Origin of the sequence: Paenibacillus dauci (assembly GCF_000971985.1) — a bacterium.
Lineage (GTDB): Bacteria > Bacillota > Bacilli > Paenibacillales > Paenibacillaceae > Saccharibacillus > Saccharibacillus dauci.
Genome location: NZ_LAQQ01000005.1, coordinates 57,672 through 115,342, shown reverse-complemented (window position 1 = coordinate 115,342; position 57,671 = coordinate 57,672). Strand labels below are relative to the sequence as shown.

Below are 57,671 nucleotides of genomic sequence, written 5' to 3'. Positions count from 1 at the left end.
TGGAATGATAACAAAGATCCAAAAGCAGCGCTGGATAATATGGTTAAGCAAATGAAGAGTAATATCCAGACAGGGCAATAAGAATGAATAAAGCTATCGCCGATCATAATCGAGCTGCAGGTATGGGAAATGCCGGCATAGCGGCTCTGTTGTCCGCTATATTCATGGGTCTGGGTCAGATGTACAATCGCCAATGGGCGAAAGGCATTATCTTTTTACTTGCCGAGCTGGTTAGTCTGTATCTGATTGTTACCAGTCTGGCGTATAACCTATGGGGGCTGATCACACTGGGTGAACAGCCTGCCCATATGGAGAAAATAGGACGCTTATACCGCAATGTTCCTGGGGATCATTCGATTTTTATGATGATTTATGGTCTGGTGGCACTGCTGTATATTGGACTATTGGTATGTTTTTATATTGCGAATATCAAGGATGCTTACCGGATTGGTAAACGCCGTGAACGCGGAGAAAAGGTCAATACGTTCCGTGAAACCTGGCGTCTGCTTGGTAATCAGGGATTCCCGTATGTGCTACTGACACTGCCTGCAATTGGTGTACTCGTATTTACGATTCTGCCAATTATCTTTATGGTGTTGATGGCATTTACCAACTATTCGGCGCCGGATCATATCCCGCCGAAAAGTCTGGTCGATTGGGTGGGACTGCGTACCTTTACGAATCTGGTCACGCTGGACGCCTGGAGCCATACGTTCGTAGGGGTATTTACCTGGACGATTATCTGGGCAGTTGTAGCGACCGTAACCACTTACTTTGGCGGGATTCTGGTGGCGCTGCTTATTGAACAGCGCGGTATCAAATTCAAGGGATTCTGGCGTACGTTGTTTATTCTGCCTTATGCAATCCCGCAGTTTATTTCACTGCTGGTTATGCGCAATTTGCTCAATTACCAATTTGGACCGGTGAATCAATATTTGCGCCTGATGGGATTTGGCGGCGTACCGTGGCTAAATGATCCGTTCTGGGCCAAAGTAACCGTTATTATGGTCAATATGTGGATCGGTATTCCGGTATCGATGATTCTGGTACTGGGTGTACTGACTGCTATTCCGCGCGATCTGTATGAAGCAGCAGAAGTGGATGGAGCGACTGGCTTCCAGAAATTCCGCAATATTACGATGCCGTTTGTCCTGTTCCAGACTGCACCTATTCTGATTATGCAGTTTGCCGGGAATATTAATAACTTTAACGTGATCTTCCTGCTCACCAATGGTCTTCCGGCCAATGGCGATTATGCGTATGCAGGCAGTACAGATCTGCTCGTTACCTGGCTGTATAAGCTGACGCTTGATAATCAGCGTTATAACTTTGCCTCGGCCATCGGAATTATTATTTTCATTATTATTGCGGCATTCTCTCTGTATAATTACCGACGAAGCCGTTCCTTCAAAGAGGAGGATATGATCCAATGAAGCAAAAAAGACGCCTCAATCTGGTGCTCAGTTACGTCATGCTTGTACTGATTGCGCTCGTATGTATCTATCCGGCCCTGTGGATTATTTTATCCTCCTTTAAAGTAGGGGATTCGTTGTACAGTGAGACGCTGATTCCGACACAGTTGACACTGGAGCATTATAAGGATCTATTCCGTTCACAGTCAGACAAAGATCTTCCTTATCTGCAATGGTACTGGAACACGCTCAAAATCGCTGTAACCAGTATGGTACTAGGGACGCTGCTGCAGGTGCTGACAGCTTATGCCATGTCCCGTTTCCGCTTCAAAGGCAGACAAACGATGATGTCGGTTATTCTGATTCTGGGTATGTTCCCGGGCTTTATGAGCATGATCGCTGTCTATGTTATTTTGCTGCAGATGAATCTGCTCAATTCGCCTTGGGCACTTATACTGGTGTATACATCCGGAGCAGCGCTGGGAATGTTCGTAGCCAAAGGGTTCTTTGATACGATTCCACGGGCACTTGAGGAATCCGCTCTGCTGGATGGGGCAAGCCATTCACAGATTTTCAGGCTGATTATTCTGCCACTGTCGACACCGATTATGACGTATATCGCGATTACGACTTTTACCGCTGCCTGGGTTGATTTTATTTTCGCCCGGTTGATCCTGCGTTCCCGTGAGAACTGGACGCTGGCGGTAGGATTGTATGAGCTGGTCAGTAGTTACTCCAGCACAGAGTTCACATTGTTTGCAGCTGGTTCGGTATTGGTTGCCCTGCCAATCACACTGCTGTACATGTTCCTGCAGCGCTTCCTGGTGCATGGACTGACAGCGGGTGCAACGAAGGGGTAATAATAAAAGGCAAATCGAAATCAGTAAAGTATAATCAAACGAAGTTATCAGAGACCTGTATATACAGGTCTCTTTTTTGCTGTCGAGGCACTCTTTTAATACATTATTAATTATATAATGAAAATAATGGAATATTAGGTAAGTTGCTGATATGATGATATACAAACTATGTAAAGGAGGTTTTTATCATAATTAAATCATTAATATCTGTATGCATAATTATTTTTTTCTGTCTGTCAGCTTGACAGTTTCTGCTCATCCCGGTCGTACTGATTCAAATGGAGGACATTATTGTCGTACAAACTGTGCCAAGTGGGGACTAGCCAATGGAGAATATCACTATCATAATGGAGGTTCGACAAGCTCTGAGAGCTCTACATCGTCTGATCATTCTTCGGGCAATACATATAGAGCCCCTGCAGTTCAACCCACTGTGCCCCAATATCAGGTCTCCAGTCTAAAAGTGTATGTAAATGGAACAAGAGTACAATTTGCCAGCGATCCTGTACTATACAAAGATTCTAACCTGGTACCGTTAAGAGAAATCGCAGAAGCGCTTGGCGCAAAATTAACATTTAACGCAGATGCTGGAGCAATAGGGGTTAGTAAAGATAAATATAAAATGACGCTGACGATAGGCAGTAAAACGATATATTATAACGGTAAAAAAACTAAGATTGATATTGCTCCAGTAGTTATTGAAGGAGTAACCTATGTGCCGGCGCAGGTATTTGCCAGAGGTCTTGGCGCAAGCATTGCATATAATGCGAGCACAGAAACTTTAAAAGTAACGACAAAATAGTCTGTTTTGCACAATAGGTATATGACTAGTAATCTGTATTTTGTAAATCAATGTTGCTATGGCTGGGAGATCAGAATTGTTTTATTAATGTGTAACAGGACAAACGAATACAATGCAAAAACCAGAAGAACCCTCAAAGGACTCTTCTGGTTTTTTGATTTTGTTTTTTGTAGTTTATATTGAAAGGCATAGAGAGCATACTATTTCTGAATTTCTGGATGTTTGAATAGCCAAGCCAGTTATCTTCGTCTATTATACGCTTATAAACGCGTTACAATCTGATCGACGAGACCATATTCCAGTGCTTCGTCAGCGGTGAAAAAGAAATCGCGATCTGTATCCTTTTCAATACGTTCAAGCGGTTGACCGGTATGGTCAGCGAGCAGCTGATTCAGCTTGTGACGGCTGCGGATCAGGCGATCGGCATAAATAAGCACATCGGATGCCTGACCATTCGCTCCACCAAGAGGCTGATGGATCATTACTTCGCTATTTGGCAGTGCCATTCGTTTGCCAGGAGTGCCGCCAACCAGTAGAATAGTGCCAAAGCTCGCAGCCATACCGGTACAAATCGTGGATATATCCGGCTTCACAAATTGCATTGTATCAAAAATAGCAAAACCTGCACTAATAGAACCACCCGGACAATTGATATACATATGAATATCCTTGTCTGCGTCTTCAGCAGTCAGATGAAGCAGCTGGGCCACAATAACGTTGGCCATATGATCTTCAATTTCGCCGGAGACCATAATAATCCGGTCTTTGAGCAGACGGGAATAAATATCATAACTGCGTTCGCCACGGTCGGTTTGTTCAACAACATAGGGAATAGGTACCATTGGAATCATCTCCTGAAATCAGGCAGACATCAGCATCCGGCTTCCGCTGCCGGTAAGCCTGTAGTATGACGTAGGCGGTACAGCTGTTGTCTGCCGCAATGTACAGCGAGCCTGCCGGATAACCTGTGGAGCAATCGCGATTGGATCTACAGCCGGATCGAGCAGCAGACGAACCATATCCTCCGCCTGACCATTACGAAAAGCAGCCAGGTAGCTGCGCAGCAGTGCCTGATCCTGTTCATCAGGCAGCGGCAGGGCAATATGATCATCTGCTTGTATTCGATCCTGCAGCGATCTTACAACGGCACGTGCACGATGAAGTGCCGCTTTGATTGCGCCTTCGGTAGTATCCAGAATACGGGCAGTCTCAGCAGCCGGGTAACCAAACAAATCGCGGAGTACAAAAACGGCATGCTGCCATGAAGACAACTGATGCAGCAGCAAGGCTGCCGCCCATTCAGATTCCAGACGCTGATAGCCTGAATCAGTATTGGAATCCGTTTGATCAGCCTGCAGTAGAATCTGCTTGTGCTGCAGGTTGGTGCGTCTTCGCACAATATCAATCCATAGATTACGTGCAGCACGCACTATATAAGCTTCAGGCTTAAGGTTAGTATTCTGGAACGCATTAGGTTCTGTGAGCATTGGCATTACTTTTAGACAAGTTTCCTGCATCAGATCTTCTGCATCCCAGCTGGAATGAGTAAGATGCAGGCAATATTTGTACAGGCTATGCAGCAGCGGCTGCAGTTCAAGGTTGTCGGAATTGACAAAGGGAGTGACAGATTCATCAATAGATGTAGGCTGCATTACCGATGCTGTTGTTTCATAGGTTGTGTTACTATGAGCCAAAGACATTTTGCGTACAGGGCTTTCTGTCGCCGATTGTATGGAAATGCTGGCTGATCCCTGATCATAAATTTCATTGAACGGAATTTCATCGGAATAACAGGAACGCTGCGAATTGGAATTGCTATTTACTGTATGAGCTGTGGAGTATACAAAGGCCATAATGGGGGCCCTCCTTTGTTTGTTCCAAGTAGAATAAGTGTAATTGTCCGGCAGTCCGGTACCGGAAAATATGCACAACGTTGTGTTCAGTAGATCACTGTGCAGAGCAGGCAAAAGAATTTTCTGTAATGACCTTCAGTTGTAAAAAAGTACAATTCAGAAGTGATTCACTATCTGCTTCACCAGTTCTGCTGATATTATGTAGACGAATAGATTCTGCTAAAGGATACGCTGCCCTACCAGCCATAACGAAAAATTTTGATCCAGCCAAGGATGGAGATAATGAGCATAACCAAAGGGATGATACTCATGCGCAGAACGCGCGGAATTTTCAGCCAGTAACGAAAAAGCTTCCAACTGATTTGATCATTATCCTTTTTCATGGGGTTTTCCCTCCCTGTGGAAATTCTGTTACTATTATAGCATCCATTTCCAGTTTTACGTGGTAGCTGGTCCAAAAGATTGTGTTCCAGTATACATAAGGAGAGCTGTACATAGGATTGCGCTAAAGCAGCAGCACAGATGCTTCCAATGTATTGGTGCATGTTCATTTACTTCTGGTTAATAATTGAAATACAGGGTGACCGACATGTATATTTAGGAAAAGAAGGTGCCGCTATCTCTGAGTATCCATGAGCTGAATAACAGCAGTCGTACAAGCTTGAACGCAGAGTAAGCTATATACGGCTGCCAGATAGTTGCTGCTTATATGGAAAATAAAAAACTAAAGAGTGAAGAGTGTATTCCCGGTATGCGGACGAATCACTGTTCACGGGCACAGGGTAATCTTGGGGAGGTAGTGACTATGTCGTTGGCCAAAAGAATACATATTGTGGGAGCACCCGGCAGCGGCAAAACCGAGCTGGCTGCAAGGCTGTCCGAGCGATTGGACATACCCAGCTATTCATTGGAATCTGTCCTTTGGAGTAACGAGGGCAAAAAAAGACGTCGCAACACACCGGTTGTGAGGCAGCGTCTGTTGTTGGATATTATCGGTAAGGATGAATGGATTGTGGAAGGGAATCTGATGGAATGGCTTATTCCAAGCTTTGCACTGGCCGATCAGATTATTTTTTTGACACCGCATCCATTTGTACGGGATGGCAGAATGCTGCAGCGCTTTCTAAGGCAGAAAATTGGCACAGACCCGGATCGGGATCGCTTGAATCTGATGGGATTGATTGATCGGCTGTACTGGAACCACCGGTTTGAATACGAGTCCAAGCCTGCTATTCTCAAAGTCGCCGAACCTTACAAGCATAAGCTTATTGTTACCCGGCAAGTAGACTGACCATTTGCACGTATATAACCTGCTTGTCCAGCCATCCCTACAGCTCCGGCATCTGCCGGTGCTTTTTTGCATTGATTCACAGGAAAAAAGCCGGGTAGACGCACCCGGCAGATTCTTGCATATCGTCACTATTCCTCGTATCGCTTCAGCACGATAACAGCATTATGCCCACCAAATCCAAACGAGTTTGACAGACCAATCTGTACATCGGCTTCTCGTGCGGTATGGGGCACATAATCCAGATCACATGCCTGATCGGGATGGTCCAGATTGATTGTTGGCGGGATCAAGCCATGGCGCAGGGTCTGTACCAGTGCGATCGCTTCTGCACCACCTGCTGCGCCCAGCATATGACCTGTGATCGATTTATTGGCAGTAACAGGCAGTTTGTAGGCATGATCGCCAAACAGCTGGCGGATAGCCTTGGTCTCGGAAATATCACCAATCACGGTACTTGTGGCATGAGCACTGATTACATCGACTTGTTCCGGTGTAATCCCGGCATTAGCCAATGCTGCCTTCATGGCCAGCAGCGCCCCGCGTCCTTCCGGATGGGTGGCGACCATATGGTAAGCATCCGAGCTGGCGCCATAACCGATTACTTCTGCATAGATGGGAGCCTGGCGGCTCAAGGCGTGACTGAGCGATTCCAGTACGACAATACCCGCTCCCTCGGACATTACAAATCCATCACGATCCTGGTCAAAAGGACGACTGGCTGCTTTGGGTGCCTCATTGCGGGTAGAGACAGCTGTCGCATTGCCAAAGCTGGCCAGAGAAACCTCGTTGGTAGCCGATTCGGTACCGCCAGCAATAATAACATCAGCATCACCAGCGCGAATCAGACGCATGGCTTCGCCAATCGCGGTATTACCGATCGAACAGGCGGTAACCGGTGCCAGTGTGGGTCCCCAGCTACCAATACGGATACTGATCATGGCCGCCGCACTATTGGCGATCATCGAAGGTACAAGCGTTGGACTGACCCGTTCGGGTCCACGCTGAGTAAGCGTCTGATGCTGATCCAGCAAAGATTGAATTCCGCCGATGCCTGAACCGACATAGACGCCTACACGCTCCCGATTGACCTGATTCATATCCAGACCGGCATCCTGAATCGCTTGATCTGCAGCTGCTATGGCAAACTGGGTAAAGCGATCCATCCGCCGAGCTTCTTTGCGACCGAATAAAGCATCCGCATCAAAGTTCTGAACTACACCTGCGATCGTACTTTTATATCGTTGAGTATCAAAAGCCTCAATAGCGCGTATGCCGGATTGGCCACTGCTCAATTGCTGCCAGAACGTATCTACATCATTTCCGATGGGGGAAACAATACCCATCCCTGTAATAACCACTCGTTCCATACTGCTTCCTCCTTGTATCTATATTGATTACTATATGTATCTTTGCATGTATATTATCCTATTACAAGTTACCGTTTATCCTAGTATAATTAGTAACAGGCTCGTTTAAATACATGTATATAGGAGGATTTATGAATCATCAGGCACGCTTACAAGCCTTATCTGTTTTTCTCAAATCCCAGCGTTCCAAGATTCTGCCTACATCGGTAGGGCTTGCTGCTGGTACGCGGCGCCGTACACCGGGTCTGCGTCGTGAAGAGGTAGCGCAGCTCGCTGGCGTGAGTACTACCTGGTATACCTGGTTGGAGCAAGGGCGAGATATCCAGGTATCGGCTTCGGTACTGGAGAATGTAGCTGCTGCGCTACAGTTGAATACGGATGAGCGACGTTACCTGTTCTCACTGGCACTGGACAAAGGCCATGGTGTAACGCCTATTGCCGAAGAGCTGCCTCATATTTCACCTTCATTGACCAAAATACTGGAACAACTCAAATATTGTCCGACCATTGTCTCCGACAGACATTGCCAGATTGTGGGCTGGAATGAAGCCGCCCGGCATGTCTTTCTGGATTTCGAGCAGATTCCTGAAACGCAGCGCAATATGATCAGTTTGCTGTTTGCGCGCAAGGAATTTCGCAGACTGGCTGTGAATTGGGATGATTTTGCCGGAGATTTTTTGTCTATTTTCCGGGCTTATTATGGACAGTATGTAGAGGATGAATGGTATGAGCAGTTTTTGAATGAAATGATGAGTCTCTATCCTGATTTCCGTTCGTTGTGGCAGCACAGCAAAGTCAGCTCGGCGCCACAGGTTGTGATTGAATTTCGTCATGCACGTGGAGGCAAGATGCTGTTTGAATTGACTTCGTTGGTCGTACAGGGCAGTGGAGACCTACGCTGCAGCATTTATACGCCTGTACAGGATTCTGCGACAGAAGTGAAGCTGATGGCACTCATGGAGCGAAGCCGGGAAGCAGAGCTGTAGTAATCCGTCTGCCATTGGGTACAGCGATCAGATGTAGTACAATAGGGAAATATAGAAATAGCCTGTATACCTAATCGTCCGGATACATTTAAAGCCGAACTGTCCTATGAATACGCTATCCATCTATGGAATTTATCATAAGATGCACCTTGCCGCTGTGCAGGTGCCTATGAATCAGAACAGGAGCTGCCATCTATGCAGATTATGCAGAATTTATCTTCCCATATTAATTATCTAACTCCCTATCAGGAAACCGATCGTCCTATTCTGGCGGCTGTCACGGGTACCCGTTCCACCTTGTTGATCGATGCAGGGAATTCCGCAAGCCATATCCAGCTTTTTATCGATCAATTGGTAAAGCTGGATATTTCTCCACGCTGGCTGGTACTCACTCACTGGCACTGGGATCATGTATTTGGCATGAATCAGGCCAATACAACCATTATCGCCCAGACCTTGACGACACAGCACATCAAGGAAATGCAGAAGCTGTCCTGGTCCGATGAAGATCTGGATCGGCGTGTAGAGGAAGGCACTGAAATTGCTTTTTGCGCCGATGCCATCAAAAAAGAATTTGGCGAAGAACGCGATATTCTACTGCCTACACCGGATATTACTTTTGACCGTAAGCTGGAGCTTGATCTTGGACGTGTGCATTGTATTATCGAACATGTCGGTGGAGATCATTCCGCTGATTCTTCGATCATCTATATCCGGGAAGACAAAGTATTATTCCTTGGGGATGCACTATATCCGAATATCCATGTGACGCCCAATTGTTATACCCCGGCGACTACGCTGAAGCTGATTCAGTCGCTGCGCAAATACGATGCCGATACGATAGTATTGTCTCATCATGCAGAGATCTGGGATGCTGAGCGATTCAATCAGGAGCTGATTCTGCTGGAACGTACAGCACTGCTCGTACAAAATGCAGATCATGACCGTAATCAGGTAGCTGAACGGCTGCAAGTCCAATACGGCAGAGAACTCAGTGAATATGAACAGGAGACGATTGATCTGTTCATTAGCGGGCGAGCTATGGAAGCAAAGATCTAATATAGGTATAAAAAAACACCCTGTCCGGATTATCGGAACAGGGTGTTTGAATATCCACAATATAACGAGGGGATTCAGTTGTACTGGTGCAAAGAATATACGAACAACGTGTTTATTATTTCATCGGATTAGCGCTTGGTCTGGCGCAGAGCAGCCTGTGCTTCGGCATCCCGGAAAATATGCAGCTTACCATTCTCGACCATCCGCATTCGAGGGCCAGCAAATCCGCGCTTGATCAGCTGCTTGCGCATATACAGCATCAACGCCCAGTGGCTGACTACCAGTACATGCTCGGCATCCGAAGAAAGAATGACATCCAGTGCGCGATCGATCCGTGCTTCCGTCTCGGCGACCATGCGTTTGTAGCGCCGGCTCAGCAGAGGGGCGATCCGGGCAAAAACGGCCCATCCAATAAAGGGAAAGCGTAGTTCGGTCTGGAAGGTAGGCGGTGTAATCTCCCGCAATTCGGGCATAATAATGATCTCTCCGGGATAGATATACTGGGCTGTTTTGAGTGCTCTCGGCAGATCGCTGGCAAAACATTTCTCCCAATTCAGTCCCTGCAAATCCGTTTGCCCTTCTTCGATGTCGGCAACATCATACTCCTCCAGCCAGGTGACCAGCTCGCGAACCGTCACCATCTGCCGAATGGGGAATTCCTTATTCACTTTGAAATGGCGGACAAGCCCTATAGTCTTCATCACGAGTCTGGTGTAACTCCTTATCGTTATTATGTTACAATATAGCTTGTTGGATCGGTTCAAATAAGTCAAGATTTCGATTCATTCATACAATTTGATAATCGGCAGATGCTTCAGTATACATGACTATTTCTTATACATTGTATACCCTTTTTGGCAAAAGCCGAATTGTTTTGAAGAAAGGAAGATCATACCATGAGTCAGTGGGAATATAAAACATTAAAATTACCGGCAGCCGGTTTTGTGAATGGCAGAGTCGATGACCGTCTGCTTCAGGAGGAATTAAACAATCTGGGGTTTGATGGTTGGGAGCTTGTGTCTTCTTTTGATACAACTATCAGCCAGGGAGATCTGGGAGAAGTTGTTCTTATTTTCAAACGCAGTGCTCTGCTGGATTGATCGGGAGCTACATAGAGAAAGGTGCAGGTAGCCTGTGCAGTGTAGATGAATAAAAATGGAGAGTTTGGTTTAGGTTAGGAAAAAGGAGGCTTGTATATGATAGGAACATGGATCGAGGAAATCAAGTCCATTTTGAGACCGGAACTGAACAGTCTGGAGGACTTTCTGCTGCCGCCTGCCGGAGATGTAGAGATTGCTCAGGCAGAGCAGGCAATGGGAGTCACCTTTCCGGATGAATTAAGACAGCTCTATCATATTCATAATGGGGAATCCCGCAATGGCCCCGGCCTTTTCTTTGGGCTTCAGTTTTTGAGTCTGGACGATATGGTGAGCGAATGGAAAATATGGTCGGATCTGCAGCCGCAATATCAGGAGCTGGGCGATCATTATTCCATTCCATCCGGCTGGATCAAGGAACAGTATATCAATAAAGGCTGGATTCCATTCTGTCATGATGGCGGAGGCAATCATCTTGGAATCGATCTGGACCCTGCCGAAAAAGGCATAGCTGGCCAAATCATCAACTTTGGCCGGGACGAAGAAATGAAACATGTGATTGCCCCCAGCCTCGGAGCATTTATCCATTTCATGCGGGATACGGTGCGTGAAGGGAATTATACGGTTGTAGAAGAAGAAGGTATGGGTTACTGGATGTATGGTCGTAATGAACAATCCCGTCTACTGAAGGATGCTCAGACCTATGCGATGGGCGACATTATACAGCAGCCTGAAGGAGAAGAAAGTGAGCAACTGGATACCTGGTTTGCGAGTCTGGACCCTGTCTGGCGTAATCTGATTACAGAAGGTCATGGAGATGCAGAATCTTTTGTAACAGCTAATCAGATCTATTTACCGGATGCACATCTGAGCGATATCAGTCCGTTGTCCCGCTGCCTGCAGGTTCGTGAACTACTGTTGAATCGCAATGAGATTGAAGATATTACTCCGCTGGCGAGCTGTCGGGAACTGAAAAAGTTGCATCTGTTTCGTAACCCGGTACGTGATCTGTCACCCCTTCAGAATTTGCCTTATTTGCAGATTCTGAATATTGAGGATACCCAGGTGCAGGATCTGAGACCGCTGAACAATCTGTCACGTCTGTATGAACTGGATTGCCGTGGTACTGCAGTTCAGGATTATTCTCCATTAGCCCAGTTGACTACGCTGCACAAGCTCGCAATCTCGGCTCCGACTCGCGAAGCTGCTGCATATATTTCGAGTTTGCCGGAGCTGTGTGAACTTACTATTTTGGGAGCCGATGAATGGCAGGAGGAAGATTGGGAACAGCTTGGGCGCATGCTGCCACTGCGTAAGCTGTATATTGGAGCGCTGCAGGATCGGCATATTCGTTATCTGGGTGGTTATGCTCAGTTGGAGAGTCTTACTTTGTATGATTCCCGTATTGATGACATATCCGCGTTGGCTGATTTGCCGGCACTCAAGGAGCTCAAACTCATGGAAGGCTGCCAGATCGGCAATCTGGAATCGATAGGCCGCTCGGTGACCCTGGAAAAGTTCACCGGGACATTTGCCCAGTTTGAACTGCTTAAGGATGCTTTTGCCCAATATGTGAATTTCTCGCAAATGATTGGAGAAATGACGGAGGAGCAGCACAATATCTGGATGCGTCATACCCGCTGATAAGACACATTTTGAATAGTCACCCTCAAAATCTATCAGATTTGTCCCTATAGGTAACAGTTGCCGAAGTATTTTAGATGCTTCGGCTTTTTATTATGGAAACAAGTTATTATTTTGAAGAGAACAGTATCTGTATTACGCATGAAAAGAATTACATATTCATTTTCACGTTTTTGCAAAAAAGATGTTTGCATCAATGAAAATAAAGTCGAATTCGCGAAAACAAAAGAAAAGCAGAGCAATAAAGAGCTTCAGATAGATAAAAAATTAATAATTGTTGTAAAAAGACATTTGTGAACTATCAGGGTCCATTTTGCCTTTTCTGTCACCTTTACAGTTAGCAAGGACAGGCGTAACATACATTTCAGGATTTAGAGATTCCCGGATTTGAATAGTAAATCTGGAATCAGCGACTGCTGTAAATGGCAGTCATTATAATTGGGTTTTATATTCTGTAATTGCTGAGTTTCCGGTCTAACCGGAAAGCGGGGGAACCAATAAAGCGGGAATAATGGCGGTGTGAGAGCCACCTTATATACCGCAAGGGGTGAATCCTTCAGGCCGATCACCATGGTATCGGTCTGAAGGTAGGGCGACTCTCACCGCCCGAATCCGACAGCTAACCTCGTAAGCACAGATGGAGAGGGAGTGTAAGACTTGTGCCATTCATGACACAGGGTATAAGAGCTCTGTGTTTTATTATGCTCTGAGCAGCATACAGGAAAACGTTACAACGCTTAGTTTCCATTGCATATGGAAAGCGGGGGAACCAATCGTCATAGCAGCCTAAGGACTGAAAAGAGTTTATACGGTCTATGACATGGGGTAAATTCCGGAATCTTCCGGAACGGGCAATCTTCCAGCCCGAACCCGACAGCTAACCTCGTCAGCGTATCAGGGAGAACTTATATCCGACTTATAACAGATAGTAAAGTTTGTTTGGTGCTGCATGAAATGGATGCACCAGCAAGCAGAAGATCTGTCAGGAAGCCTGGAAAAAGTTCTGCTTTTCTCCAGGCTTCTTTTTTTGCGCCAATTTTGGAATTTATTCTAGGATTAACTGCTAATAATACACATAACAACGATTTAAAAACACTTATATGTGTGTGGTACATTTGCGCAATACGTAAATATTTGTTGGCAAAGATAATACGTTTTGAAGATAAACAATATCCTTGGCAATCCATGGATAGGAAAATGAACTTATTAACGAAGGAGCAACGAAACCATGCTGGACATCATGATGATCGTATTGGTAATACTCATCGCATTCGCACTTGGAGGATTGGCAGAATGGTCATCCCGAGTCATTGGAGAAAGAGGGAATGACAAGTGACCTGGTTATTATGGATTATTATTGCTGGTTTGCTGGTGTATCTGTGTTATGCCTTAATCTATCCGGAAAAATTTTAAATAGGCAGGAGCGAGTGTTGTGAGTATTCTTCCATATATCGGAATTGCAGTAACTTTGATCATCGTTATTTTATTGGCTCGTCCTATGGGCAGTTATATTGCGAGAGCATTTGATTACACACCAGGACGTCTGGATCGCTGGTTTGGTCCGCTGGAAAAAGGAATTTATCGTGTTGGTGGTGTCCGTCAGGAAAATCAGACCTGGAAGCAGTATGCAGCCGCTGTATTGATCAGCAACACGGTATTATTGCTGGTAGTATATATGATTTTCCGTTTGCAGGATAAGCTGCCACTTAATCCGGCAGGCATAGGTGCAATGAGCCCGGATCTGGCTTTTAACACAGCTGTAAGTTTTATGACGAATACAAATCTTCAGCATTATAGTGGAGAAAGCGGATTGTCATTATTCTCGCAGATGACAGCGATCGTGTTTATGATGTTTGTCTCACCGGCCACAGGGATTGCAGTAGCTATCGCATTTATTCGTGGACTGGCAGGCAAGCCGCTTGGTAATTTCTTTGTGGATCTGACTCGGGCAGTAACACGGATTCTGCTTCCGCTGGCCTGTGTTGCAGCAATCATCCTGATCGGGCTTGGTGTACCGCAGACCTTGCAGACCGGAGTGACTGCCCAGACGTTGCAAGGAGCGCAGCAGCAGATTGCTACAGGACCTATGGGTACTTTCCTGGCGATCAAGGAGCTGGGTAACAATGGTGGAGGCTTTATGGGAGCCAATTCCGCGCATCCATTTGAGAATCCGGGCGGTATCAGTAACATGCTACAAATTATGCTGATGATGCTGGTTCCGGTCTCACTGCCATTTACATATGGCAAAATGGTTGGCAACAATAAGCAGGGGCGTGTATTGTTCGTATCCATGATGATGATGTTTATCGTGATACTGAGCGTATCGCTGGTAAGTGAGCATCAGGGGAATCCGCTCATTCAGCAGGCAGGTATCCAGCAGGGTACAGGTTCGATGGAAGGTAAGGAAGTACGTATTGGTGTAGAACAATCCTCCTTTTATTCGGTAGTAACTACGGCGTCGGAGACAGGCGCAGTAAATACTATGCATGATACATTGACACCGATCGCGGGTATGGTCGCTATTGGGAATATGATGCTTAATACAGTCTTTGGCGGTTCGGGAGTCGGGGTTCTTAACGTGCTGATGTATGCCATTATCGCGGTGTTCCTGTCCGGATTGATGGTTGGACGAACGCCTGAATTTTTGGGACGCAAAATCGAAGGCAGAGAAATGAAGCTGATTGCAGTGACGTTGCTGATCCAGCCATTGTTGATTCTGGCACCAACGGCTATTGCTCTGATGGCATACCCGGACACCATTTCCAATCCGGGCTATCATGGATTGACTCAGGTATTGTATGAGTTTACTTCTTCTGCAGCCAATAATGGTTCGGGCTTTGAAGGGTTGGGGGACAATACGATATTCTGGAATGTGTCGACCGGCGTGGTTATGTTTATCGCACGTTACTTTTCAATGATAACTTTGCTGGCAGTAGCCGGATCATTGCTCATGAAAAAGCCGGTACCTGAGACTAGTGGAACATTGCGTACCGATCAGCCGCTGTTTGGCTTGGTATTTGTAGTTGCTGTTGTCATCGTAGGGGCATTGACGTTTTTCCCGGCGCTTGTACTGGGACCGATTGCAGAACAGCTGACTTTGTAAAGGTATGGACGAGCAGCCGCTTTGGAGAATATCCAATAACATTACCCGAATGCGGAGCTGTAACCTATCTCAGCGATTGATCTGTATATATGACTATTTGATAAATAAAGCATAGCGAAAATAGAGACATTTCAAGTGGAGGAATCAGCAATGAAAAATCAAGCTTCCGTGATGAACCGGGAACTGATTAGCAAGGCTTTGCAGCAATCGGTCATAAAATTAAATCCCAGATTAATGATGAAAAATCCAGTCATGTTTGTAGTAGAAGTAGGTCTGATAATCAGTGTTTTATTGATTTTCATGCCCAATGCTTTCGGAGAATCTGTATCGACCGGTTTCAATATATCTGTAGCTGTTATTTTATTATTCACTATATTGTTTGCGAACTTTGCCGAAGCGCTGGCTGAAGGACGTGGCAAAGCACAGGCAGATTCTCTCAAAAAGACCAAAAAAGAAATTATGGCTCATCGTATTGATGGTGAGAAGACGGTAGAAGTACCTTCTACCGATCTGCGTAAAGGCGATATTGTGCGAGTATCCCAGGGAGAAATGATTCCTGGAGATGGCGAAGTCATCAAGGGGCTGGCATCTGTAGATGAATCTGCCATAACCGGTGAATCCGCTCCGGTTATCAAGGAAGCGGGTGGAGATTTCAGTTCGGTGACCGGAGGTACCATGGTCATTAGTGACGAGATTAGGATACGTATTACAAGCGATCCCGGCGAATCCTTTATGGATCGAATGATCAGTCTGGTCGAAGGAGCAGAACGCCAAAAGACACCTAATGAGATTGCATTAAACACAGTGTTGATAAGCTTGACTATTATATTCATGATGGTTGTTGTTACCCTGCCATTCATGGCGAATTATCTGGAGATTGATCTGGCTGTTCCGGTATTGATTGCCCTGCTGGTCTGTCTGATTCCAACAACAATTGGCGGTCTGTTGTCTGCTATCGGGATTGCCGGTATGGACCGGGTGACCCGATTTAATGTATTGGCCATGTCAGGCAAAGCAGTCGAAGCTTCCGGGGATATCAATACTATTATTCTGGATAAAACCGGTACGATCACCTACGGTAATCGGATGGCAAGCGAATTCGTACCTACCGATGGACATGCTGCACAGGACGTAGGGTACTGGGCAGCCATCAGTTCAACCTATGATGAGACACCAGAGGGACGATCCGTACTGGAACTTATGAAAAAGCAAAATTGGAATTATGATCAGGAATTGGGGAGAGACGCGGAGGTTATCGAATTCAGGGCAGAGACGCGTATGAGCGGACTAAATCTGCCGGACGGACGCAAAGTGCGCAAGGGAGCTGTAGATGCGGTCAAAAACTGGGTGACCGAGCAGGGCGGAACCATTCCTGCTTCCCTGCAAGCCAATAGTGATGCAATTGCTTCGGCAGGTGGTACACCACTGGCGGTAGCAGTAGATGATACGATCTATGGATTGATCTATCTCAAGGATACCGTCAAAGCAGGCATGAAAGAACGTTTTGAACAGATGCGCAGTATGGGAATCAAGACGATTATGTGTACCGGTGATAATCCGCTCACTGCAGCAACCATAGCAAGAGAAGCAGGAGTCGATGATTATATCGCCGAAAGTACACCCGAGGACAAAATTGCTGTTATTCGCCGCGAACAGGCTGAAGGCAAGCTGGTTGCGATGACCGGAGATGGTACTAATGATGCTCCGGCACTGGCGCAAGCTGATGTCGGGATTGCAATGAACAGCGGTACGGTAGCCGCCAAGGAAGCTGCCAATATGATTGACCTGGATTCTGATCCTTCCAAAATCATCGAAGTGGTAGCGATTGGCAAGCAGCTGCTGATGACGCGTGGCAGTCTGACTACATTTAGTATCGCCAATGATATTGCCAAGTACTTTGCGATTATTCCCGCTATGTTTATGGTTGCTATTCCGCAGATGCAGCTACTTAATGTAATGAATCTGCACTCACCGACTTCAGCGATCCTGTCGGCACTGATTTTTAATGCGATTATTATTCCTATTCTGATCCCGCTGGCGATGAAAGGGGTAGCCTACAAGCCAATGAGCTCCAGCCGATTGTTACAACGTAACCTGTTTATTTATGGATTCGGTGGTGTAGTGGTGCCATTTATCGGGATTAAAGTGATTGATTTGTTGATCCAGTGGTTTGTCTGATTCTGTAATAGCATGGTCTGTATATGAGCAATATTAACTGTCTACCAAGATTAATTGCCTATTCGGAAAGGAAAGAATAAACGTGAAAAATGTATGGATTACACTACGTACGAGTGCAATACTATTTGTCCTGTGCTGTGTACTATATCAATTAGCCATTACAGGAATAGCCAAAGTTGCCATGCCGCATCAAGCGGCAGGCAGCCTTGTATATAACAGCAACCACGATGTGATTGGTTCAGAGCTGATCGGACAGTCATTTACCGATCCTCATTATTTCCAGGGACGGGTGTCCAGCATCGAATATAATGCCAACGGATCGGGTTCACCGAACTATGCACCATCCAATCCTGATTTAAGCAAACGAATTGAAGAATCAGTCGCTGCATGGCAAAAGCAGAATCCTGACGTTCCCGTATCTTCACTGCCTGTCGATCTGGTGACCAATTCCGGCTCGGGTCTTGATCCGGATATTACACCGCAGGCAGCGGCAGCCCAGATTCCCCGTATCAGCCAACTGACTGGCCTGAAAGCGGATCAGCTTCAATCGCTGGTACAAGAAAATACAACTTCTGCACAATTAGGCATTTTTGGTGAACCAGCTGTTAATGTACTCAAACTGAATCTGGCAGTGCAGCAGCTGCGTGCCCAGTCATGAGTACGTTTCGGCGCAAGACACCTGAAGAGATGCTGCAAATGATCGCCAAATTGCATCATGGCAAACTCAAAGTCTATATCGGAGCCGTCAGCGGCTCCGGTAAGACTTATCATATGCTCCGGGATGGTCAGCTGCTTAAGCAGGAGGGTATTGATGTAGCGATGTGTGCGGTATCTACTCTTCGCCGACCAGAGACCGTACAGCAGCTTGGTGATCTGGAACGAATTCCGAGCATTCACTGGACCAAAATAGAAGAGGACGGACAGCAGAGTGAGCAAAAGGATCTGAATATCGAACAGATTATTGGTCGCAATCCGGAAGTACTACTGGTGGATCATTTGGCTCATCATAATCGCCCGGAAGCCCAATATGCTACCCGATGGGAAGATATTCAACATCTACTGCAGCATGGTATCAGCATTATGGTTACTGTGAATGTATACGAACTCGAAGGAGTTGCAGAACTGGCACGGCAATATATTGGCCGTAAAGTGAAATGTACTGTTCCTGCCAATGTATTGGAACAGGCAGATGAAGTTCGTCTGATTGATGTAACGCCGGAGGTTATCCTCCAGCGTTATTTTGCCGGTCATTTGAATAACAGTGCAGACCGTGACTATTTTGAACGTGGCAATCTGGCTGTACTACGCGAACTGGCATTGCGTACGGTTGCGGAGGGAGTCGGCGGTACATTGGAAAAGCACCGTGCTGAGCAGGGACTGACCGGTCCGACCGGTACTGCCGAGCGCATTATGGTATCGGCACAGTATCATTGGAACGGGTCGATCTATATCAGACGGGGTCAGCAGATTGCCAGACGGCTCAGTGGAGACCTACTTGTCGTCTCCTTTCGCAATTCCAGCCGTAAATTGACGCGAGAAGAGCAGACCTTCAAAAATGCATTTCAAGAGCTGACCCGGCAGATCGGCGGGGTATTCGAAGAAGTTCCTATTCGTTCGCAGCAGATGCTACCCAGACAGATGGTGAATTATGCCCGTGAGCATCAGGTGACACGAATTGTACTGGGGCATTCACGTCAGAACCGCTGGCAGGAAATAGTGAATCGTTCGGTTATTAATGGTCTGCTGCTGTATACACGGGATATCGATATTTTTTTGATGGCTGATCGGGCAGAGCAGGAAGGTGAGCGTATTCTGCCTGCACGCACCAGCGCAGTCAAAAGAAATGAGGTCTACCGACGGTTACCTTCCGAAGAAATCGAACGCAAAATCGATCAGATCAAGCGCGGCACATTCAAAGTCTATGTAGGTGCGGCTCCAGGTGTCGGCAAAACCTATACCATGCTAAGAGAAGGAAATGAGCTGTTGCGTCAGGGAATTGATGTAGTGATCGGGCTACTGGAGACCCATGGACGACAGGAGACAGCTGCTCAGGCGGCTACTTTGCCGATGATTTCCAAATGCAAAATCAGTTATGGCGATCGACAGCTGGAAGAAATGGATCTGGATGCGGTACTTGCACGTAATCCCGAAGTAGCACTCATTGATGAGCTTGCGCATACGAATGTGCCGGGTAGTAGAAACAGCAAGCGGTATGAGGATATCAGGGAACTGCTGGATGCAGGTATCTCGGTAATTTCCACTGTAAATATTCAGCATCTGGAAAGTCTCAATGATGCGGTTGAACAGATTACCGGAATTCGCGTCCGCGAGACCGTACCCGATTCCATTCTGCATCTGGCAGATGAAGTTGAATTGATTGATGTGACACCGCAGACTTTGCAGCAACGGCTGGAAGAAGGCAAAATCTATGCTGCTGCCAAAGTAGAGCAGGCAATGAATCATTTTTTCAAACTCGGTAATCTGATTGCACTGCGTGAGCTGGCTCTCCGTGAAGTGGCTGATGATGTAGATGATCGTCTCGAATCATGGGAACGTATAGATTCGCTACGTGGTCCATGGCATAGGGAAGAAATTATATTTGTTGGAGTGAAACTGGATCATGAAGCAGAGCGGTTGATCCGAAGAGGATTCCGTATTGCCTATCGGCTCAAAGCCAGACTGATTGTCACATATATTCATATAGGAAATCCGCAGTCACTGATTGGAGATGCGGCTCTCAAAGCAGACAAGTTCAGCAAGCTTACGAATCGTCTTGGTGGAGAATTCAATATTCAGTATGAATCTGACTGTAAAGGGCTAACGCATCTGGCACGAATCATTAACGAAGAAGCCCAGAAGCATCAGGCTACACAGATGCTTCTGGGCCAATCCAGTACTCCCCGATGGAAACGATGGGGGAGGGAATCTATATTACGCAAAGTACTTCGTTATGCACGAAATATGGACATTCTGGTCGTAGCCGACAGGGATTGAATACCTGAGGGCTGCGACCTTTTTGATCATGGATTCAGAGAATCGGGTCCGTGTTGACCATACTTCTCTTCATACTTTCGCAGTACTTCGGCCAGCTGATTTACAGATAATGGTTCGGTCAGGTATTCATCCAGAACGGACGAATAGCCAAAATCCTGTCCGTTAGTATCCTGTTCTCTAGCGACAATCCCGATGAGGTAAGGTTTTGGGTTGTCTCTGTGATTATGCATAAGCATACTACGTAGAAGCTCATCGAACTCCCTATCAGGTATCGGTATATCCATCAGTACAATATGATATATAGTCTTTTTCATACTTTCTATAAGCTGCTGCCTGCTAACCGCAGCAGCCGTATATCCTAGATTCAGCAGTGTTTGTTGTAGTTGATCCCGACTGGAAGCAGAGTCTCTGGCAATGAGAATATTTAATGGTGAACGTAGTTGAATGCGTTTATTCGATATCAATGGTTCTGCTGGCAGCGCAGGAGATTCTTCCGGGCGAAAACTCGCTGTAAAACAGAATCGGGTTCCGTGAGCTGGCAATGGTTCGATCCAGATTTCACCATTCATCATCTCAACCAGACTTTTGCTAATAGCCAGTCCCAGACCCGTACCTTCGGTGGTCCGGGTGATATGATTGTCCAACTGATGAAAAGGCTGGAACAAGTAATCGATTTTGTCTGCAGGTACACCAATACCACTGTCTGTTACACTAAATTGAATGAGCAATGGATCAATACTGCCATCCAGCAGACGGGCCGAGATTTTCACACTGCCGTCCATCGTAAACTTGATAGCATTACTGATCAGATTGAGCAGCACCTGACGCAGGCGTTTGGGATCACCAATTAGCCATTCCGGTATATGAGGATGAATGGACAGACTGACTTCCAGATTTTTTTCTTTGGCTCGTACGAGCATGATATCCAGCGTTTCTGCCATAAGATGATAAATATTAAAAGGCTCTTCCACCAGTGTTGTTTTTCCAGCCTCTATTTTGGAAAAATCAAGAATATCATTAATGATAGTCAGCAGGGATTGACCACTTTTGGCAATAATCTGTACATACTCTCGATGCTGCTCGCCCAGATCCGGCGAATCCAGCAGTAGTTGAGTCATCCCGATCACCCCGTTCATCGGCGTACGTATCTCATGGCTCATCATCGCCAGGAATTCACTTTTGGCACGTACAGTTTGCTCGGCAATCTGCTGCTCCATGTGGCTGGCTTCCAGCCATTCCTGCTTTTTGCTTGATTGACCGGAACTTAGAACAGTATCCGGATGATTATCTGCACTTCTTACCTGGTCGTTTGCATCATTTGAAGAAGTGGATAAATCATTATACAGAGGTGAAGATACAAGCTCCTGGTCAGTCATCAGATAGGGATAATTCCGCATTAGCTGCAGCTGATCTGTTCCTGATAATCGTTGAGCATCCCAGGCACAAATACACACTCTTTTTGAAAGAGATCCTGCAGCCGGGGACTCTTGACCGCTTTGCTGATCTTCATCGCAAACATCGGGAAGTGTATTTGATTGTTCCTGCTTGGACCATATATATACAGGAAACTGCAGATCATCTTCAGACTGACATATATGATTGGTAAAATAATCAAAAAGCGGATCAAAAGGAGCATAAGGGGAGATAGATCTGCAGGATGCAGGATCAATATGATAGACCAGACCATGCTGAATGCTCATCAAATGGGGCTGCAGCATGGCCATCGCCTGACTATAAATAGCATTATCTTCAGCGATCAGCACGTAGCTATGCTGCTCCAGCCCAGTTTGCATAAAAGAAACCAGATGGTCGAGATAGGAAGATGCATCATTATACATATAAAGGATATGACTGCTGCGGTTGGCATCTAACAATTCACGTAATTGTTGGGATTCGTTAGTCATGTCACACTCCAGGTTGTCGTTCGTGATTTCATTTCTTTTATTAGTTATAACATATTTTATATAATTACAGATTATAAAATGGTTATTATTTACATAAAAATCATAAATATAGTCTATTAACAAAATATTCGGAAGATAAAGTCACATTTTGAAGAGACAAAATGCATAAAACCAGTTAACGAATATACATACCCAGAGGTACATAAATTGCCGATTTATCTGTCTTTATCAGTCAATAGTTATATTGCCGGTAGTAGTACGTATCTTCATATAGGGTTGATCCGTAGAATACGAGGAAGGCAGATGGATCATCCCTTTTTCCGACTGGATATCATATTTTCCGGCAGTGGGAAGATGACCATGTACAAGTACATTACCGGTACGAGCATGAATCTCTAAATGACCAGTATGAACCGGAGTAATATCCACATCACCCGAGTTTGATTCAAATTGTCCTGCACCATTCAGACGGTTGATATGCAGCTGGCCTGATCCGGTAAAGGAGTGAACTTGTCCAATCGCCTGATTAACCCGGATATTTCCGGAACTTGATTCCATTTTCAGTTGATTGCCCTGCCATTGCTGCACCAGAATATCACCGGATGAAGTATAAAGCTGAGTACGACCATTTAGCTGTTGAGCTTTGATACGCCCCGATCCAGTATGCGCAACAATCCGATCGGCAGTTACATCGGTAAGATTGGTCTGGGATGAAGCCAAACGAAATTCGGCAGATTCCATACTATGTGAATCAGCAAGGTAGACCGTAATGTATTGAACATGTGCAGAAGGAATACGACTCCACAAATTGCCTGGATAATGAGGCTGCTCCAATTGGAGATGGAGCGTCTGCTGCTGGATATTTAACGTATTCAAACCTCTAATTACATAGGGCGATAGCTCACCATGCAGCTGTACACTATCTTTGCCATCTATGCTGGGCTCAAATTCCACAGCAATCTCATAATCGGAGTCAATCTGCAGATGCTTTAGCTTGCCTTGCTCTGTAGACCATGTTTGTGTATAAGCAATACCAGGCTTTGACATATGATTCATATACAACAGCCAACAAGTAATGCCGGCTATCACAAAAATGATAAGCACGCTCCAGATCACTAATTTGCGTTTCAATCGAACATTTATCATAACGGGCAGTCCTCCTCGCAACTATTACCAGTGAATAAAATCACATAAAAGGAGCATCCATACTGTTGGGTGCGGACCTAGTATAGCACTCGATATTATGCTTCACAACCTGCAGGATAAACCGCATATAAAAAGCCCTTTTCCTATAAAGGAAAAGGGCTGATATATTAATCTATGCTAAGTTATGTCCAATCTAAAGGATTAAAGACTGGAACGCAGCCCCAGATTGTTCATCATGGCATCTGTCCATTGACCAGTTGCATAATAGTTAAGACTGGTTACTTCTGGCTGATTGGCACGAAGTCCGTTATAAAGATTAGTTGCTGTATTGGTATCAATATTTACATCTACTGCTGGAATAAGAGTTTTATCTGCTGCTTTTGCTTGGGTACTTGCCAGAACACCTGTAGAATTGTAGATCCAGTCTACAGAATGATTCAGACCACGATAGTCGGCCATCGGCAATAAGAAATCCACATACTCATTAAACAAGGCAATATCCTGACCGGAATTGGCTTTGTCCGGAGAAGCAGTGTAGACACCCAGAGCAAGTTCAGGCTTGATGGTTTTTACATCCGTGCTGATCGACTGAATGTAAGAAGCCATTTGTTGAGCTTTCCAGTTGTTCCATTGTGCAATTTTACCGCTATTACTGCTCTTCGTAAAATCCAGATCTCTAGGATCAAAGCTGTTCGATTGACGGAAAGCATTGATAGTTGAAGTATTCATATCTACGCGTTCATTATCGAAATCCAGACCGCTGATTACAACACCATCGATGTTATAATTTTGTACAACTTCTTTGATGATAGAGCGTTCATATTGTTGCACGGCTGGTTCGAACAGATTGACATGATTTTCTGTACCGGTATAACCATTGTAAGAAGATATTCTGCCGTTGTCATCAATGGTACGCATTTGCCAGGAAGAGTTAATATCGATAGCAGCTTTGTCTTGAGCCTGTGGTACCCAGGCACGTACTTTGATACCATACTCATGAGCTTTGTCAATTACTGCAGATAGTGCATCGAAGCCATCGTAACCAATCGCTTCATGGACAATCTGACTGTCGTAAAAAGCAAAGCCGGAATTACCATTAACATCGCTGTCCTGCTTTACACTCATGTTGATCACAGATACATGATTACGGGCAGCTTTTATAATGAAGGAATTTACATCATCTGCATTACGGAAATTAGCTTCGGTCTGTACAGTGATTTCATTGGTTAGCGGCGTAACAGGAACTGTTGCCTCGGCTGCACTAACTGTAGCAGCTTGCCAGGGCATAATAGTTAGAGCAAGTAAAGCAGCAGAGAAGGAATAAGCTAGTTTTTTCATTTCAGGTCGGTCCTTTCGTGAATCCATTATGTTTTGAGTGGTGTAATTACCATGCCGATTCTTTATTACTTTTCGTAACTATACCATTATAATATGAATTAATGATGAACGGTAATGACGTTACTATAAGATAGAAGAAGCTGCAGCTTGCAAAAGCGATCATACTCTGTGAAAAGCGTACTTATATCCAGCTGAAAGACATTTTTCACAAAATACCCCCCACCTTTGGTTAGGTATACTATATATTACGTATCCTAATCATAAAATGTTTCACTTTTTTGACTGAAAATTAAAATTATTTTTAGAATGGACATGAAATTTTCATAAATGTATCAAAATGATGATGCAATAATTAAAGAAATGCGTAAATTCGATGTTATATGCATGATGCAATTCGTCAAATTTTAATTTACTGCGAAAACATGGTAATGTATATATAGGTTTTATACCCATTCTTGAATGAAATTATAGCTAACCGGGTTATCTAGGTAAAGATCGAGGCACAACTATACTTAAGGAATTGAAAGGAAATACTTATGAAAACAGCTAAAATGGTATTATCGATTGGAATGACAGCATTACTTGGATTGCCTTTGGCAACTGCCTACGCAGAGAGCAATACTTCTGTGAATCAACAAACATCATCATCACCTGCTGCTGCACAGGAGATTGATTCTGCTTTTTTCCAGCAGCAGAAACAGGCAGTTGTACGGGATATAGCGGGCACTTCTACATCAGGATCTACTTCCGCTGCTTCAGCATCACAAACAAGTGAAGCGGAGCAGTTGAAAAATGCGGATTATACGTATATGACCGTAACCGGTGAAGTATATAGCTCCAAAAGAGGTTATCTCGGTGCTGCCAAACGGGATGATGAAGTCAATAATACGACCAGCGTTACGCAATTCAATCCGAACAATACGTTTCCGGTAAATCAGATTAATGGCGGAACAACAGGAGCATTTGAACGTCGTCAGCTCGATTTTGAAGGGTTTGACAGCATTACTTCGGATATTACGCTGCCTGCTGTAAGCGGTCTGGGCGAAGGGGAACAACCTTGGGTATATTATGGTTTTGATTCAGAACGTGGTCCTGCTATTGAGGGTGGTTATGCTTATCAGACTGGCACACATCGCTGGCTGCCTTATATCCGCTCGAATGGTTTTTATTACGGAGATTCTGCCGTTCAGAAGTATGATGGCAACCAGATCAAAAGTGTCAAATTTTATCTGGCCAAAACGGTAAGTACAGATACGTATTATAATGCTTATTTTGTCGTGGACAATTCACAGATCCTGATAGCGCCAACCAAATGGACAGATAGCGATACCGATTCCACTTCAGTCAAAAGGGTAACCTCTATTGCCAAAAAAGCATTCGACGGCAATAATATACAGGGAACTACAATGAATCAGCGTTATGAGAATGTACAGGTGTCTCGTTTTAATGAAGAACAGGCGTATCCTTGGAGCCAATACACCGAATATACAGAGCAGCGTAATGGTAAATGGTACGGTACGCTGGATAATTCACCTGCTTATGTACACCGTAACTGGATCAACAGTTCGATTTTCAAATCTAACAATTAAAGAAGAGAAAGATAAATGGAAATAAATTAGCTCTACTGGATATGTATTCTGCCAATAATCATTTGAAGTACAGAATAATGGATGTAAGAAAGGACAGAACGGCGTAAATATCGCCATTCTGTCCTTTTTAATATGCGTTCTCAAGGTTTGCTTCTATATTATAGAAGATATATACGGGGGCTGATCAATATTGAATAGAAGGCATGAACAATAGATGAAATAATCGCTTTAGCATAAACAAGCTATGGATAACTTGCTATTAGTAAAAAACGTGTTCCATCTCTTCGTTTATAAAGCTCTAGGCGTTCGGCATGGTCTCGACCAGTTCAAGGTGAACATCTACGGTATCATTTTCATTCTCCAACCGGGGAACCGACGTGAAATAGTTGTGGACGGCTGCCTGAAATTGCAGCTGCCGTTCAGGAACCTGAACTTCTACGGTTGGATGATAGAGCAGAGTGGTTACATCATGATATTCCTGTCTGCCGGTAATCACAAAGTCGAACGAAATCCATTTACGCTCCGAATTACTGGAAGTTCCAGGAGTAGAAAATGGTTTCTCTTCGTACTGAGTCGCCTGAATCTCCAGAGTGCCCAGTCGGATCAATTCTGAGGTGTTGGAATGAGTCATACAATGGTTCCTCCTTGGCAAATATTCTTTTCTCATTAATGTTACCCGTCTATGGATGTCTCTCAATCAGTCGATTGCCAATCAGGATTTTTGAGCGATTTGTGACTGTAGCTGTGTGATGATTTCATCGATTGGGATCATATGCTGGGCGTCTTCATTGTACTTGCGCACATTGACACTGCCCGATTGCTGTTCTTTTTCCCCTACAACCAGAATATACGGGATTTTCTCCTGCTGGGCTTCACGCATTTTGTAACCCAGCTTATTGCTGCCAATATCGGCATCAATGCGAAGGCCGGCATCCGCAAGAATCTTTTTGACCTGCAGTGCATAATCCAGATAGTGATCAGATACAGGCAGGATTCTCGCTTGTACCGGAGCAAGCCAGAGCGGGAAAGCACCTGCATAATGCTCAGTCAGAATACCCAGGAAACGATCCACTGATCCATAAATTGCCCGATGAATTACGACAGGACGATGACGTTGGCTATCTTCTCCAATATAGGACAAATCGAATTTCTCCGGCATCTGGAAGTCTAACTGAATTGTCCCACACTGCCAGCTGCGCTTGAGCGCATCGAGAATATGAAAATCGATCTTCGGACCGTAAAATGCGCCATCACCTTCATTTAGTCGATAATCTACACCGCGTGCTTCCAGCACATTGCGTAGCGCTTGTTCTGCTTGATCCCATAATTCCTCGGAACCCATTGAATCTTCCGGGCGAGTAGAGAGCTCAATTTCATAACGGAAACCAAACACAGCATACATATCATCGATAAGTTCTATTGCCTTATGAATCTCGGACTCAATCTGCTCGGGCAGTGCATAGATATGAGCATCATCCTGACAGAATGTACGTACCCGCATCAGTCCATTTAACGCACCCGAGAATTCATGACGATGTACCTGACCGAACTCCATCATGCGAATCGGTAGATCACGATAGGAATGCAGCTCATTTTTGTAAATCAGCATATGTCCCGGGCAGTTCATTGGTTTGAGCGCAAAGCTCTCCTGATCTACCTGGGAAAAATACATATTGTCCTTGTAATGATCCCAGTGTCCCGATTGTTCCCATAGCTGCTGGTTCATCATGATCGGTGTACGAACTTCCTGATAGCCTCGACTTAACTGTTGTCTACGTGAGAAATCCTCCAGCTCTGTACGCAGTGCCATTCCACGAGGCAGATAAAATGGCATACCCGGTGCTTCCTCCGAGAACATAAATAGCTTGAGCTCTCGTCCGAGCTTACGATGATCCCGCTTGCGTGCTTCTTCCAGCAGTTGCAGATGTGCCTGCAGCTGCGCTTTATTGGCAAAAGCAGTACCGTAAATACGCTGCAGTACAGGCTTCGATGCATCGCCGCGCCAGTAAGCACCAGCTACACTCATCAGCTTGAATGCTTGTAATTTGCCAGTGGAAGGCAAATGAGGACCACGATCCAGATCTATAAATTCACCCTGCTCATATACAGAGAAGGATATATCATCTGCCTGATCAGCGATCATTTCCAGCTTGTAATGCTCGCCTTGGGCAGTAAATAGCGAGATGGCTTCTTCACGATTCAGCTCTTTTCGATAAACAGGAAGATTCTCGGCAATAATTCGCTGCATTTCCTGTTCAATCCGCGGAAAATCAGCAGAAGAGAGAGGGTGCTCCAGCTCGAAATCATAATAAAACCCATCAGTTACTGCAAGTCCAATTCCAAGTCTAACCTGCTCTGCACCATACAGTCGTTTAATCGCTTGAGCCAGGATATGGGCAGCGCTTAGTCGGTAAATAGGAAGGCTCAAATCATGTTCTGCTGTAATAATCTCCAGTTCACTGTTGGCTTGCAGAGGTGTATGGAGATCAACAAGTTGTCCATTCACTTTGGCTGCAATGGCACTTTTGCCAAGACTATTGCTGATGGAAGAGGCGACTTCTTTGGCTGAAACACCAGAATGAGTCTCACGAACCGAACCGTTAGGTAGTTGAATATGAATAGATTGTAAATTAGGCATAATGTGTACCTCCAATGATTATAGTGGTGATCCGGAACTGGCTGTTGGCAGTAATAGCAGATGAATTAACAGCCTATTCGCCAGATCAGGTAAAATAAGCGCAAAAAAACACTCGATCCCAGAAGGGACGAGTGCGCTTGGCTCGTGGTTCCACCCTAATTCGATCTGCCTGCAGAACATGTATGTCCTAACAGTGCAGAATCCTCATTGGAATCCGTTAACGGGGATTAGGCGGTGATATTTACCGGGTTCGTGAATAGCGACAAAGGTCGTTTGCATACCTGCATAAACAGATTGTACAAAATCAACCAAACCATTCAGTAACCGTTCAATATCACAGCTGCAAAGGGGTAATTCCTCAACCGTCGACTGAAGAAGCTCGCAGCAGATGCTTCTCTCTCTGAACAGTGCATGAAGGGAATCATGTCTTTGGTCATTGCTAAAATGTGTTGTTGGTTTCCGATTATAGAAGTGGATGACAAAAAGGTCAAGTCAATTTTTAAAAAGAACAAAACGCAAGAGTTTATTCTGAAGGAGTGAATAACACGTAAATAAGATATTTCAATCGGATTTTCAAATTGAAGTATTTGAAAGAAATTTAAACAGCATCCAGAAACTACTATTCCTTTTTCAACACAAAATTATGTAATTTCAACATATGAAAAATTCATAATAGAAAAATTGAATATTGGAGTTCTTGCATCATCCTGATCCAATACAAATCATAGTCGCTTCCCGCTTCAAAACATTCAGAAAAAGAGATGAGGCTCTTTTCGAATAAATCCTAAAATTACTGGATAACACATTATAAAATATACATAGTGCGCAATCTATCCGTCTATACAGTACCTACAAAATTGGTGATAACAGACGAGCAAATGATTCGACAGTTTTCTGATAGAGCGGACGATTGTTATAATCATCCAGCGTGAGTACCTGACTGTCGAGAATATCCTTAAGGAATAAATCTTCCAGTTTTTTGGCGGTATGGCTATCATAGACGACTGCATTGATCTCAAAATTCAGCTTGTAACTTCGGATGTCCATATTGGCCGTTCCGACCGAAGCGATTTTGCCATCGATGACCATTGTTTTGGCATGCAGAAAGCCTTTTTCATACAGATAACAATGAACATCAAGCTCCAATAATTCACGTAAATACGAGTAGGAAGCCCAATAAACCATTTGGTGATCGGGTTTTTTGGGGATCATCAGATGCACTTGTACACCGGATAAGATAGCTGATTTCATCGCTGTAACCATACTTTCATCCGGAATAAAATAAGGCGTCTGGATCATAATACTTTCTTTGGCTTCGTACATTAATTTGATATACGAGTACTTGATCGTCTCCAGACTGCTATCAGGCCCACTGGATACAATCTGCATGCCAATATTTCCGGTAAACGGTTTGGATACCGCAAACAGCGAGAAATCACCAGACATATGCGTATTCAGGGCAAGATGCCAGTCACGCAGGAAATGTGTCTGCATTTGCAGAATAGAAGAACCTTCTACACGCAGATGGGTATCACGCCAGTAACCAAACTTTTTAACCAGTCCCAAATACTCGTCACCAACATTAAAGCCACCGATATAACCGATAAGTCCATCAATAATAACGACTTTACGGTGATTGCGATAATTGACTTTGAAGTTAATCAGCGGGATACTTGGCGGGAAAAAGGCTGCTGCATGTCCGCCTGCGGCTACAAAATCCTTGAGAAACGATTTGTTCACTTTGGCACTACCCCAGGCATCATAGATCAGACGAACGGTAACTCCCTCCAAAGCTTTGGCTGTCAGAAGATCCAGCAGTCTGCGACCCAGATCGTCGTTTTGGATAATGTAATATTGAATATGAATGTACTCCTGCGCATTGGCAATATCCTCGAACAGAGCATCGAATTTCTCGCGTCCATCCGCGAAGATACGTACAGCATTATCTTGCGTATACAGCGAATAATTACTGATAAGATGAAGATGGACCAGCTCATGGTAGCGACTGATAGAAGGATCATTGAACTTAAACTTTTTTTCTTTAAATTCAATTCGCTGATCTTCCACTACAGATTCGATAATAGAGCGAAATTCTTTCCGCAGGCGAAACCGTTTGACACGACTAAGATTTTGTCCCAGAAAAAGATAGACAAGGAAGCCGGCAATCGGAATAAACAACAGTATCATGAGCCAGGCCCAGGTCGCTCCTACATTGCGTCGTTCGAGAAATACAATGAACAGCGCAAGAAAAAGGTTAATCACAAGCAAAATCCAAGAGAAATGCGCGTAAAAATCGGCCATTCCCAGCTTCCCACCTTATATAGAATAATAGATTATAAATAAACAGTTCACCAATCAGCATACCAAAAAAATGTATAGAGCACACTAAGAAATATAATGAGGATTATCGATATACCCTGAAATGAAAGGGAAACAAATCAAAGACCCTAATCAGCACATATAGCCAAAGTTAGCTCAAAAGAATGACGCTGATATACAAAAGATCAAAGTGCGTAAAAATATCGGAGAAAGCGAATAGCAGAGCATACCTGTAAATCATTTTATATTGCATCTGATCTCTCACTAATCTATAATGATAATCATTATCAATTAAAATATAAATCTGTGTACATAGCTGATAATTATTATAGACAGGGCTATTTCTGTTCTAGCATATTTATATCCACAATGTATGAAAATAAGGAGGATTACGTACCCATGCAGCAGCTTGAATTATATGATGTGACGATAATCGGAGGCGGACCGGCCGGTTTATATAGTGCTTTTTACAGTGGAATGCGTGATCTGAAAACAAAAGTTATAGAATATAATCCGGCACTTGGCGGCAAAATCCTGATGTATCCGGAGAAAATCATCTGGGATGTGGGCGGCGTACCACCGATCAGCGGAGAAGGTCTGATTCGTAATCTGACCGAGCAGGCAATGGTATTTGAGCCGACGATCGTGCTTGATCAGCAGATTACCCGATTGGAGCGTCAGCCGGATGGTACGATTGTGCTGCTTTCCAATACAGGGGAAGTCCATTATACACGTACAGTTATTCTGGCGATGGGACATGGTATTCCCAAAATGCGCAAGTTGGAACTCGCTGGTGCTGACCGCTATGAAGTGACCAATCTGCATTATACGGTACAGGAACTGAATATTTTTGCAGGGAAACATGTAGTGATTTCCGGCGGTGGGAATTCTGCCGTAGACTGGGCCAATGCTCTGCAGCCGCTGGCAGCCAGCATTACCGTAGTACATCGCAGGGAAGAGTTCGGAGGACATGAGCGCAATGTACTGCAGATGAAACAGAACTGTTCCCGAGTGCTTACTTCCTACGAACTGACAGGACTGCAGGGAAAAGGCACTCTGGTAGAAGAAGTGACGATTACGCATATTGAGACGGGAGAACAGGAGATTCTATCTGTTGATGCGGTTATTGTTAATCACGGATTGACGACCGATCTTAGCCCACTTCTCAGTTGGGGAATAGAGATGGACGAGCATGGCAAGCCTATTGTGGATGAGAAGCGTCAGACCAATCTTCCAGGTGTATTCGCAGCTGGTGATTTGATTCATTACGATGGCAAGCTGCATCTGATCAGCGGAGCGCTTGTAGATGGAGCTACCGCAGTAAACAGTGTCAAAAAGTATCTGGAACCCGAAGCTTATGATCAGGCATATGTCTCTTCACATAACAAAAAATTCGCAGAGAAGAACCGTGAACTCGAACAACAGCCGGTAAGATCCTGATTACAATACTATTTTGTAGATAATAATAGTCTGTGTAGCTGCTTCATAGCACAAATATAAAAAGTCTGGCCTAAACAGGGTCAGACTTTTTTGCGTATAGGTAAGGTGATACCTAAAAGCATAACTTAAATATTTACCATATTAAAGCGCTTAAACTTCTGTTATATTAGGTCTAGTATGAAATGTAATACTATGGAATTAATGCATCTATCTTACATCATAGGAGGTTGCACTGTGTATAATATTCTAATAGTGGATGAAGAACCCATGATGATTCAACTGCTCATAAAATTAATGTTATCCTCCGGTCTAAATATAGGACATATCTATACAACATCCAGCGGAAAGGAAGCGCTTACTTATGCTCGTGAATGCCATATTGATCTCTTGATCAGTGACGTACATACTCGCGATCTGTCCGGTATTGAGCTTATGCAGCAGATACGTATGCTGCAACCGGATATTCAGTTAATCGTTATATCGGTTCATGAACAGTTCGAGTATGCCCAGACAGCAATCCGGCTCGGAGTACGCAGTTATCTGATCAAACCGCTGAATTCCGAGCAGTTTCTTGATTGCATACGTGAGGTGCTTATTCATCTGGATAAGCCAGCTGTATCGGAGCAGAGGACGGGACAGCCAGTCTATACTATCCCCGCTCATTCGGCCCGTTTCAAAATGGAGCGTCTGCCAGAGCGTCAATATGAGCTGCTGAATAGACTCCTTACCGGCTCCATTCATACGGAGGAGCAGGAACTACTGCAGCAGTATTTGCCTTTAAAAGGTCCTTATTATGCGATGCTGAAAATGAACTTTGCCGGAATTCCTTTTACGGGTCAGCCGGACGAGTACCGCTGGCTTTGTTATGCAATATGGAATGTAACGGAGGAACTGCTGGAAGTGGAAGATCAGGAGAATACGCTTATTTTTGAATCGGGTGATAAGGAACTAAGTGTTATTTTCCAGTGGAGAGAGACGGATGCGGCAGACCGGATGTCCCACATTATTCGACAGCTGGAAGCGCTTGGTCAGAGTCTGCATTTTCATATCCATAAATTTTTGCGTATTCCCTGCGTAATAGGAATCAGCCAGATTCTCAGAGGGATTCATTTTTTAAGGCAGCTGAATATACAGACAGACCGTGCTATTGAGCTGCATCAGGAATATCAGGAGCACTATGTATTTTATTATGGTAAATACCACTGGAAAACGATCCGCTCTGTAGAAGAAGCAGAGACAGAATGCCTGCGCAATAATCTGATTGTGTCACAGGTCAAATCCTATATTGATAATCACTATAACCAGAAAGGTCTGACTATTCATGAAGTAGCCCGCAAAAACCATGTCAGTCCCAATTACCTGAGTTATTTGTTCAAAAAATATACCGGGTTCAAACTATGGGAATATGTGATCAAGTTGCGTATGGAGGAAAGCCGCGAGTTATTGATGAGTACCGACCTGCGCCGTTATGAAGTAGCAGACAAAGTGGGATATGAATCTCCAGAACATTTTAGCAAAATTTTCAAAAAATATTATGGGATTAGTCCAAGTGAATTCAAGCAGCTGCAGACCTGACAATAAAACAGTCTATGTATATCCAGGTGAACAGATAAGAATAATTGGCAAAAGGCATCTGAACTGGTATGATTTCTGATAATGCAATGCACACTATACTCATTACAGGAAGCAGGAATCCAACGATGCCATATAGCTACGCTTCACATCTGAAATGTCCGGTCTGTGATAATGAATATGATCTGCACGAGATTCACCAGCTGTGTGAATGCGGTGCTCCTTTGCTGGTCGAATATGATCTTGAACGTCTGCAGCAGGAAGTGGATATTCAGCTGCTCAAGGAACGGAGCAATGATCTCTGGCGATACCATGAGCTACTTCCCGTTGCTTCGGAGGAGAATGTGGTGACACTGGGCGAGGGAATGACTCCGCTTCTTAATATGCCTAGGCTGGGCGCACATTATGGAATAGATCATCTATATATGAAGGATGAAAGCCTGATACCAACCGGAAGCTTCAAGGCACGCGGAGCTGCTGTTGGCATATCGCGAGCCAAGGAACTGGGAGTCGAAGAGTTTGCGATGCCAACGAACGGCAATGCAGGCGCTGCCTGGGCATTATATGCGGCAAGAACAGGGATGAGGGCGACGATTGTAATGCCGCAGGATGCGCCGATGATTACACGCAGTGAAGTTGCGCTGGCAGGAGCCTCTCTTTATCTGGTTAACGGTCTAATCAGTGATGCTGGCAAAATGGTAGCCGAAAAGGTACAGCAGCAGGGAGTCTACGACGCATCGACTCTCAAAGAACCTTACCGGATCGAAGGTAAAAAAACGATGGGACTGGAAATCGCAGAGCAATTGGGCTGGAAAATGCCGGATGTTATTCTCTATCCAACCGGCGGTGGTGTAGGTTTGATCGGTATTTACAAAGCTCTGCAGGAGCTTAAAGCAATAGGCTGGATCACAGGCAGATTGCCTCGTCTTGTCGCTGTACAGGCTGAAGGGTGCGCACCTATTGTCAAAGCCTGGCAGGAGAAAAAGGAACGATCCGAGTTCTGGGAAGAATCTACGACAGTTGCTTTTGGCATCAATGTACCCAAGGCGCTGGGAGATTTTCTCGTTCTGCGTGCCCTGTATGATACCAGTGGAGCGGCGGTTGCTGTATCGGATCAGGAACTGCTTCAGGTGCAGCAGGAAGTAGCTGCAATGGAAGGAGCTTTTGTTTGTCCGGAGGGAGCAGCTACCTTTGCCGCAGCGAAGCGTCTGGCAGTCGAAGGCTGGATTCGCCCCGGAGAGTCTGTTGTTGTATTGAATACAGGAGCAGGAATTAAATATCCGGATACGGTGCAGACCGAAGCACCTGTGCTGGAAATTGGCGATTCCATATTGTAAAAATGTATCTGGAGAACAGAAATAAATGGATGAGCCAACCCTTCTGAAGTATCAGCAAAAGGTATGGGCACCAGGAGGTTGTCTTTCTTTCCAATCAAACCGGTTGATCCTCAAAATAATTATTGACCTTGACGCTACGTTAAGGTCTATTCTTCGTATAGGACATCTACATGTCTATTCCTGAATTGACAAACGGAGGAGATCACAATGAGTATCCAAATTCGTAATGCGACGATTGTAACGATGTGCAGTCATTATCCAGAGCCTTTTCAAGGAGATATTATAATAAATAAAGACCGGATCGAAGCGATTATCCCTGCACAGGCAAATACAGAATATGCATCAGAGCACGCTGCTGCGCCGGGATCGGAGATGGAAATGCAGATCATTGATGGAACCGGTATGGCAGTAATGCCCGGCTTGATTAATGCTCATCAACATACTCCGATGAATCTGCTCAAGGGATTCTCGGATGATCTGAAACTGATGGACTGGCTGGAGCAAAAAATGTTTCCTGCGGAAGCAAGAATGACAGCGGAGGATATTTACTGGGGCAGTAAGCTGTCCATGGCCGAAATGATTCGCTCCGGTACCACGACATTTGCGGATATGTATATTCATATGGATCAGATTGCACATGCGGTAACAGAGACAGGGATGCGTGCTTCGCTAACGCGCGGACTTGTTTTTGGAGATGACCGGGCAGACGAGCGTATTCGGGAAGCGATTGACCTTGTAGAGCGCTGGCAAGGAGGAGCCGATGGACGAATTACAACCATGTTTGGTCCGCATGCTCCTTATACTTGTCCACCGCAGCAGCTGCGTGAGGTAATTGCACTGGCCGAGCAATATCAGCGCCCTGTTCATATCCATCTGGCAGAGACGGTCGAGGAAGTATCCATTATTCGGGAAAAGTATGGCCAGACTCCTACTGAATATCTGTATCAGCTGGGTCTGTTCGAGCAACTCCATGTGATGCTGGCACATGGAGTGCATCTGAATCACCGGGATATTGGCTATCTGCGCGGAATGAGAGGAGGGATTGTGCATAATCCGGTCAGCAATCTGAAGCTCGGTTGTGGCATTGCTCCGATCGTGGCTTTGCAGCAGCATGGGATTACAGTCGGTCTGGGTACTGATGGCGCTGGTAGTGCAACTACTCTGGATATGTTTGCCGAGATCAAAGCAGCAGCATGGCTGCAAAAACTGGATTACGGTGATCCGACTCGGCTATCTGCCTATGATGCCTTACAGCTGGCTACGATAGGAAGTGCACGGTTGCTCGGTCTGGATCACGAGACAGGAACACTCGAAGCAGGTAAAAAGGCAGATCTGATCCTGATCGATCTGGTCAAGCCTCATCTGCAACCTGTACATCATCTCTACTCGACACTGGCGTATGCAGCTGTTGGAGGAGATGTGCATACGACGATTGTAAATGGGCAAGTACTGATGCGTGATCGTCAGCTGCTGACCATGGACGAGTCAGTAGTACTCACTGAAGCACATACCAGAGCGAAGCGAATAGTAGAAGGTATCTAATAAGCAAGCTGGGATTATAAATAAAAATGAATCGTTATAGCCAGACGACCCAATAGAGGTTGTCTGGCTATCGTAGTTTTACGTAAATTTTACACTGGGTTAACAAAAGTGTTAAACTGACTAACGGTAAAAGGTTCTATCGCTGCATAGATACCTTAAATACATAGACACCTTGTACATTCAACAAGAGGAGGTAATCACAGTATATGTCAGAGCTGGACTATGAAATTTTTCGCTGGATTAATGGAGGAGCCAATTATGCGGCTTTCTGGAATCCGTTAATGATTTTTTTATCCAAATATGCAGTACTGCTCTTTATGATCGGAGCAGTTGTCTATTGGTTTACACGGGCGCGGGCAAACCGCCGGATGATTACAGAGGCGCTGCTATCTGCTGCAATCGGGGTAACGGTCAACTGGGTGCTTGGAGAACTATTTTACAGGGATCGACCTTTTGTAAATCATGAAGTAATCCAGCTGGTCCATCATGAAGCCAATGCTTCTTTCCCCAGCACACACTCACTGGGATCGTTTGTTATTGCCATGACCATCTGGCAGTTCCGGCGTCGTGATGGATGGATGTGGCTTGTACTGGCGGCAGGCATTGCGTTCAGCCGGGTATGGACAGGAGTACATTACCCAGGAGACGTACTTGCAGGTGCTTGTATCGGTATACTTGTATCCATGCTGGTACATCGCTTATTCACCCGTATATCACTGGCTAACAGCCTGATGGAGCTTGGTATTTATGGATACGAACGTCTGGAAATGAAAATCTGGCCTCGTTCCCGAAGACAAAGTCGTCATAATTCAATTAATAGATAAATAATTCCAATAATTACTTTACCCAAATGCTTCTCTAAACAGGAACAATCCACAATAAACCCGGATCTGTATCTGGCATAATGCCAGAAAAACAAATCCGGGTTTATTGTTATGAATAACAGATATATGCAGAGATAGGCAGCATCACTATTAGTCGATTATCAGATGATAAATAGTGTGAAACCCTTGTTATCTGACGATTGGTAGGGTGTATTAGGCTTTGTCCGCCTGTACCATACGAACCAGCATATGTGCCAGTTTGTGACGTTGATCCTCATCGCCGACTTTCCACAGCTCATACAGCAGTTTTTCTTCGCTGTTTTGTGGTTCTTCATGCTTGGCTAGATAATCGGCGATCTTTTGCGCGACTTTTGCCATGCTTTCTTCACTCAATCCGATGCTTTCAGCCATACGAATACGTTTGCCGAGGTAGGATTTGAAATTATCGAAGTCGTCCAGAATCTGTTTTTTGCGCTCATCGCTGATTCGATCCATTACCGGTTCTACCTGATCAGTGGATACTTGTCCAGCTTTGTTCACTACATGTGGTTGTTCTGACATGATGTATTTCCTCCTCAAAAATTGTGTTTTGGCTTCCCTCATATATATAACCATCACCTGACTAACGAATCGTCAGCCGCATAAAATCCCTGTATCACAAGGTTTTAGGACTAGGTATTAATTTTGTAAATCAGAAATAACATTATTGCAACTTTTTCGCACTCATATCCGTATATAGTATGGTTAGGAAGCAAGCAATACACAGGGATTATCCTGTTGTCGATTACTTCTTAATTTGATGGACAAAAGAAGAACTGGAAAAAAATTGAATGGTTCTTGAAAAAGGCAATCTGGTTAATAAGAGTTACACACCACTTGAAGCAAAGTGGTAGATAAATGCCACAGAAGTCCATATTTACGAATGAGCAGGTTATTGTCAGCCGATACGCTGACTGACCAATTAGAAGGGGAGATGCAGCGATGATTAAAACAATGATGGGAATTTTTGGAGCGGGTGCTGCTTCTTTAATCTTTTTGACTTCGGGCAGCTTGAGTCAGACCGGAGCGGTCAGTACAGCTGAGGCATCAACAGTAACGCAAAGTGTATATCAGAATACGTATACCGAAGATACGACTCCAGCAGATGGCACGTATACAGTGTTTATTAATGAAATCAAACGTGACAGCAATGGAGAATTCAATCTTACGATCGACCCAATCAACTGGTACACTGGCGAAGCCGCCAACAAAGTATTCGCCAAAGAAAATCCGGATAGCGGGATAGATGGTGCACCAGATGGCTATTACATTACCAATACAGATACAACTACTTTTAACTATACAGCTCCAGCCAGTGCGCAGGTATTGATGCAGATTTATGATCATACAGGTAGCTGGCAAGATATCGATACCAAATGGAATGAACCGGTAAGCATGTCCAAGCTGAATGCTATTTTCCAAAAACCGGATCTGCTGGATCCAACCGTGTTCCCGTATCATATTACAGTCAAAGACGGGGCAGTGGTGAAAATTGTTCAGCAGTATATCCCTTAAACCGTTAAAGCAGCAAAATGCATCATGCTGATTGGTTTTATGCAGATGTCTGAGTAATGCCTATCTATACCATAAGTGATTATTATTGTTCTTTATTTGAGGAATCGTTACTCTGGCGCTCTGTAGTGTGGCCGGCTCTGGCGATTCCTTTTCTCATGATATAGACATTCTAGGTAGGGATCGGGATAAAAAAGGATATGTAAATTTTATTACCGGACCATAATCTGGTATGCTTTTAGTATGGCCTATCTTGCTTTGCAGCAACTTTTGGCTTGAAGATGCGTTACACTATTGAGGAGGTGCATTAACGATGCAACTAAATAAGCAATCTTTATTCAAACGGATTCCCTTTGCATTTTTCCTGCTTGCAGGAGTACTACTTTTGGCAGCCTGTGGCAACAAGGCGGAACAACAGCCAGCGGCAGCCCCTGCGCCAAATAGCAGTACTGAAACCGAAGTGACCGAACAGACTCCTGCTACTCCGGCGACTACGCCAGATACTAGCAAAGAAGCTGCTGCCGGTACAGAGACTTCTTCGAAAACAGATGATGGTACCACAAGCGAAGGTACAACCAAGGGTACAACCGATACGGCTGCAGGCGATGATACAACTGCCAATGCCGAGACTCAAGTCGCTACAGGTACATTCTCCGGATTGGCAGATGAGCATTCTGCCGAGATTATGGTAGATGGTAGTCCGGTAGTGTATCAGCTGAATGATAGCGTACAAGATGCTATGAACAAAGTAAAAGAAGGTTCCGAAATTACATTCAAGTATACAGAAAAGCCAATTCCGGGCGATGCTTCAACCAAGCTGAGAACCATTGTAGAAGTAGAGCAATCCAAATAATGAATAATTGAATTGCTGTCAGCTATGTGATGACTGTAGATTGCGAGACAGTCGAGAATAGAAGTAGACAGATATCAACAAAGAACCCCCTGAACTGCTACAGGCAGCTTAGGGGGTTCTTTGTAATTAATTTATAATGAGGCTTTATCTGTAAAGCCTTCCGTGAAGCCTAGGTGGCTTCAACCGGACGCGGCTTCCGGGAAACCAGTCGTACCAGATCGATCGTTAGAATAGGCAATGGGATACCTGCCGGATAAGCGAGATAACGAGCTTCCCATTCGGGTGAGAACTTCTCTTTATAACGCCGTAATCCTTCGAATCCATACCAATGCCCGCCATATTGGAAGACGAGGCGTGCCAGTTTTTCTTCCCGATGAGCATTCATATTTTCTCCAACGCTGGAGAGAGGGGACATTCCCAGATTAAAGTGGGCATATCCATTCTCTTTGGCCCACTCGATCAGACGTACAAAGAGTACATCCATCGTTCCATTGGGAGTATCGTTCAGATGACGCATTAGATCAATAGAGATAACCCTATGATTATCATAAGCTGGTGCTAACGTAGCAAAAGCCAGAATACGATGTTCTGCATCGCGCAGCAGCGCAATAGGTGACTGCTGGATATATTGTTCATTGAACCAGCCGAGCGAGTAGGCTTTCTCCTTGCGGTCTCCAAGCCATTCATCAGAAATGACGCGTAGTTCTGCGACAAGTTCAGCAGAAAATGGAGGCTGAAGCACTTCGAACTGCTGACCTTCACGTTCGGATTTGTTTTTCGCTGTACGAAGTCCCTGATTACTTTTACCGGACAATGTGAATTTCTCAAGGGGTACCAGAGCTTCTTCCCCAAGCTTGAAGAAATTATAGCCGTTCTCATGATAAATTGACAGATACTCGGGAGCTGCCTGGTAAAAGACTACAGTCAGCGCATAATGATCTGCATAACGCTGGAATTCCTGGATAGCAGCGCCGACCAGACTTTTCTCGCCAATCGGATCACCCAGTACGACCAGCTTGTCTCTGACACGGGAGTACGGAATCAGGATTTGGTCGTTTTGAGCCCAGTAGAACGATTTGTCACCCAGATACAGCAGATGAGTAAGCAGATTGCCTTGCTCATTTTGAAGGAAATTCGTGAATTTGTCCATGTCTTCCGATGTCGGAAGGTCTTCGATATGACGGTTCGGACGTAGAGCGAATATAGCAGCGAGCAGTACAATCGCTCCAATAAATCCAACAGCAGCTGTAATGGCATATTCATGCGGGTCCAGGAACCACTGCTGTGCACGCAGCGGCAGATGACGCAGCAGTGCAGGATGAATCTGTGTACCAACGACATAATAGGACAAGGAAGAGACAAAGGCCAGAATAACCCAGATCAGTATATTACGAGGCGCTATACTTACGCTCTCGCGATTGAACCTTGCTCGGGATACCCATAAGATCACAGCAACAATGAGCAGTATAATAGCTTCTTCATAATCGAATCCCTTGGCAAAAGTGAAAATCGCTCCTGCCAGCAGCAGCCCCGCTGTCCACAGGAAGGCACGCCGGATTCGCATGGAAATTGCACGTGATACGATAATGAGCATAATTCCGATTACAACGGATAGTTGTTCCGAGAAGCGCATAAGCGGCAGCGACAGAATATGCTCCATGAATCGCAGTCGCTCAATAAGACCCGGAGTCGCTGCAGACAGCAGCAAAATGATACCACTGGCAAGTACCAGCTTGCCCAGTGCCCATGCACCGAGATCCCCCAGAAAACCAAACTGTGAGGGCCAGCCCCAGAATTTGAGCCAGGCACTACGTGAAGCATCGTAGCCGGTAGTTACCATTTCCTTCATTTGTTTACGACTCGGTGTAATCTCAAAAGCAGCCAATACAAGACCGATCAGCCATGGAATCAGGAAATAGAAAATACGGAATAGCAGCAGGGCAGTAATGGCCCGGGTCGAATCCACACCCAGCGATTGCAGACCAAGAAGTGCAGTCAAGTCAAAAGCTCCGATACCACCCGGTGCCATACTGATGATACCTGCAATGGCAGCTACAATATAGACGCCCAGTGTATCGGTCAGCGGCAGATGCGCCAAATCATGGTAAATTACGATCCAGAACAACAATCCCGCACAAGCCCATTCCAGAAAAGAAGAACCTACCGAAGCGATAATCACTTTCCATGGAAGCTTGCCTTCTCCTTTGTGGAACCATTTGGCGAAAAGAGACGAACGCTGCATCAGCAGGAAGAAAGGCAGATACAAGGATATTCCCCATACTGCAAATCTCAGCCATGGATGAGCATTAAATAATGGTTCCGCTGGGAAAACACCAATAATGGTCAGCCAGCCCAATAGGGACAGACCTACCAGCATGATCGGAGAAAGGAAAAGAACCGCAGCACCCATGGTTTTCATGGAAATTCCGCTTTTCTTGTACAGAATAGTGCGCAGACCGACACCGGTAAGCCCGGCAAATCCAATCATATTGTTAAATGTATTAGCAATCCATGCATACCGGAAAGTTGCTTTCCAGTTGACATCCAGATTGAACTGGCGGCGCAGCAGGTAATCGTACGTACTCATTACCGATACTGCTACAAAGGACGCGACCAGAATCTGGATAATGGCGGCAGGAGGCATATGACGCAGTTCAAAAAAGACTCTGGCCAGATTAATATGTTCAATTTCTTTTCGTCCTTGTGTATAAATAATTGCAAGGATAATCAGGGGAATAAGTATTTTGATGATTCTGGCCCTGAACAAGGCAGTTAATAACTGCAGGATCTTAAGCTTTCGTAAAGATTCTCTCATGGGGTTTTTAACTCCACCTTTATTGATATGATTAGGGTTCATCTTGAATAGAGCATATTCATGTAACAATAGATATATTACATATCTGCAATCTGAATATTTCAGATACTTACTATCATACTACATCGGTATTCGAAAAACATTTTGTGATGTTTTCATTCTATTTCTCACTATGTATTACACAGAAAAAAGGGTTTTGTTGCAGTATGATCACAAAAGCGTCCTGTTCCAGAATAGAGACTTTCTCTATCATAGAACAGGACGCCTGCTTTTTTGATACATAAATGTCATAAATGCCGACTCACAGGTTGATTGAATTACTCGGAGATATTGTTAACCTGCGGATTAGGTTTGTAGGTAGAGACATAGTCCTCATAGACTAGATCAATCATCATTCCCATTGTAGCATGATGCAGTTCATGACAATGGAACATCCAGATTCCCGGATTATCGGCTTTCAGGGCAACCACATAGGTTTCGCCCGGACGTACATTAAGTGTATCTTTCCAGAGAGGAGAGCCGGTAAGCGGCTGACCATTTTTGGACAATACCTGGAAAATATGACCGTGCAAATGCATGGGATGATCTTCATTCACGGATTCATTCGTCATCGTAATCTTCACTGTATCACCTGTTTTGACATCCATATTGTCCGCTTTGGGATACGCTTGGCCATTGATTGTATAGGCAGTCTGCCCATTGCTGACTCCCATATTCAGAGTCATCCGATAATCCCGGTCATAGCTTTGCTTCAGATTGAACTGCGATGGAGCAGCTTGGCCATAATGGGTCAGATCAAGTTCAGGCCATTTGGAGACGGTCTGGGTAGTCAATTTGTTCTGCTGGTTGTTTACCTGATCATTTACTTGCTGGTCACTAAGCGTCGAGGCAGACGTCTTCGTAACGACAGGGATACGCATGGAACGGGCAAAATCGGAATCACCGACAGCGCCGATTACCTGTACTCCTGTCTGATCAGCCGTAAATGCCACATCATATCGTTCACCGGGAGCAATTCGCAGCAGTCCATGGCTGAGTGTCTGGGGCTCATTGATATCTTCGCCGTCTGTCGACACTACACGATACGCTGGTTGATTGATATACAGCACCTGAGTCATATTTCCTGCATTAACGAATCTCAGACGCACCCGATCACCGGTGTGGACACGCACAGGTTCTATATAACTGCCACTGCGTCCATTAATCGTATAGATATTATACATCCCCATATTGCTGCTGAGCGCTGCTGTATTGGCTTCCCGGTCAGGCGCATGGGTATTGGGATCATTCCATTCATCCAGCACAAGTGTACGATCTACATCTGCGGGGACTGCATTTTTCTTTTTGACAATAAAGGTGCCGTATAATCCTTTACCAATCTGATTAAGGCTGTCCTGATGCGAATGGTACCAGTAAGTGCCGGCATGAAGTGCCTTGAATGTATACGTAAATGTTTGTCCAGGTTGAACTGCATCCTGAGTGACGCCTGGAACTCCATCCATAGCAACAGGCAGTACAATACCATGAAAATGAATGGATACCGGAACATCGAGTTCATTTTTAAGATGAACCGTAACGATATCTCCTTGGGTTACTTCAATCTGTGGACCTGGAACCGAACCATTGAATGTCCAGACCGGCAAATATTTGCCTTTCTCAATTTCCAAATGGGCTTTGCGGGCGGTAAGGGTGATTTCCTTGGCGGTAAGTATTTGCTGCTTGGTAGTAACATCAGCAGGCTTGGCAGTGATACTGCCTTCTGGTACTGCAGCTGTAGTCCCCATATGAGCACTATGATCCATATTCATGGAATGATCGGACATAGAGGTATCTGAAGCCGGAGAATGGGCAACAGGCTGCTGGTTATCACCTGATGATTGACTGCAGCCTCCAAGCAGCAGGACAGCCATAAGCAGGATAAACAGACTGATGGACTTATAAGAAAATGGTTGTACAGGTCGAAAAGACGCAGAATCAGATCTCAAACGCAACATTATCTCTCCCTTGATATATAAATATTCCATCTGGATTTTTTCATTAAGCAAAAAATAACAGGATAAAATAGAAACCAAATATAGTACAAAATACACAGTCTAGGTACATATGAAAATGAACATGTACAGCTCAACTACTCTATTATGCCCCAAATCCCGCAGGAGTAGGACTTATGGAATTGTCGTTTTATTGACGATTAGAACTTGCTGTCTATCTTCAAGTGGTAACAAAAATGTTATAATTTGAGCTTGCTAGGTGTTTTGTTTGCTATATTACTGTTTAATAATCTTTCACCGGGCTCAATACTTGGGCAGTTATCCGTAGAGAATGCTGCTCGATTCAAGGTGAAGAACAGACAAAGGAGGAGAGAAGCAGATCCCGACATAGAGATACTGAGCCAAATACTTAACAGCATGACCCGCACACAACCAAACTTATACAATATGGAGGTAGATTACGAAATGTTCAATTATTCCAAAAAGGCTTCTATTCTGGTGGCCGCTTCTATTTTTGCTGCAGGGGGAAGTTTTATGGCAGCGCCAAGCGCGCATGCTGCTATCGAAAGTAATGTGGTAGCCAACGATATTGCCTGGACCAACACATCTGCACCTGCTGCACCAAGCAATGTACAGGCACGTTCCGGTTCCAAGCAGGTTGTACTGACATGGGCGCCTGTACAGGGAGCATCCAGCTATGATGTACGCCGTTATAATGTTGTAAATAACACCTACGACAGCGTAGCAGCCAATACGTACACTGTTCATACTACAGGTGTAACCGATGCTGTATACGTAGATACGTCCGTAATGAACGGCAATGTATACGGATATGTGGTAAACGCAGTTTATGGTGACGGCCAGGTTAGTCAGATGTCTACTCCGGTAGTTGCTGCTCCAATGGCTCAAACAGGCAGTGTAGCCCAGTCACTGGTTGTACAATCCAGTTCTGCAGCTGGCGGCAGCACTTCCGGTGCAATCCGTCCAATGGTTAACATCATGAACACAGGCAGCGAAGATGTAAATCTGAGTGATATCCGTGTTCGTTATTACTTTACAGGTGGTAAAGATCTGACAGCCAAGAGCGTTTCCATCGGGAATGTAAGCTTTGGTGCGAAGAACGTAGAGCCATATATCGTAAATATGGAAGACCCTCAAACAGGTGCTGATAGCTATCTGGAACTGCGTTTTAATGCTGAAGCAGGTATTATCCCTGCTGGTGGCGAGACAGGCGATATGAGCTTTACTATTCAGCGTTCGAGTGGTTCCGGTACAGCTGACTACTCTTACAATGAAAATACAACAATGAGCGATAACAACCACATCGTACTGTACTATCAAGGTGCACCGGTATGGGGACAAGATCCTGGCGTAACTGAAGAGTAATCGACAGCTCTTGATCAGACAGGTAAATAGATGCAAAGAAATGAGTTATATTCTTAATCCATGTATTGCAGATTAATCAAAAAGACAGCCTCTCAATAAGAGGCTGTCTTTTTTGTGGTTCGATATAAGTATCGGTTTGATAGGTGTTGTAGTATTTAGGCAAAAATAAATAGATGTCTATCAGATCATAGGATACAGTATCGAACTTGATTAGTTACTTACAAAATGTTAACATACTTATAAAAAATAAGTTAATATAGAGAAGAGGAAAAAGTTATGAATACGAGTGTAATCAGCCCTGCTCTGGAAATCGGTCTGGTCAAAATCAAAGTCAGTCAACTGGAACGTTCTATTGCTTATTATACAGAAGTGATTGGTCTACAGGTGTTACAGCAGGATGAAACGACTGCCCATTTGTCTGCAGACGGTATACATCCAATCGTAATTATCGAGGAGATTGCCAATGCAATTATTTTACCTCCACAGTCTGCAGCGGGATTATATCATTTTGCTATTCTGCTGCCAGATCGGGTAAGCTTGGGACTGTCACTTCGCAATTTGCTAAAGCATCGCCAAAATATTGGACAGGGCGATCATCTGGTCAGCGAAGCATTGTATCTGAATGACCCAGATAATAACGGTATTGAGATTTATGCCGATCGACCAAAAGAAACATGGCAAAAGGATGAGCATGGTTACATTATTATGGGTACAGAGCCAGTCGATGTAGAAGGACTGCTGGAGCTGGCTGAAGGCAAAGTGTGGAACGGACTGCCTGCAGGCACAAAAATAGGCCATGTCCATTTTCATGTATCTAACCTGTCTGAAGCACGCAAATTTTATGTAGATGTACTTGGTTTTGAGATGATGCTAACCGATAATCGCTCAGTAGCTTTTATATCTGCGGGTGGCTACCACCACCATATGGGGCTCAATACCTGGGCAGGCGCCGGAGCACCCAAGGCACCTGCCAACGCTGCCGGTATTGATTACTACTCACTACAGTTGCCCAACCGCGAAGCCATCGATGAAGTCGCAGCACGTGTTCGGGCAGCAGGAATTTCTGCCGATGAAGAAGGACAATTCCTCTGGGTTACTGATCCCAGTGGCATACGGATTCTTTTTTATACTGAATCTGTTTAATAGAAGTCGCTATTACTATCCTGTTCAAAGGTCGGTTCCCAATTATCCGAGCCGACCGGCGAATAGCTGGCCAGAGAAGCTCCAATAATGACTACAATAAACAGAACGACTAGAGCATGAATGACAAATCCGATAATACCGCATACCAGTCCTCCAATTGCGAGTCCTCGTCCTTGCTGATAACGCTGGCGCAATTCTTTGAGGGCAATAACGGCAAAAATAACGGCCAGTATGCCAAGGATAATTCCGATTCCAGGAAAAATCATAATCGATACAATCGATGAAATTCCCAGCACGAGTGCAGCGATAGCTTTGCCATTGTTGGGTACAGGCCCATACTGCTGATGATAAGGATCATGCTGATTATAAGGTGGCATGCCATTCCCCTGTGGGCGTGAATATGGATCTTCAGGTCCCATTGTAACTCCTCCTTGTATATGGTATGTATGAGACTTGTGAATAAGATTGTTACTATCTATTCAACCATCTTTTACATAATAACAACATTTCTTTATAAAAGCATTTGAAATTGCTTTATTTTGTTCTAGCCGCCGGGATGCTTAGGAGTTGCTGTTCGATCACTGCAGGAAATATATAAATAAAGACAAGTATAAGATTCATTTTTACATTTGGATGGTACACTTGAAATAATGAATATAAATACGGGACTTTCCACCATGGAAAGTCCCGTATCGGTTATATACAATTACAGTGAGCTTGGCAGGGAGCGGTTCATCATCAGGTAGCTGGCAGTAAGTTCATCGAACCATTGCTTGTCTTTAACTACGAGTGCCAGATCGATCAGGCTTTTGAGCTGTTCGGATTCAAGGGTAACTTGATCCTGGAAAGAAATCTCGGCAGTAGCAGATACTTTGCCGTCTGTATCCTGTTCCATGAATACGCGAATGGTGCTATCCATGTACTCTTGTCTGAGGAAGTAGATGATTTCACTCATCAGGATCGGACGGGAATGTGTTGGATAGATGCAGTCCATGACTTTTACCCAGTAGTGTTTATTGGTAAGGGAGACGCTGCCTGTTTCATTGATCAGACGGGCATCGGCTTCGATATGATATTGCAGTTCCATTGTTTGTACAGGGAAGTTTCTGTTCAGTTGTTTATGAAGGACAGCATAAATTTGCTCTTCGTTTAATTTAATCATGCTAATCATTCCTTTTCGATATAGTAATTTTAATTTTTAATTTTAAGTTTGATATTCAGAAGTGAGGTCGTTTCGACTTGGTGTTTCTTGCTTGTTGAATAAATATATCGGTCAATAGTCTTATATATTGTATAGTTGTTTTGTCGAAAAAGATAAAAAAATGATGAAAATATTATGGGGTGACATTATGCCAGCGATTGCAGATCATATGGAGCACAATCTTTCCATCTTGTTTATTGGCTTTAACCCGAGTCTTCGTTCCGGAGAGGTAGGACATCATTATGCCAATCCACGTAACCGGTTCTGGCAGATTCTATATCAGTCTGGGATTACGCCAAGACTGTATCATCCCGAAGAGGATGGAGATCTGCTGGAGCTGGGATACGGATTTACCAATATCGTCTCCAGGCCTACCCGTGGAGCGGAAGATATTCTGCCTGAAGAGTACCAGGAGGGCCGACAGGAACTTCGTCGTAAACTTGCCTTGTATCAACCGTCTATTGCCTGTTTTGTTGGCAAAGGTGTGTACACCCAGTACAGTCAACGCAAGCAGGTACCATGGGGATTTCAGGAGGAGCCTGTCACACCGGGTATTCATGAATTTGTAGCGCCTTCATCCAGCGGATTAGTGCGTATCCCGATGGATGACATCGTGCATATTTACAAGCAGCTAAGAGAAAGAATACCTGCAGATCGGTAGATCGTTCGATGTGTATTTCCATGTTCATCAGATTGTATTCTGAATGAGAGAAAATGCAGCAGCTCTATCTGAAAAAAGTAAAAAAGCTGTTAAGGTATCATCGGAGAAAATCAATTACCATTTTATAGTTATTGACAATCTGTTTTGAAAAAGCTTTAATTATATAGACCGATCGTTATAATTAATGTGAAGGATGTGATTCTTGTGAGCGAAAAGTCGAATGCCAGACAGCTGATTCTCGATACAGCCGCTAGACTTTTCTTTTCCCAGGGATATCATGCTACCGGTCTTAGCCAGATCATTAAAGAGAGTGAGACGCCGAAAGGTTCGCTATATCATTATTTTCCGCATGGCAAAGAAGAGCTTGCTCATGAATGTATCCAGAAAACCAATCAGTATATTCTGGGGAAATTCAAAGAGACTTTTGACATGCATGATAATACAGGAGATGCGATTCGCTATTTTATTCATCAAACGGCTGAGGATGCGGAGAAGGCGGGGTATACCGGGTTTTTGCCTTTTAGCTTCTGGGCGGCAGTAGAGACATCATGTATCAGCGATAAGTTGCGGCAGGCCTGTCAGAGCGTGTTTGCCGATTGGCAGCAGATTATTGCGGAACATCTCGAACAGGAGGGAGCTTCCAAGCAAAAAGCAAAAGAGGCTGCACTGCTGATGATCTCGATGATGGAGGGGGCTCTGATTATTGGTCTGACCAATCAGAGTAAGGAACCGATGCTCACAGCAGCGGATTATTTGTCTGTTGTTATGAAGAGCGCAAGCATGAATCACTAAACAAAACAGAGAGAGACCAAAGGAGGATGGGATCGTGGACGTACCCATGAAGACAGGTCCAGTAGAGGACCAACAAGAAACCAAACAATACAAAGTACTGCCGATCTTGTTCGCCATGCTGTTAAGCGGATTTATCGGATTATTCAGTGAAACAGCGTTGAACGTGGCCATTACGCCGCTTATGAAACTGCTGGAGGTAGGACCGACGACGATTCAATGGTTAACTACCGGTTATCTGCTTGTAATGGGTATTCTGGTACCTATTTCAGGGCTGCTGCTGCAATGGTTTTCTACCAGACAATTATTTACGACTTCACTTATTTTCTCGATTGCAGGCACGATTGTAGCTGCAATGGCACCAAGTTTTGAAATATTAATGGTAGCACGCGTACTGCAGGCGGTAGGTACAGCATTACTGCTTCCGTTGATGTTTAATACTATTCTGGTTATTTTCCCCATTGAGAAACGTGGTTCGGCTATGGGATTGATCGGACTTGTTATCATGTTCGCACCAGCGAGTGGACCTGCTATTTCCGGTCTGATTCTGGCTAATCTGACATGGCACTGGATCTTCTGGATTTCGCTGCCGTTCTTTATTATTTCTCTCGTCTGTGGATTATTGTTCCTGCCGAACATTTCCAAATTGACTAAGCCAAAAATCGATATCCTGTCGATTATTCTGTCCACACTGGGCTTTGGCGGTATCGTATATGGATTCAGTAGTGCTGGTGGCCATGGACAAGGCGGCGGCTGGACGAGTCCGGTCGTTATTGCTGCTCTGCTGATCGGTGGAGTATCACTGCTGATATTCAGTATCCGTCAGCTGCGTATGGAACAACCGGTTATGAATCTACGGGCATTCCGTTATCCAATGTTCACTATTGGTTTGATCCTGGTCTTCATCTGTATGATGATTATTCTGTCATCCATGCTGATCCTGCCTATGTATCTGCAGCAGGGTATGGCACTGACAGCACTCGCAGCAGGTCTTGTACTGCTGCCAGGTAGTCTGCTCAACGGACTGCTGTCACCGATTATGGGCCGACTGTTCGATAAATTTGGTCCCAAATGGCTCGTTATTATTGGTCTGGCCGTCGTGTCAGTGATCCTGTTTATGTATACAGGCATCAATGCCAATACACCGGTCGGTATGATCGTTGCCATGCATTTGTTCATGATGGTCGGTATCTCCATGATCATGATGCCTGCACAGACCAATGGTCTGAATCAACTGCCAAGTGAGTATTATCCGCATGGTACAGCCATTATGAATACATTGCAGCAGGTGGCAGGTGCTATCGGTACTGCACTGGCAGTCAGCATTTTGAGTGCTGGACAGACCGGTTACCTGAGCCGTGTAGCCAATCCACAAAGTCCGGAGAATCAAATGGCTGGCTTCACTACCGGTATACAGCATGCCTTTGTTTTTGCTCTTGTACTGGCAGTGTTGGGTCTGGTATGTTCTTTCTTTGTACGTCGTGTACAGATCGGCAAACAAGCTGGACAAGGTCCTATGCATTAATAGGAACAGACTGATAATGATTTGATAAAAGCTTTGAATACGTTCGAGTCTGAACGAATCCGACTATTGAACAATCTGATATTCTAAACCGGTTATGCCGGTAGATCTATCCATGCCCCGTCATCTCTTAACAGGAGTGACGGGGCATTTGATTATACCTTTATTGGCTGAGTCATACTGTCCTACATGCAGGTAGTATACAAACATCTATTATGGATAAGGGTAAGATCTATTACTGTATGCATGTCGTATATAATGTATAAATAATAGATGTAATGCCAAAATTGCCTGTTTGGTAGTGCATATCCATCGTCTTTGCGTATCATTTAGGATATAGTAAAGAAAATAAACCCTACTATCCGAGGAGGAATAAATATGATAACTATACACGCTGAATCTATCTCTACCATTGAAAATTACAAGCTGCTCACAGGCTCGGTTGTCCCAAGACCGATTGCTATGGTCACCAGCCTCTCGGAAACAGGGGTGCTCAATATTGCTCCTTTTAGCTATTTCAATATTGTAGCTTCCGATCCTCCGATTCTATCGGTCTCCATTGCTCGTAAACAGGGACAGATGAAAGATACCACGCGCAATATTATGAACAGCAAGGAACTGGTTATCCATATTGTTCATGAAGAAATGACCGAGCAGATGAATCATACAGCAGCCAGTCTGCCACCGGATCAGAGTGAACTCGATCTGACAGATCTACACACCCTACCGAGTGACAAAGTGGCTGTACCGGGAATTCGTGAAGCTCTGGTACGTTATGAATGCCAGCTCGATCAGCATGTAGCCATTACCAATGATGAGGGAATCATCGTACAGGATCTGCTGCTAGTGCGAGTTCTCTGTTACCATTTTGACGAAACGGTAATCGACCATGATCATATGTATATTCTCACCGAGCAGCTGAAGCCTGTGGCACGTCTTGCAGGCAACAACTATGCAGGCTTGGCGCAGCAATTCAGCGTTGACCGACCAAGCTGAGATTAGCCAGCTATAATATAAAAGTAAAATGGGTAAAAAGGATAGACAGAGCGATACAGGGGGATTAACATGACAAAGGCTATGGACGGGAAAAAGGTAATTATCGCAGGTTCACGCAAGCTGGAGGAAATGAGTTCACTGATTGAACGCCAGGGTGGTCAGGCCAAAGTGCGTTCATTGCAGGGGATCACCCTGTTCAAAGAGCAGGAAATGGAGCAGGAATTGCGTCGTTTTATTAAAGAACAGCCAGAATGGGTAATCTTCACCACAGGTATTGGAGCAAATGCTTTGTTCGAAGCCGCCGAGCGTCTTGAAATGGGTCAAGCATTTACCGCGGCTGTTCGTCAGGCGAATATCGCTATCCGTGGTTACAAAACCTACAATACACTTAAAGCCAAAGATCTGGCTCCGGATGTACGGGATTCGGATGGTACGGTAAAAGGACTGGAAGAGCAGCTGCAGCAGATCGGTCTTGAAGGCAAGAATATCTGGGTACAGCTGCATGGCGATCCGGCACCGGAGCTCGTGCGCTTTTTGCAGGAAAAAGGTGCGGCATCTGTGCATACGCTGCTTCCTTATCAGAATCTGGGGCCTGAACCCGAGACGCTTAATCAGCTTCGACAAGAGATTACAGAAAGCCGGATAGATGCGATTTGCTTTACGACAGCAGTGCAGGTACGCAATCTGTTCGCAGATGCGGCAGAACATGGATATACGGTTTTGCTGCGCGAAGCGCTGGCTTCACGCATACTGGCTGTGTCGGTAGGTAAAGTAACATCCGAAGCGCTGCGGCAGCAAGGCGTGGAACGTATTATCGCCCCGGAGAATGAACGGATGGGTGCGATGATTATTGAAATGAGCAAGTATTATGAACAGCAGTTATCAGATCACGAAATGGAGTGAACAGGGATGGGTCAGCAGTGGACAGCGAATCAGATACCGGATCAAACCGGTAAACGCATAATTATCACAGGAGGGAGCGGAGGACTGGGACTGGAGACGGCTCTGGAACTGGCTGCCAAAGGAGCTGCATTAGTGCTGGCTGTACGTAATGCGGATAAAGGAAAGCAAGCAGCTGCGCAGATCAGACAGCGTTATCCGCAGACGCAGGTAGAGGTAATGCCGCTTGATCTGGCTGACCTGAACAGTGTCAGTGAATTTGCCGATCTGTATCGGAGCCGCTACGACTCCCTCGATATTCTGATCAATAATGCAGGTGTCATGATTCCGCCTTACCAGAAAACAAAGCAGGGCTTTGAACTGCAGTTTGGCAGCAATCATCTGGGACATTTTGCACTTACCGGTCATCTGCTGCCGCTGCTGCTCGCTACTCCAGGTTCACGAATCATAACGCTCAGTAGTATTGCAGCGCGCACAGGCTATATTTATTTTAATAATCTGGATGGACGAATCGGCTACAGCGCCGGCAAATTCTACTGTCAGAGCAAACTGGCGAATCTGCTGTTTGCCAAGGAACTGCAAAAAAGACTGACCGAGGCAGGCGCAGATACGATAAGTGTGGGCTGTCATCCGGGGATTGCCAATACCAATCTAGTCTCGCGTGGTTCGGGCAAGCAGGCGATCTGGCCGGTTCGTTTTGTCTGGGGATTGTTCAGCCAGACCGCAGCATTTGGAGCCCTGCCTACCTTATATGCAGCAACCGAGTCTTCCCTGAGTGGCGGCGAATTTATTGGTCCTAATGGACCGGGCAGCCGAAAGGGATATCCGCACCATGATATTTCCTTTGAACACAAGGTGAATTACGGGACTGCAGCCAAACTATGGAAAGTATCCGAAGAATTGACAGGGGTACATTATGATTTTGTACAAGCACAACAAGCAGAAGAATGAATAAGCTGAAACTTACATATCCTTTTCATGAAAAGGATGTATTCTCATGTCAGGTTGTGCTAAAATAAAGGGACTCTATGCGAAGGAGAATTACACACATGACAATACCAAAAACCTTAACGATAGCCGGCTCGGACACAAGCGGCGGAGCAGGAATTCAAGCGGATTTGAAAACCTTTCAGGAATTAGGCGTTTATGGTATGACGGTGCTGACAACCATCGTAGCCATGGAACCGGAGACGTGGAATCATCAGGTATTCCCCGTAGAATTGAACGTAGTAGAAGCGCAGATGCGTACCGTGCTGGAAGGAATCGGATTCGATGCGATGAAGACAGGGATGCTCGGTTCGGTCGAGATTATTGAGCTGGTAGCCAGCTATCTCAAGCGTTATCCATTGAATCGTATTGTTATCGATCCGGTTATGGTCTGCAAAGGTACGGATGAAGTGCTTCAGCCGGAAAATACCGAAGCGATGCTGGAGCTGCTGATTCCGGGAGCCGATCTGGTTACGCCGAATCTGTTTGAAGCTTCCCAACTGGCGAAGAACGGTCCAATTACGACGGAAGAACAGATGAAAGAAGCAGCTGTTCGTATCTATGAGCGTGGTGCCAAGCATGTACTGATCAAAACACGTGGTAAAGTCAAAGAAGGCAAAGCGCTGGATCTGCTGTATGATGGTCAGAGCTTTGACTGGTTTGAAGTAGACGCGATTGCTACCGATTATACGCATGGTGCGGGATGCACGACTTCGGCAGCTGTTACGGCAGGTCTGGCAAAAGGTCTCTCTGTGAAGGATGCCTACAGCGATGCCAAAAACTTCATCACACAGGCGATCTCCAATGGATTTCCGTTGAACCGCTATGTAGGTCCTACACTGCATGCGGCTCACCGTCTGCAACTGAAATAACAGCCTTGTAGAGTGGAGGAATAACTATGAATCGCTTATCCAAATGGATGTTTGGTACTGGACTCGTACTGATGATTGTCCTCGTCAGCGCCTGTTCATCCGACAAGGATCAGCCCGTGCAACCACCGGCAGCAAGTGAAAATGCGGCCGATAATGGTACAGAAGCTCAGCCAGGTGGTGCCGGCACGACAGCACCGGATACGGGTACCAATAACGGTTCTGATACCGGCACGACCGGATCGGCAGACAGTACGACCGGTAGTGGAAGTACTGCTCCCGATAGCACGACCGGAACAGCCGGCAGTCCAAACAATAGCAGCACAGGAACAGGCAATACAGATACCGGTACGGATAAAGGCACAAGCAATAATGCCAATCCACAATTAACGCCGGAGACCAAGGAACTGAAGATCAGTACCGTTCAACAAGGACCTGGTCAGCTGTTTCTGCGTGTAGAATCTTTACCGCAGGGATACAAAGTAAGCAATATGGAATGGCAGTCTGCCAATTCCAATGAGACAGCCACGTTCGATCAGGCTGTACAAAATGGCAAGAACGGCAAGGATGGATTTTTTGCAAGCAGTGACCAGCGTAATTTTGGTTTTATTTATAATCAGAGCCACAGTGGAGAACAAGGAAAAGTAATGCTTACGCTTCAAAATGAAGCGAAAGATGAATTGACCTGGTATGAAGATGTGACCTTGCAGTAAATGGAATCATACGGCACCTCGCACGATCCAAAAGCCTCTGCCTACTATGGCAGGGGTATTTTGGTGCCGAAATACCCCTGCATTTATTCTGTAACAACTATAATTTTCATGAAAATGATCATGGCATATTTACTTGAGATAATTTGTGAATGTTGGCTATCATTTGCCGATAAAATAGGTAAATGTAAACTATATATAGCTTGTTGAATTGTTAAAGCGGTTATATTTTTCCTACAACCTTTCAGGCAAGGAGCAGATTTTACGTTCCTGTTGCCTATTCGCTACAATAGACGTTTCCTAATCGTTCAACAGGCAGCTCACAAATGGATCAGTACCCATTATGCCAACACGAGAGAGGATATGAGAACATGAGAGTACATCAATTCACCGTTCAAAGTAATCTGGATCGCGCACATCTGCTGCGCATCGCCAACGAAGCATCACGCTTTGCTTCCGATATTCGCGTATCCTTTGGTCCTGACACCAACCGCAGAGAGGTCGATGTAAAAAGTCTGCTCGGCATGATGCTGACTATCATCCCGGCAAACACCGAGATCTGCCTGACTACACGCGGCAAGGATGAGCTGGAAGCACTGGAATATGTACAGTCGCTGTTTGAACAGATTATCATTGCACCATCCATGTAGTTTGTACGAAATAGATACAATAAAATCCCCGTTACCCCCAGCAGGATCGATATCGACCTGTGTGGTAGCGGGGATTTTTATTATGCACGTTATGCTGGTTACTTTTGCTGCGAATTTTATAAGGCATGTCTTATGATTCGTTTTTCATCATTTTGCACTACATCGTCATACAAAAGAACAAGGAATAATCAGAATTTATGCAGACGATAACGCTTGGGAGTAAATCCGCTATGCTTTTTGAATGCTTTGGAAAAAGAAAATACATCGGGATAGCCCACTGCAAAAGCAATCTCGGCCAAAGAGTCATTGGTATCCGACAGCAGACGACGGGCTTTTTCCATCTTGAGACTGC

The 57,671-nt window shown here is 45.0% G+C and carries 50 protein-coding genes, 1 pseudogene and 2 riboswitches (2 of these 53 cut by a window edge); of the genes and pseudogenes, 34 read left to right on the top strand and 17 right to left on the bottom strand.

What is annotated here, in order from left to right; translation table 11 throughout:
* The 5 genes and pseudogenes from WH46_RS18295 to WH46_RS24560 form a co-directional block, all read left to right on the top strand.
* Positions 1–81, top strand: the 3' end of a protein-coding gene (locus tag WH46_RS18295) for a sugar ABC transporter substrate-binding protein (protein ID WP_046227842.1). 1,209 nt of this gene lie to the left of the window's left edge; 81 of the gene's 1,290 nt are visible here — the last part of the coding sequence; its start codon lies off the left edge, out of view; the stop codon is at positions 79–81.
* Between the two features lie 2 nt (positions 82–83).
* Positions 84–1,433 carry a carbohydrate ABC transporter permease gene (locus WH46_RS18290; RefSeq protein ID WP_197088289.1) on the top strand — a complete coding sequence of 450 codons (1,350 nt, stop codon included), beginning with the start codon at positions 84–86 and terminating at the stop codon, positions 1,431–1,433.
* On the top strand, positions 1,430–2,272 hold the full coding sequence (locus WH46_RS18285) for a sugar ABC transporter permease (RefSeq protein ID WP_017815768.1): 843 nt from the start codon (positions 1,430–1,432) through the stop codon (positions 2,270–2,272). Before WH46_RS18290 ends, WH46_RS18285 begins: the two co-directional genes overlap by 4 nt.
* A 211-nt stretch (positions 2,273–2,483) precedes the next feature.
* Positions 2,484–2,585 (top strand): annotated as a pseudogene (locus WH46_RS24565) (YHYH domain-containing protein); the annotation flags it as partial.
* Between the two features lie 120 nt (positions 2,586–2,705).
* The gene (locus WH46_RS24560) at positions 2,706–3,074 is read left to right on the top strand and encodes a stalk domain-containing protein (RefSeq protein WP_331458240.1); all 369 of its coding nucleotides are present in this window, start codon (positions 2,706–2,708) and stop codon (positions 3,072–3,074) included.
* A 260-nt stretch (positions 3,075–3,334) separates the two neighbouring features.
* Here the strand turns inward: WH46_RS24560 and clpP are convergent, their stop codons facing one another.
* The 3 genes from clpP to WH46_RS24135 all read right to left on the bottom strand — a co-directional run bounded on the left by clpP (position 3,335) and on the right by WH46_RS24135 (position 5,310).
* Positions 3,335–3,916: an ATP-dependent Clp endopeptidase proteolytic subunit ClpP gene (gene clpP / locus WH46_RS18275; RefSeq protein WP_046227840.1), complete on the bottom strand. Its 582-nt coding sequence runs from the start codon at positions 3,914–3,916 to the stop codon at positions 3,335–3,337.
* An 18-nt stretch (positions 3,917–3,934) separates the two neighbouring features.
* Complete coding sequence (locus tag WH46_RS23535) at positions 3,935–4,927, bottom strand: RNA polymerase sigma factor (protein ID WP_052714293.1); 993 nt, start codon at positions 4,925–4,927, stop codon at positions 3,935–3,937.
* A gap of 236 nt (positions 4,928–5,163) precedes the next feature.
* Positions 5,164–5,310: a hypothetical protein gene (locus tag WH46_RS24135; RefSeq protein ID WP_156172308.1), complete on the bottom strand. Its 147-nt coding sequence runs from the start codon at positions 5,308–5,310 to the stop codon at positions 5,164–5,166.
* 422 nt (positions 5,311–5,732) lie between these two features.
* On the opposite strand from WH46_RS24135, the gene WH46_RS18265 reads away from it, so the two are divergent.
* On the top strand, positions 5,733–6,218 hold the full coding sequence (locus WH46_RS18265) for a P-loop NTPase family protein (RefSeq protein ID WP_017812033.1): 486 nt from the start codon (positions 5,733–5,735) through the stop codon (positions 6,216–6,218).
* A gap of 128 nt (positions 6,219–6,346) precedes the next feature.
* Here WH46_RS18265 and fabF read toward each other — a convergent pair whose 3' ends face one another.
* A complete protein-coding gene (fabF, locus tag WH46_RS18260; RefSeq protein WP_046227839.1) occupies positions 6,347–7,585 on the bottom strand; it encodes a beta-ketoacyl-ACP synthase II in 1,239 nt (412 codons plus the stop codon).
* Between the two features lie 131 nt (positions 7,586–7,716).
* Between fabF and WH46_RS18255 the strand changes: the two genes are divergently transcribed.
* Complete coding sequence (locus tag WH46_RS18255) at positions 7,717–8,571, top strand: helix-turn-helix transcriptional regulator (protein WP_017812035.1); 855 nt, start codon at positions 7,717–7,719, stop codon at positions 8,569–8,571.
* Positions 8,572–8,766: 195 nt separating this feature from the next.
* The gene (locus tag WH46_RS18250; RefSeq protein ID WP_046227838.1) at positions 8,767–9,630 is read left to right on the top strand and encodes an MBL fold metallo-hydrolase; all 864 of its coding nucleotides are present in this window, start codon (positions 8,767–8,769) and stop codon (positions 9,628–9,630) included.
* 128 nt (positions 9,631–9,758) lie between these two features.
* Here WH46_RS18250 and WH46_RS18245 read toward each other — a convergent pair whose 3' ends face one another.
* On the bottom strand, positions 9,759–10,331 hold the full coding sequence (locus tag WH46_RS18245; protein WP_017812037.1) for a histidine phosphatase family protein: 573 nt from the start codon (positions 10,329–10,331) through the stop codon (positions 9,759–9,761).
* Between the two features lie 195 nt (positions 10,332–10,526).
* On the opposite strand from WH46_RS18245, the gene WH46_RS18240 reads away from it, so the two are divergent.
* The 7 genes from WH46_RS18240 to WH46_RS18215 all read left to right on the top strand — a co-directional run bounded on the left by WH46_RS18240 (position 10,527) and on the right by WH46_RS18215 (position 20,646).
* Entirely contained in the window at positions 10,527–10,730 is a 204-nt protein-coding gene (locus WH46_RS18240; protein WP_017812038.1) for a DUF4177 domain-containing protein, read from the top strand.
* A gap of 96 nt (positions 10,731–10,826) precedes the next feature.
* Positions 10,827–12,371 carry an SMI1/KNR4 family protein gene (locus WH46_RS18235; RefSeq protein WP_046227837.1) on the top strand — a complete coding sequence of 515 codons (1,545 nt, stop codon included), beginning with the start codon at positions 10,827–10,829 and terminating at the stop codon, positions 12,369–12,371.
* 449 nt (positions 12,372–12,820) lie between these two features.
* Positions 12,821–13,021, top strand: a riboswitch (cyclic di-AMP (ydaO/yuaA leader).
* Between the two features lie 74 nt (positions 13,022–13,095).
* Positions 13,096–13,278, top strand: a riboswitch (cyclic di-AMP (ydaO/yuaA leader).
* Positions 13,279–13,703: 425 nt separating this feature from the next.
* Positions 13,704–13,784, top strand: coding sequence for a K(+)-transporting ATPase subunit F (gene kdpF / locus WH46_RS24610; protein WP_064505584.1), 81 nt, complete (start codon positions 13,704–13,706; stop codon positions 13,782–13,784).
* Positions 13,785–13,803: 19 nt separating this feature from the next.
* Positions 13,804–15,474 carry a potassium-transporting ATPase subunit KdpA gene (gene kdpA / locus WH46_RS18230; protein WP_082208448.1) on the top strand — a complete coding sequence of 557 codons (1,671 nt, stop codon included), beginning with the start codon at positions 13,804–13,806 and terminating at the stop codon, positions 15,472–15,474.
* 150 nt (positions 15,475–15,624) lie between these two features.
* Positions 15,625–17,652, top strand: coding sequence for a potassium-transporting ATPase subunit KdpB (kdpB, locus tag WH46_RS18225; protein WP_046227836.1), 2,028 nt, complete (start codon positions 15,625–15,627; stop codon positions 17,650–17,652).
* Positions 17,653–17,734: 82 nt separating this feature from the next.
* A complete protein-coding gene (gene kdpC, locus WH46_RS18220; protein WP_046227835.1) occupies positions 17,735–18,310 on the top strand; it encodes a potassium-transporting ATPase subunit KdpC in 576 nt (191 codons plus the stop codon).
* Positions 18,307–20,646: a histidine kinase gene (locus tag WH46_RS18215; protein ID WP_046227834.1), complete on the top strand. Its 2,340-nt coding sequence runs from the start codon at positions 18,307–18,309 to the stop codon at positions 20,644–20,646. The genes kdpC and WH46_RS18215 overlap by 4 nt, the downstream gene beginning before the upstream one ends.
* A 26-nt stretch (positions 20,647–20,672) precedes the next feature.
* Here the strand turns inward: WH46_RS18215 and WH46_RS23530 are convergent, their stop codons facing one another.
* The 3 genes from WH46_RS23530 to WH46_RS18200 all read right to left on the bottom strand — a co-directional run bounded on the left by WH46_RS23530 (position 20,673) and on the right by WH46_RS18200 (position 25,034).
* On the bottom strand, positions 20,673–22,550 hold the full coding sequence (locus WH46_RS23530) for an ATP-binding protein (protein WP_052714292.1): 1,878 nt from the start codon (positions 22,548–22,550) through the stop codon (positions 20,673–20,675).
* Between the two features lie 228 nt (positions 22,551–22,778).
* Positions 22,779–23,696: a DUF4097 family beta strand repeat-containing protein gene (locus WH46_RS18205; protein WP_046227833.1), complete on the bottom strand. Its 918-nt coding sequence runs from the start codon at positions 23,694–23,696 to the stop codon at positions 22,779–22,781.
* A gap of 201 nt (positions 23,697–23,897) precedes the next feature.
* Positions 23,898–25,034, bottom strand: coding sequence for a family 10 glycosylhydrolase (locus WH46_RS18200; protein ID WP_046227832.1), 1,137 nt, complete (start codon positions 25,032–25,034; stop codon positions 23,898–23,900).
* Between the two features lie 536 nt (positions 25,035–25,570).
* Between WH46_RS18200 and WH46_RS18195 the strand changes: the two genes are divergently transcribed.
* A complete protein-coding gene (locus WH46_RS18195; RefSeq protein ID WP_046227831.1) occupies positions 25,571–26,623 on the top strand; it encodes a hypothetical protein in 1,053 nt (350 codons plus the stop codon).
* 298 nt (positions 26,624–26,921) lie between these two features.
* Here the strand turns inward: WH46_RS18195 and WH46_RS18190 are convergent, their stop codons facing one another.
* From WH46_RS18190 to cls, 3 genes are all read right to left on the bottom strand, one after another.
* Complete coding sequence (locus WH46_RS18190; RefSeq protein ID WP_052714291.1) at positions 26,922–27,254, bottom strand: DUF3219 family protein; 333 nt, start codon at positions 27,252–27,254, stop codon at positions 26,922–26,924.
* Positions 27,255–27,335: 81 nt separating this feature from the next.
* On the bottom strand, positions 27,336–29,261 hold the full coding sequence (gene thrS, locus WH46_RS18185; RefSeq protein WP_046227830.1) for a threonine--tRNA ligase: 1,926 nt from the start codon (positions 29,259–29,261) through the stop codon (positions 27,336–27,338).
* An 849-nt stretch (positions 29,262–30,110) separates the two neighbouring features.
* The gene (cls, locus tag WH46_RS18180; protein ID WP_017812052.1) at positions 30,111–31,562 is read right to left on the bottom strand and encodes a cardiolipin synthase; all 1,452 of its coding nucleotides are present in this window, start codon (positions 31,560–31,562) and stop codon (positions 30,111–30,113) included.
* Positions 31,563–31,979: 417 nt separating this feature from the next.
* On the opposite strand from cls, the gene WH46_RS18175 reads away from it, so the two are divergent.
* The 5 genes from WH46_RS18175 to WH46_RS18155 all read left to right on the top strand — a co-directional run bounded on the left by WH46_RS18175 (position 31,980) and on the right by WH46_RS18155 (position 38,295).
* The gene (locus tag WH46_RS18175; RefSeq protein ID WP_017812053.1) at positions 31,980–33,020 is read left to right on the top strand and encodes an NAD(P)/FAD-dependent oxidoreductase; all 1,041 of its coding nucleotides are present in this window, start codon (positions 31,980–31,982) and stop codon (positions 33,018–33,020) included.
* Positions 33,021–33,254: 234 nt separating this feature from the next.
* Positions 33,255–34,595, top strand: coding sequence for a response regulator (locus tag WH46_RS18170; RefSeq protein WP_046227829.1), 1,341 nt, complete (start codon positions 33,255–33,257; stop codon positions 34,593–34,595).
* Positions 34,596–34,720: 125 nt separating this feature from the next.
* Positions 34,721–35,929, top strand: a complete 1,209-nt coding sequence (locus WH46_RS18165; protein ID WP_046227828.1) for a threonine synthase — start codon at positions 34,721–34,723, stop codon at positions 35,927–35,929.
* Between the two features lie 207 nt (positions 35,930–36,136).
* Positions 36,137–37,471 carry an amidohydrolase gene (locus WH46_RS18160; RefSeq protein ID WP_046227827.1) on the top strand — a complete coding sequence of 445 codons (1,335 nt, stop codon included), beginning with the start codon at positions 36,137–36,139 and terminating at the stop codon, positions 37,469–37,471.
* A 206-nt stretch (positions 37,472–37,677) separates the two neighbouring features.
* Positions 37,678–38,295, top strand: a complete 618-nt coding sequence (locus tag WH46_RS18155) for an undecaprenyl-diphosphatase (RefSeq protein ID WP_046227826.1) — start codon at positions 37,678–37,680, stop codon at positions 38,293–38,295.
* Between the two features lie 213 nt (positions 38,296–38,508).
* Here the strand turns inward: WH46_RS18155 and WH46_RS18150 are convergent, their stop codons facing one another.
* Complete coding sequence (locus WH46_RS18150) at positions 38,509–38,856, bottom strand: DUF3243 domain-containing protein (protein ID WP_046214330.1); 348 nt, start codon at positions 38,854–38,856, stop codon at positions 38,509–38,511.
* A 420-nt stretch (positions 38,857–39,276) separates the two neighbouring features.
* Here WH46_RS18150 and WH46_RS18145 point away from each other — a divergent pair, with 420 nt between their 5' ends.
* Entirely contained in the window at positions 39,277–39,849 is a 573-nt protein-coding gene (locus tag WH46_RS18145; RefSeq protein WP_046227825.1) for a hypothetical protein, read from the top strand.
* Positions 39,850–40,159: 310 nt separating this feature from the next.
* Complete coding sequence (locus WH46_RS18140) at positions 40,160–40,699, top strand: hypothetical protein (RefSeq protein ID WP_046227824.1); 540 nt, start codon at positions 40,160–40,162, stop codon at positions 40,697–40,699.
* Between the two features lie 169 nt (positions 40,700–40,868).
* Here WH46_RS18140 and mprF read toward each other — a convergent pair whose 3' ends face one another.
* Positions 40,869–43,514, bottom strand: coding sequence for a bifunctional lysylphosphatidylglycerol flippase/synthetase MprF (gene mprF / locus WH46_RS18135; RefSeq protein WP_046227823.1), 2,646 nt, complete (start codon positions 43,512–43,514; stop codon positions 40,869–40,871).
* Between the two features lie 317 nt (positions 43,515–43,831).
* Positions 43,832–45,499 (bottom strand): multicopper oxidase family protein, encoded by a 1,668-nt coding sequence (locus WH46_RS18130; RefSeq protein WP_197088288.1) that lies wholly within the window; start codon positions 45,497–45,499, stop codon positions 43,832–43,834.
* Positions 45,500–45,970: 471 nt separating this feature from the next.
* Between WH46_RS18130 and WH46_RS18125 the strand changes: the two genes are divergently transcribed.
* Together WH46_RS18125 and WH46_RS18120 are read left to right on the top strand one after the other, a co-directional pair.
* Entirely contained in the window at positions 45,971–46,891 is a 921-nt protein-coding gene (locus tag WH46_RS18125; protein WP_046227822.1) for a cellulose binding domain-containing protein, read from the top strand.
* A gap of 276 nt (positions 46,892–47,167) precedes the next feature.
* Positions 47,168–48,034 (top strand): VOC family protein, encoded by an 867-nt coding sequence (locus tag WH46_RS18120; protein ID WP_046227821.1) that lies wholly within the window; start codon positions 47,168–47,170, stop codon positions 48,032–48,034.
* Here WH46_RS18120 and WH46_RS18115 read toward each other — a convergent pair.
* Together WH46_RS18115 and WH46_RS24440 are read right to left on the bottom strand one after the other, a co-directional pair.
* Positions 48,031–48,453: a DUF4190 domain-containing protein gene (locus WH46_RS18115; protein ID WP_017812065.1), complete on the bottom strand. Its 423-nt coding sequence runs from the start codon at positions 48,451–48,453 to the stop codon at positions 48,031–48,033. The two genes, WH46_RS18120 and WH46_RS18115, sit on opposite strands and share 4 nt — an antisense overlap.
* Positions 48,454–48,740: 287 nt before the next feature.
* Positions 48,741–49,196: an IDEAL domain-containing protein gene (locus WH46_RS24440; protein ID WP_017812066.1), complete on the bottom strand. Its 456-nt coding sequence runs from the start codon at positions 49,194–49,196 to the stop codon at positions 48,741–48,743.
* Positions 49,197–49,383: 187 nt separating this feature from the next.
* On the opposite strand from WH46_RS24440, the gene WH46_RS18105 reads away from it, so the two are divergent.
* The 9 genes from WH46_RS18105 (at position 49,384) to WH46_RS18065 (ending at position 57,319) form a co-directional block, all read left to right on the top strand.
* Positions 49,384–49,896: a mismatch-specific DNA-glycosylase gene (locus WH46_RS18105; protein WP_046227820.1), complete on the top strand. Its 513-nt coding sequence runs from the start codon at positions 49,384–49,386 to the stop codon at positions 49,894–49,896.
* Between the two features lie 204 nt (positions 49,897–50,100).
* Positions 50,101–50,688: a TetR/AcrR family transcriptional regulator gene (locus tag WH46_RS18100; RefSeq protein WP_017812068.1), complete on the top strand. Its 588-nt coding sequence runs from the start codon at positions 50,101–50,103 to the stop codon at positions 50,686–50,688.
* Between the two features lie 46 nt (positions 50,689–50,734).
* Positions 50,735–52,210, top strand: coding sequence for a DHA2 family efflux MFS transporter permease subunit (locus WH46_RS18095; RefSeq protein ID WP_046228091.1), 1,476 nt, complete (start codon positions 50,735–50,737; stop codon positions 52,208–52,210).
* 375 nt (positions 52,211–52,585) lie between these two features.
* Positions 52,586–53,203 carry a flavin reductase family protein gene (locus WH46_RS18090; protein ID WP_017812070.1) on the top strand — a complete coding sequence of 206 codons (618 nt, stop codon included), beginning with the start codon at positions 52,586–52,588 and terminating at the stop codon, positions 53,201–53,203.
* Positions 53,204–53,272: 69 nt separating this feature from the next.
* Complete coding sequence (locus WH46_RS18085) at positions 53,273–54,106, top strand: uroporphyrinogen-III synthase (protein WP_046227819.1); 834 nt, start codon at positions 53,273–53,275, stop codon at positions 54,104–54,106.
* A gap of 6 nt (positions 54,107–54,112) precedes the next feature.
* Positions 54,113–55,054, top strand: coding sequence for an oxidoreductase (locus tag WH46_RS18080; RefSeq protein WP_046227818.1), 942 nt, complete (start codon positions 54,113–54,115; stop codon positions 55,052–55,054).
* 98 nt (positions 55,055–55,152) lie between these two features.
* Entirely contained in the window at positions 55,153–55,962 is an 810-nt protein-coding gene (pdxK, locus tag WH46_RS18075; RefSeq protein WP_046227817.1) for a pyridoxine/pyridoxal/pyridoxamine kinase, read from the top strand.
* Positions 55,963–55,988: 26 nt separating this feature from the next.
* Positions 55,989–56,672, top strand: a complete 684-nt coding sequence (locus tag WH46_RS23525; RefSeq protein ID WP_052714289.1) for a hypothetical protein — start codon at positions 55,989–55,991, stop codon at positions 56,670–56,672.
* A 368-nt stretch (positions 56,673–57,040) separates the two neighbouring features.
* Positions 57,041–57,319, top strand: a complete 279-nt coding sequence (locus tag WH46_RS18065) for an HPr family phosphocarrier protein (protein WP_017812075.1) — start codon at positions 57,041–57,043, stop codon at positions 57,317–57,319.
* Between the two features lie 188 nt (positions 57,320–57,507).
* On the opposite strand, the gene WH46_RS23520 is transcribed toward WH46_RS18065, so the two are convergent.
* On the bottom strand, positions 57,508–57,671 hold the 3' portion of the coding sequence (locus tag WH46_RS23520) for an AraC family transcriptional regulator (protein WP_017812076.1). It continues 706 nt past the right edge of the window; 164 of the gene's 870 nt are visible here — the last part of the coding sequence; the start codon falls outside the window, past its right edge; it ends in the stop codon at positions 57,508–57,510.

Coding starts and splice junctions, on each gene's coding strand:
- mprF (WP_046227823.1), bottom strand. CDS start 43,514: ATGAGAGAATCTTTACGAAAGCTTAAGATCCTGCAGTTATTAACTGCC.
- WH46_RS18265 (WP_017812033.1), top strand. CDS start 5,733: ATGTCGTTGGCCAAAAGAATACATATTGTGGGAGCACCCGGCAGCGGC.
- WH46_RS18240 (WP_017812038.1), top strand. CDS start 10,527: ATGAGTCAGTGGGAATATAAAACATTAAAATTACCGGCAGCCGGTTTT.
- WH46_RS18235 (WP_046227837.1), top strand. CDS start 10,827: ATGATAGGAACATGGATCGAGGAAATCAAGTCCATTTTGAGACCGGAA.
- fabF (WP_046227839.1), bottom strand. CDS start 7,585: ATGGAACGAGTGGTTATTACAGGGATGGGTATTGTTTCCCCCATCGGA.
- WH46_RS24440 (WP_017812066.1), bottom strand. CDS start 49,196: ATGATTAAATTAAACGAAGAGCAAATTTATGCTGTCCTTCATAAACAA.
- WH46_RS18290 (WP_197088289.1), top strand. CDS start 84: ATGAATAAAGCTATCGCCGATCATAATCGAGCTGCAGGTATGGGAAAT.
- WH46_RS23535 (WP_052714293.1), bottom strand. CDS start 4,927: ATGGCCTTTGTATACTCCACAGCTCATACAGTAAATAGCAATTCCAAT.
- WH46_RS18205 (WP_046227833.1), bottom strand. CDS start 23,696: ATGATAAATGTTCGATTGAAACGCAAATTAGTGATCTGGAGCGTGCTT.
- clpP (WP_046227840.1), bottom strand. CDS start 3,916: ATGGTACCTATTCCCTATGTTGTTGAACAAACCGACCGTGGCGAACGC.
- WH46_RS18195 (WP_046227831.1), top strand. CDS start 25,571: ATGAAAACAGCTAAAATGGTATTATCGATTGGAATGACAGCATTACTT.
- WH46_RS18160 (WP_046227827.1), top strand. CDS start 36,137: ATGAGTATCCAAATTCGTAATGCGACGATTGTAACGATGTGCAGTCAT.
- WH46_RS23530 (WP_052714292.1), bottom strand. CDS start 22,550: ATGACTAACGAATCCCAACAATTACGTGAATTGTTAGATGCCAACCGC.
- WH46_RS18065 (WP_017812075.1), top strand. CDS start 57,041: ATGAGAGTACATCAATTCACCGTTCAAAGTAATCTGGATCGCGCACAT.
- WH46_RS18140 (WP_046227824.1), top strand. CDS start 40,160: ATGCAACTAAATAAGCAATCTTTATTCAAACGGATTCCCTTTGCATTT.
- WH46_RS18080 (WP_046227818.1), top strand. CDS start 54,113: ATGGGTCAGCAGTGGACAGCGAATCAGATACCGGATCAAACCGGTAAA.
- WH46_RS18215 (WP_046227834.1), top strand. CDS start 18,307: ATGAGTACGTTTCGGCGCAAGACACCTGAAGAGATGCTGCAAATGATC.
- WH46_RS18120 (WP_046227821.1), top strand. CDS start 47,168: ATGAATACGAGTGTAATCAGCCCTGCTCTGGAAATCGGTCTGGTCAAA.
- kdpB (WP_046227836.1), top strand. CDS start 15,625: ATGAAAAATCAAGCTTCCGTGATGAACCGGGAACTGATTAGCAAGGCT.
- WH46_RS18175 (WP_017812053.1), top strand. CDS start 31,980: ATGCAGCAGCTTGAATTATATGATGTGACGATAATCGGAGGCGGACCG.
- WH46_RS18105 (WP_046227820.1), top strand. CDS start 49,384: ATGCCAGCGATTGCAGATCATATGGAGCACAATCTTTCCATCTTGTTT.
- WH46_RS18125 (WP_046227822.1), top strand. CDS start 45,971: ATGTTCAATTATTCCAAAAAGGCTTCTATTCTGGTGGCCGCTTCTATT.
- WH46_RS23525 (WP_052714289.1), top strand. CDS start 55,989: ATGAATCGCTTATCCAAATGGATGTTTGGTACTGGACTCGTACTGATG.
- WH46_RS18085 (WP_046227819.1), top strand. CDS start 53,273: ATGACAAAGGCTATGGACGGGAAAAAGGTAATTATCGCAGGTTCACGC.
- WH46_RS18250 (WP_046227838.1), top strand. CDS start 8,767: ATGCAGATTATGCAGAATTTATCTTCCCATATTAATTATCTAACTCCC.
- pdxK (WP_046227817.1), top strand. CDS start 55,153: ATGACAATACCAAAAACCTTAACGATAGCCGGCTCGGACACAAGCGGC.
- WH46_RS18245 (WP_017812037.1), bottom strand. CDS start 10,331: ATGAAGACTATAGGGCTTGTCCGCCATTTCAAAGTGAATAAGGAATTC.
- cls (WP_017812052.1), bottom strand. CDS start 31,562: ATGGCCGATTTTTACGCGCATTTCTCTTGGATTTTGCTTGTGATTAAC.
- WH46_RS18255 (WP_017812035.1), top strand. CDS start 7,717: ATGAATCATCAGGCACGCTTACAAGCCTTATCTGTTTTTCTCAAATCC.
- WH46_RS18115 (WP_017812065.1), bottom strand. CDS start 48,453: ATGGGACCTGAAGATCCATATTCACGCCCACAGGGGAATGGCATGCCA.
- WH46_RS18200 (WP_046227832.1), bottom strand. CDS start 25,034: ATGAAAAAACTAGCTTATTCCTTCTCTGCTGCTTTACTTGCTCTAACT.
- WH46_RS18165 (WP_046227828.1), top strand. CDS start 34,721: ATGCCATATAGCTACGCTTCACATCTGAAATGTCCGGTCTGTGATAAT.
- WH46_RS18150 (WP_046214330.1), bottom strand. CDS start 38,856: ATGTCAGAACAACCACATGTAGTGAACAAAGCTGGACAAGTATCCACT.
- WH46_RS18095 (WP_046228091.1), top strand. CDS start 50,735: ATGAAGACAGGTCCAGTAGAGGACCAACAAGAAACCAAACAATACAAA.
- WH46_RS18285 (WP_017815768.1), top strand. CDS start 1,430: ATGAAGCAAAAAAGACGCCTCAATCTGGTGCTCAGTTACGTCATGCTT.
- WH46_RS18145 (WP_046227825.1), top strand. CDS start 39,277: ATGATTAAAACAATGATGGGAATTTTTGGAGCGGGTGCTGCTTCTTTA.
- WH46_RS18090 (WP_017812070.1), top strand. CDS start 52,586: ATGATAACTATACACGCTGAATCTATCTCTACCATTGAAAATTACAAG.
- thrS (WP_046227830.1), bottom strand. CDS start 29,261: ATGCCTAATTTACAATCTATTCATATTCAACTACCTAACGGTTCGGTT.
- WH46_RS18155 (WP_046227826.1), top strand. CDS start 37,678: ATGTCAGAGCTGGACTATGAAATTTTTCGCTGGATTAATGGAGGAGCC.
- WH46_RS24135 (WP_156172308.1), bottom strand. CDS start 5,310: ATGAAAAAGGATAATGATCAAATCAGTTGGAAGCTTTTTCGTTACTGG.
- WH46_RS18190 (WP_052714291.1), bottom strand. CDS start 27,254: ATGACTCATTCCAACACCTCAGAATTGATCCGACTGGGCACTCTGGAG.